Genomic DNA, 51,410 nt, shown 5'->3' on the forward strand with positions numbered 1-51,410 from the left:
CTCCTACGCCGCCCCGGAGATCCTGCGGGAGGGACGACCGTCGGTCGCGGCTGACATCTACGCGCTGGGCGTCACCCTGTTCACCATGCTCACCGGCACACCGCCGTTCCAGTGCGCGCCCACCGAGGATCCGGCCCGCTTCGCCGACCGGACCCTGGCCCGCGACGTCCCCGCGCTACCGCGCGACCGTGTCCCCGAACCGCTGGAACGTCTGCTACGAACAGCACTCGCACGAGACCCGGCGCGGCGCCCCTCCACCGCCGCGGCCTTCGCCGAAGACCTCCGCCGGCTACACCGGCGCCTCGGCGACTCCCCCACGCCCGACGAACTGCCGGGCACCCCGCGGCGAAGGAGACATGACCGCCGTGACCGGACCCCCAGCGGCCCTGCCTCCTTGGACGGCCTTGACCTCCTCGACTGTCACGACTCCACGGACGACGTCGCGCCGGGGCCCGGACCCGCTGGACGGCCGAATCCAAGACGGGGGGACGAGCCCACGCGTTACCGGCCCCGGAGCGGCCAGGGTGGTCCCGCCGATGAGCCGCAAAGTAGAAGAAATCAGGCGAGATGGCGGTGGGCTCTACCTGCGGCCGCTGTCGTCACGCTGATGATCGCGGCGGTCGCGGCGGTCGCGGTCGCAGCCTCGGGGGCCTCCGGTGATAGGCGCACCCCCATCTCCGCACCGGACACATCTACGCAGGGCACTTCGCCGACGATCGACCCTGCTGAGATCGAGGCAGCCCGACCAACCGAGGTACACGCCGAGGACCACGGCGACACCGTCATTCTGACCTGGCGGAATGGTTCGCGCCGCACCAAGCTGATAATGCAGCCCGCCGCTTCTCCTGTTCTGGGCAATGTTCAGTCACTGCCAGACGGAGCGACGTTCACCACGATTGCCGATCTCGGCGCCGCCCAGGGCTACTGCTTCCGGGTCGGTCCGCTGCTCGCCTTCGACGCCTCCGCACAGAAGCCAGTCGTGGCATGGTCGGCGTTCGCCTGCATCCGCGGCGCGACACCGCCGTCGTCCTGACCTGCGCAAACGCTGTCGATCTCTGCGGGCGGTGCTTTGCCTGCCGCTCGGACAGTGGATGCGGGGCCGCCACGCACCGTATCGTCCAGGCTCCACCTCGTCCGGACACTCACCGGCTTACCCTTAAATCCGTAACGGAGCAGACACGGAAGGCGCATGCAATGGCGTGGAACAAGCGGGGTAGCACCGATGGCGGCGCAAGCACCGGTCGAGACGGCGTGAAGCGCGGCGGCAAGGGCGGCACCACAGGCCGCAACGTCCGCGAGGTCGAGTTCGCGACCTGCCCGACCTGCAACGGCGATGGGAAGGTTGTGTTCGAGCAGACGGAACGCGACGAAGACGGCCAGTTCTCTGGCACCCAGACCAAGACCTGCCCGACGTGCAACGGATCAAGTCAGGTGGCGAAGCAGTGAGCGAGCCAGCCCCAGAGCCCCCGGCCGGCGTCGAACGGCCCGGCGCGGATCCGGTCGTGCCGATGTTGGCGCTGGTGGCCTGCAAAGAATGCCGACGGCAGCGTGGCGCCCGGCTGCACGCCACCGGTGCCGTGGAGTCGATCCCCGATGCGGGGACCTGCCCGCACGGCAAGCCGCTGCGGACGGTGTGGGCGCCGGACCACGGGCCGGGCTCGGAGCCGCCGGCCGAGTCGGGATGGAACACCCAGCCGCCGGTGTAGGGGGTCGCCCACAGCACCTCGTATGCGCACGAACCCGCCTACGACCTGGACAACGAACAGCTGTGTGCGGATTCGCGTGGCGTCGTCCGTCGTCCGTCGTCCGTCGCGCGACGGACGACGGACTCCTGGCCTGATGGAGCGCACGCGGCCGGGTCGGCAACCGGCTCAGATGCCCGTGCAGCGCCCGGCAGAGGTCCTGTCTCGGCGAGATGTCCGGCCGTCGCCAGGCCGGGCATTGGCCCCGGCATCGTGGCGTGCACAGGCGCCTGCGCGCCCACGGCCTTCGACCGCGCGTTTCACAGCGGTAAATGTTCGATGGCGGGGCCGGTGCTGCTCCGTGGAGCCCCGCCCGGGAAACGACACGCCCCGCCGCTGAAACCGGTCGGCGGAAAATCACCAGGCCGTCCGGGGCGGTGGCCGATGTCACGTCGGCTGCTCCGCGAGAACGCCACGTCGACCGGAGCCGAGGCCGGTACCTGCACATTCAGGCCTCGACTGAAAATCTGGCGCATCCCGGCTGTCCCCATCGGGTCCGCGCTTGCCGCGGCGTCCAGCGGAAATATCACCGTTGGTCCGTCCGGCCCGGACAGCGGCGGGCATTGCGACCCATGGACTTCCCGACCCGGGTACCCGAACCACCGCTTCTCGACGCCCAGAGCGCGCGACCGCCCTAACAGCCGGCCGGCTTGCCGATAGAATCGGCTGGGCAGCCACCGCCAATGCTCCCAACGAATGCGAGGTGTGATGTGGCAAGCGAAAAGCGTCGACTTCCCATGAACGTCGAGGGACCCTTCTTCGTCGACTCGGAATGCACTGACTGTGAAAACTGCCGGGGAGTCGCCCCGGATTTCTTCAAGCGCGACGAGGATCGCGAGGTTCATTATATATGCCGGCAGCCGTCGAATGAGGAGGAAGAGGAAATGCTCCTGCAGGCCCTTGAGTTCTGCCCGGCTGAGGCGATCGGACGGATGGCGGCATAACCCTCCGCGTACTGCAGGCCTCATGATTATGATCTTCTCGCGCCGGGGTTCCTGTCACCGGGAGGCCCCAAGGGACCCCGACCGAGATCGCCGGCAGCCGAACCGCGACGTGCTGCGGCGACCCCATCACGGGAAGACCCAACCGGCGTACGCCGCGACCTGTGGCAGGCGAGCCGTACTCCGGTTGGGTATGGTCCATGATATTTCTGACATGATCAGAATACTATGCACTATTTATGCATAATTATCATATTTAGTTCTAACTATCAGTAAAATTACATTTGCCTGAAGTAACCACCGAGTCGGATGACCCGCGAGTCCGCTGGTAAATACTCAAAAACAACACCATGTGCGAAAGTTGCGCCGTAGCGTGGAACCCTCATCTTTCGAGGAGGGGCGTTGTCCAAGACTCCGGGGCGGTTGTCCACACGCCAGGCTTCGCCAGACCCGCCGGGACCCTACGATCGGATACTGGGTCGTCCGCTGGGCCCCCTGGCGGAGCTCGCCGGGCTACGAAACACCCATCCAATGGTGGACTCCGTCGTCGACGAGATCGACGGACGCCGGATTCGCATCGGCGACCACTGGCTTGCGGACTTCGCGTCCTGCAACTACCTCGGGTTCGATGTGAATCCGGAGATCATTGCAGCGGTACCGGAATACCTGGCCAAATGGGGTACCCATCCGAGCTGGTCGCGAATGATCGCCTATCCACGACCGTTCGCCGAGATTGAAGAAGAACTTGCCGCGCTCCTCGGCACCGAGGACAGCCTCACGATTCCCACGATCACACACATCCACATCTCGGCCATTCCTGTTCTCGCCGGGGAGGGTTCGGTCTTCCTCGACCGACGTGCGCACCGCACGGTCTACGACGGCGCTGCGATGGCACAGGCACGAGGCGCGACCTTGCAGCAGTTCGACGCCGAGAACCCCGGCCAGCTGGAGGATCTGCTGCGGACGTGCCCCCACTACCCGAGACTGGTGTGTATCGACGGCGTTAACAGCATGACCGGCAATGCGCCCCCCCTGGCCGAATTGCTGACGGTCACCCGCGCAAACGACGCGATCCTCTACGTTGACGACGCCCACGGTTTCGGTGTCCTCGGTGAGCGCAGTGCGGACGAACTCAGCCCGTACGGCCTGCACGGCAACGCCATTGTCCGTCATGTCGGGGAGACCTACGACGGACTCATCCTGGTGGGCGGCTTCTCCAAGGCCTACTCGTCACTGCTGGCGTTCATCGCCTGCCCGACCACGGTGAAGAACCACCTCAAGGTGACCGCCGCGCCGTACACCTTCTCCGGGCCGTCGCCAGTTGCCTCCCTCGCCACCGTGCAGGCCGGCTTCCGGCTCAACGCCGCGCGGGGCGACAGCATCCGAGCCGATCTTCATCGCAAAACCGCCCGTGTTCTCGACGGGCTGGCGCAGCTCGGGTTACGGACGTTGAACCGGTCCGGGACGCCGATCATCGAAGTACCGATCGGTACCCCCGAAGATACGGATGCCATTGGAATCCACCTGTTCAACCGTGGGATCTACGTCACCATGGCGCCCTATCCGGTAGTGCCCCGGGCCGACGTCGGGGTCCGTATCCAGGTCACCGCAGCCAACACCGACGAAGAAATCGCGCATCTACTGACGGTGCTCGCCGAGATCGCCGCAATGTTCCCGGGCCCGCAAGTCGCGCCCAGCGTGCCGGCGTCCCGCTGCGCACCCGCTGCGCAGTCCCCGATCGGGTAGATCGATCCACCTGGGCACGCCCAACCGAAGGCCGCGCGATCATTGCTCTCCGCGCGCGGCCGGAGGCGGAACCGCCATGGCACGCCGAGCCCGCCGGGCCGCTCGCGCGCGTTCGACCAGGCGCGTCACGGGCATCCGGTCACGGACGAGCCACACGTCGGTGTCCCGCACGTCGCGTAGAACCGCCAGAAACCGCTCGCGCGGGATCTCGACGGCGCCCATGGAACCAGCGTGCGCACTGACGAACTGCGCGTCGATGAGCCGACCGCCAGCCTGCACGAACCGCACGTCAAAGTCGACCAACGCAACCTTGGACGCATCGGTCTGCACATGGAACATGGACTCGGCCATGAAGGCGGCACCGACGAGCACACCGAACATGCCTCCGATGAGGTCCTCGCCCTGCCACACCTCGACGCTGTGCGCCCAGCCGAGCCGATGCAGATCACGGTAGGCGTCCGCGAGCTCAGGCGTGATCCAGGTGGGTCGGCCGCCGCGGCTGCAGCCGCGGACGACCTCGGCAAACGCCTCATCCAGGGTGGTGGTCCACGCACACGCGCGCATCCGTCGGAACAACGAGTCGGACACGTGCACCGCGCCGACGGGCAACACCCCCCGTGGGTCCGGACACCACCAGGGAAAGTCGAGATCCGGCGGGCCGTCCCCGGACAGGTTGAAGACTCGCCCGTCGGCAACAGCGGTGGCCAATCGGCGGTGCGTGTCCGCGACCTCGATCGGATCGTCGACCGGAACCGGGAAGGGGAAGAGCCCCCGCCGGTATGCCCCGACGAGCGTGGCCGGGGTGAGCACACCCCCGACCGCGACGGGTAATTCGACCGGCTCAGCCGGCTCGGCATGATCCTTCTCTGGCAGCCCGTCCCACGGCGACGGTCCCGGCGGCTCAGGCCGACCGGTCAGGTCCACGTGCGACCCGTGCGGACAGGTTCGGCCGGCTGCGCCACGCGGGCAGCCGTGCCCGCCCGACCCACCGACTGCGACTGCGACTGCGACTGCGACTGCGACTGCGACGATCCTGCGGATAACGCGGTGGATCCGGCTGGCGACCGGTGGTTGTGCCGATGCCACAGCAACGGCGTCAGCTCGTCGGCGGGCTGCGGACAGCCCAGGTAGAAGCCCTGGGCCAGATCACAGCCAAACTCGGTCAGGCGCCGCATCGCAGTCTCGGTCTCGACTCCCTCCACGACGATACGCAGGCCGAGGGAGTGGGCAAGCCCGACCGTGGACTGCACGATCGCCGCTGCCACCGGATCGGATTCCAGGTGCACGACAAACGATTTGTCCATTTTGAGCGCATCCACCGGGAGCTCCCGCAGGTAGGACAGGGACGAGTATCCCGTCCCATAGTCATCCACGGCGATGTGGATTCCCATCTCGCGCAGGGTTGTGAGGACGGCCGCGGTGCGGATCCGGTCGAGCATCAGCGCTGTTTCGGTGATTTCGAACTCGAGCGCCCGCGCGGGCAGCCCGTGCAGCTCAAGGAGATCCGCGACTTCGGCCGGGAATCCCGTGTCGAGCAGATTGGACGCGGAGAGGTTGACCGCTACACCGATGTCCAGGCCGACGTCCCACCACCGGCGGCACTGCCCCAGCGCAAGCCCGAGGACCTCCAGCGTCAGCGGACGCATCAGCCCGGTGTGCTCGGCCAAGGGCAGGAAGACATCGGGCTGGAGGAGGCCCTTGGTGGGATGTTCCCATCGTACGAGCGCCTCCACCCCGTGGCAGCTACCCGTACGCAGGTCGACCTTCATCTGGTAATGGACCCGCAATTGATCATCGCCGAGCCCGCCTCGCAGCGCCTCAATGACGTCGAGCCGGTCTGGGGTGTGCACGTCCGCGCCAGGCCGGTAGTACTCGACCCCGGAACGGGCGGACTTGGCCGCATACATCGCGACATCCGCCCGCTGCAACAGGACGCTCGCGGTGACCGCGTCGTCCGGGTGGAGCGCGGCCCCGATGCTCGCGTCCACGTGCAGGGTGACCGCACCCACATCGAAGGGGTCCCGCAGCGCTGTGAGCACCCGCTCGGCGACCATCTTGGCGACCGCCGCGTCCGCATCCTCCAGGATGACGGCGAACTCGTCTCCGCCGAGGCGGGCCAGCAGGTCCGCCGGGCGCAATGCCGCCGCGATCCGGCGCCCGACGAGTTTCAGCAGATCATCGCCGACAGGATGGCCAAGGGAATCGTTGATTTCTTTGAAACGGTCGAGATCGAGCACGAGTAGCGCGAACCGACGGGCGCCGCGATTGGCGCTGACGTCCAGCCCGTCCAGGCGCTCGAAAAAGGCACGACGGTTGGCCAGGCCGGTGAGCTCGTCGGTCCGGGCCTGCAGCTTGGTCTCAGCGAGCTGGCGGACCTCGGCGAAGGTGATCGCGGTCCGTACCAGCGCGACCAGAACGGTGGCAGCGGCGAGCGCGACCGTCGCGGGCGGCAGGCGCTGCACCGCAGCGCCGAAAACCAGGAGCGCGAGCGCAGCTATCGCAAAGATCGCCGGGATGGCCAGTACGCCCCACCCGGTGAGACCCTCCGTCTTCTCCCGCGGTGGCCGTTGCCAGGCGGCGTACGCAGGCAGTACCAGTGCCAACGCCCACAGCACCTCGACCGGTCCGCCCGCGGAGTAGTGACCGCTGGCAACCTCACCGACAACGATCGTATCGGCCACCGCAAAACCGATCAGCGAGCCACCGAGGAGGTACCAGACCCGTTCCAGTCGCCAGCCCAGCAGACCGAACACGCTCACCACAAGTACGAGCAGCATCAGGTCGGCAAGGGGATAGGCGAGGTTCAAGCCGACCGCCGACATGCTGGTCGCCCGGACCTTACCGATGGCCCCGGCTGCCAGACCGCTGGCAAGTGCCGCCACGCCGAGACCCCCTACCAGGGCGTCCAACCAGACACTGGGATGAAAGCGGGACACCCGTTTGCGTAGCAGGAGAATCACAGAAATATATGTCGCGAGATAAAATACCAACCAGCCGATGTCGGCCGGCGACGGGGACGGTTGCGGATTGCGATCGGCTACCTGCGTTGTGAAGTACGCCGTTCCAGCACCGTAGAACAGAAGACCGATCCCGATCGCGACCCACGCGGCCCGTTCGCCTCGCACCAGAATGGCCCGCGCCAGGCACATGGTTCCCGCCGCCGCGCTGAAACCGTTGCCGAGCCATCGATCAACCTCGTTGATCGCGATCGAGCTGTCGCGCAGGCCGGCGACGGTCGTGACGGCGAAAAACACCGCGGCCACCAGGAGCGCCCATCGTGCCACGCGGACCATCCGCAATCGGCGAGCGGCATGAACTGAAGTCGTCAAGCGGTCATCCCCCCACGATCAGGCCGGCGGGGCACATTCTGACACTCTGAGCCCTATTCGCCACCGATGACCCACCAATCGGACCGGGGCTTCGGGGACCTCCGCGATCGCGCCACCTGTGGCCCGGCTGGTAGCGGCGTCTGCGTGGATCACTGCGGTAGCTGCTCGACCTTTACCCGGCACTGCGCGATCCAGTCCTGGGCCACGCCCTGATCGGCCCGTCCGCAGGCCCCGAGGGGTCTCGAAGGCCCCGAGGGTCTCGAGGGTCCGGCGGCGCCGAGCGCCTCAGCCGGAACGGTCGACGACGCGATGGGGCATGAGGGCATTCGCGGGGATGACGCCCAAACGTCCGGCCTGATAATCCTCCACAGCCTGGCGCAGTTCGTCGCGGGTGTTCATCACGAACGGCCCGTACATCTCGACGTGCTCGCGGATGGGCCGCCCGCCGAGCAGCAGGACCTCCAGCATCGGGCTCACCCCGGACTGGCGGTCGTCGGCCGCGAGCGTCAGGTGGTCACCGGGTCCGAACACGGCAAGCTGCCCGGCGCGGACCGGATGACCCTCACCGCCGACCCGTCCCGAACCCGCGAGGATGTAGGTCAGCGCGTTGAAGTCGAAGGGCCACGGGACCGTCAGCGCAGCGCCCGGGGACACCGACGCGTGCGCCACAGCGATCGGGGTATGGGTCGAGCCGGGACCGCGATGGCCGGCGACATCACCGGCGATGAGCCGCAGCAGCGCCCCGCCGTCCGGCGACGCGACGAGGCTGACCCGGTCGCCTTCGATGCTCTGGTACCGCGGCGGGCTGAACTTGTCGCGTCCCGGCAGGTTCACCCACAGCTGGACGCCGTGGAAGAGCCCACCGCTGACGACGAGCTGTTCGGGTGGAGTCTCGATGTGCAGGATTCCCGCGCCTGCTGTCATCCACTGGGTCGCGCCATCGGTGATGACGCCACCCCCACCGTTGGAATCCTGGTGCTGGAACGTCCCATCGATCATGTATGTGACGGTCTCGAAGCCACGGTGAGGGTGCCATGGCGTGCCCTTCGGCTCGCCAGGGGCGTACTCGACCTCACCCATCTGATCCATATGAACAAAGGGATCGAGATCTACCAGGCTGACACCGGCAAAGGCGCGGCGCACGGGGAAGCCTTCACCCTCGTGGCCCGATGGCGCGGTCGTCACCGAACGGACCGGGCGGTCCACGGCACCGGGCAGGGGCGCGCTCAGGCGCGGCAGACTGGTCGGGTCGGCGGCGGTCACGGCAGGCATCGCGGTCCTCCTGGCACGTCTCACGGGTCGAACGTTGCTGGAGCAACTATAGGTAAGGATAACTCCGGATCGCCCCGATCGCTTCCCGACCCACCCACCCGACACCGCACCAGCCCTCGGTCCCGGAGGTCAGAGCGCGGAAGCGATCGTCTGCTCCACCTGCAGCCTGCGCGCCATCAGCTCCAGCTCGTCGGCCCGCGCCCGGTCGAGGCTGTCGGCGATGTCCTCGTCCCTGTTCATCAGTTCCGCCAGATCGAGGTCGCAGAGGTCCAGGACACCCATCCGCGCATAGGCTTCGCGGACCTTCTCCCCCCACAAACCGATGTCCCGGACGCACGGCACGATCCGGCTGAACAGCAGCTTGCGGAATGCCCGCATGTAGCTGGAGGTCTCGACCGCCGCAAGACACTCGGCCACGTCGAAGCCGAGATTCTCCCACACCTCGGCGCCCCGCAGCCGGTCACGCATCAGCCAGCAGCTTTCGACGACGAATTCCTCGCGTTCCGCGCGTTCCCGACTACTGAGCTGCGAATAGTAATCACGTAGGACCAGTCGCCCGAACGCCACGTGCCGAGCCTCGTCCTGCATCACATACGCGAGAATCTGCTTCGGCAGCGAGGCGGACGTGGCATCGCGCAGCACCCCGAACGCGGCGAGGGCGAGCCCCTCGATGAGCACCTGCATGCCCAGGTACGGGATGTCCCATCGGCTGTCGGTAAGGGTCGAGTCGAGCAGCGACCGCAGCTCGGAGTTGATCGGATAGACCACACCGACCTTCTCCGTCAGGAAGCGGGCATAGGTCTCGGCGTGCCGCGCCTCATCGATCGTCTGGGTCGCGGCGTAGAACTTCGCATCCATGTCCGGTACCGACTCGACGATCCGGGCACTACAGATCATCGCGCCCTGCTCGCCGTGCAGGAATTGGCTGAACTGCCATGCCGCCAGATGCTGACGCAGCTCGCCGCGGTCCCGCTCGCCCAGTTTCTCCCAGACCGGGAGACCGTGGATGGGAATCGTCTCGTCCGCAAGTCCGAGCGGACGGTAGGGGTCGACCTCCGCCGACCAGTCGATCCTGGTCGCGGCGTCCCACTGTCTGTCCTTGCCCTTCTGGTAGAGCTCCAACAGCCGCGCGCGGCCTTCGTCGTACTCCCAGGAAAAACGCGCGGCACCGGCCATCGGCACATCCCAGGTGGCACCACCGGCCGGCATGACGTAGTGGTCGTGCGTGCTCATGACCTGACCTCCGCGTTAGCGCTCCGGGGACTACGGCCTGCGGGCGCGCGATCTGACGATCGTCGCGCGCCCTTCGGCCCTCGAGGGCGTCCGGCATGTGCAGACTGTCAGAGTCGCGGTAGGTGTCAAGCAATCACCCACCGTGCACGGTTCGTCATGGCGGCGAGGAGCGACCGGCACCACCGGTCGTTAGCACCGGTCGTTAGCACCGGTCGTTGTCACCGGCCGGTGCCACCACCCGGCGATAACGGGACGGTCCCTCGGACGGGGGGACCCGCCGGTGCCCGACACGCCGCCGGTAAGGTTAAGGGTTTGTGACAACCGGCCCCGCCGGTCGCCTGGACCGCTACCGTCTGGGCTGTGGACCGCAGCTGCAGTCGACCGGATTTCCTGCGGCAAGAGCGCCTGCGAGCAGCAGGCCGGCTCCGAAGCCGTCGGCGCCCCCGTGACACCCATGGTCGCCGCCGGCTGACGGCCCGACCACCGGGGCGCCCGGCCCGGCGTCGCTGACTGCGCAACGGCCCGGGTCCGCCGGGCCGTTGCGCAGTCAGCGAGATCCGATCCGTGAGCTGGCGACCAGCGCCACTGCCACTCCATGTGGTCGCCGTGCCCGCACTCGCGCGGGCACGGCGCCACAGGGCCCCTTCACGTGGGTCTTCCCGGGAAGCCTCCCATCGCCTGGACACCTTCTGGCGATATGGTCAGCTTGTTACTAATCGGGCAGACGGATGGAAAGGGCACACCGGCCGGTGGGACTGGTGAGGCGGGGTGGGCTCGGCATCCTGATGTTCGCAACCGCGCTCGCGCTGATGCCCGTCCTGGTGCTGTGGTATCAGCATCATCCAGAACCGCCCGCTGGGGACGGGACACTCATCGCCGCCGGATCCGGGCCGGCAGACGGTGCGACGGCCCCCACCCCGACCGGCTCCGACGCGAGTGCCCGGCCGGTCATCCCGAGGTCGCCCGGTAGGCCCTCGGCCGTGCCGAGCCGTGCCGCCGTCGGCGGAACCGGTGCCGGCTCGGCGGCGGGTCCGACCCTGGTGGGCTTCGCCGGCATCATCTCGGGAAGCGTCGTGACCGGGCCCGTGCAGGGTGCCGTGGTGAGCGGAGTCGTTCAGATCGAACTCGTGGTTTCCGGCTCGCCCGGCACGATCCTGTTCAACCTGGCCGGGCCCGTCTCGACGTCCTACACGGCCACCGGGCCACCGTTCCTGTTCACTCCGCAGGACGCGCCGTGGAACACCACGCGATTCGTGAACGGGCAGTACATCCTCACGGCGACAGCGACCCAGCGGTCTGTGCCGCCCGTCTCCGTGACGTTCCAGCTCGCCAACCCGGCACCCCAGCGGTCCGCCCCCGGCTAGGCCCCCGCGTGACGTCCCGATCGGGAGACCCTATGGTCAACCAGATATGGATCGCCTCGTCTGGATCGACTGTGAGATGACCGGGCTCAACGCCGCCTCCGACCTTCTACTGGAAGTCGCATGTCTAGTTACCGATAGTGAACTTAATATCCTTGGCGAGGGCGTGGACGTGGTTGTGTGCGCACCGGAGACCGCGCTGGCCGGGATGGAAGCCGTGGTCCAGGAGATGCATACCGCCTCGGGTCTGACCGATGCGGTACGGGCCTCGACCCTGACTCTGGCCGAAGCCGAGGAGCAGGTACTGGACTACGTCCGGCGTCAGGTTCCGGACCCGGGCAAGGCGCCCCTGTGCGGCAACTCGATCGCCACGGATCGCGGCTTCCTCGCTCGGTACATGCCGACCCTCGACAGCTACCTGCACTACCGGATGGTCGACGTGTCCACGGTGAAGGAACTCGCGCGCCGCTGGTACCCCAGGGCCTACTACGCGGCGCCGCCCAAGCGCGGCGGCCACCGCGCGCTCGCCGACATCCGCGAAAGCGTTGATGAGCTGCGCTACTACCGGAAAGCCATCTTTGTGCCGCAACCGGGGCCCACCAGCGAGTCTGCCCGGGCGGTGGCACGGGAGATCCGGGTTGACACCGACCCGGACGTGACCTGAAGAGGTGACCTGAAGGCCACTGGCGGCCCCTGGAGACACCGGCGTCATCGCGGCCAGGACACTGCAATCCTCGTGGCCAGAAGGAGGGATCGACCGGTACTATGAGCCAGGTCCTGGAAAGTTGTGCAGGTCGACCGCGGGTGCGCGGTCGACTACGCGCACTGAAGGGGCATGCTTCTGGTACGTGGTGGGTGTAGCTCAGCTGGTAGAGCACCGGGTTGTGGTCCCGGGTGTCGCGGGTTCAAGTCCCGTCACTCACCCCACGTAACAATCTGCTGTTATGCGTGCGCTGTGACGCGAACTCCGTGATGCCGCTATCGGGCCTCTGCCGTGACGGTAACCGCGGCGGTGAGGCTACGCAGAGCGGTACGCAGAGCAACGAACTCGTCATCGGACAGGCTCATGGCGCCGCCGATGACGGCAGGCACCGCTCGAGCCCTCTCCCGGAGAGCGGCGCCCGTCTCGGTCAGGGTGACCTGGACGGAGCGCTCGTCGTCAACGCGCCGCTCGCGCCGCAGGAGACCGGTCGACTCCAGCCGCTTGAGCAGCGGTGAGAGCGTGCCGTAGTCCAGCGCCAGCGCGGCGCACAGATCCTTGACCAGGCTCGTCTCGTGGTCCCAGAGCACAAGCATGACCAGATACTGGGGATAGGTCAGGCCGAGCCGGTCGAGCACAGGCCGGTAGACAGCCGTCACGGCGCGCGATGCCGCATACAGCGCGAAGCAGAGCTGGTCGTCCAGGCGCAGCGAGAACTCCCGCTGTCTGTCACCGGTCTGGGCAACCGCGTCACTGTCGCCGCTGGTCACGGCGTCCCGGCTGGTCATGGCCCATGGTCCCATCCCACCAGCACCCGGGGCACCAGCACGTCAGTCGACCATGCGGCCTCCCGGCGCACATGGACGCGCCAGGAGGCTGCCAGCCGCGCTCCGCGGTAGCCGGAGTGAAGGACCGTCAGAACAGGCCAGCGGTGAGGGTGATGGTCGTGCCCGCCAGTGCCTGGCTCACCGGGCAGTTCGCCTTGGCCTCCGTCGCAGCCTTGACAAACCCGGCGTCATCAACACCGGGCACGTCACCACGGACGGTGATGTGGATGCCGGTGATACCGGTACCCGGCTGGAAGGTCACGTCCGCCTGGGTCTCAAGGCGGCGCGGTGGATTGCCCGCCCCGGTCAGGCCGTGCGAGAGCGCCATGGAAAAGCAGGACGAGTGGGCAGCCGCGATCAGCTCCTCCGGGCTGGTGACGCCGTTGGGCGCCTCAGCACGCGCTGGCCACGAAACGGGGAAGTCGCCGATCTCAGACGAGGCGAAGGTGACGGTACCACCGCCGTCAGTCAGATTGCCTTCCCAGGCCGTACGAGCGGTGCGGGTGGTTGCCACGGTCGATACCTCCGTTATGAAGAGCTGATGGTTGCGGCAGCTGCACAGCCGCAACAAAAGCGTACACGATTACATCGTGCACAACTCTTCTTGCGAGACGATCCACGTCTCGGACCCCACAGATGATCACCCTTTGGACGATGGGCGGTCCTCGTCGCGAATATCGCCGACAAGCTCTTCCAGGACGTCCTCCAGCGCCACAACCCCGAGAATCGTTCCGTCCCGGTCGGTGACCCGGGCCAGGTGTGCTCCGCTGCGCTGCATCGTCGAGAGCACCGTCTGGAGCCTGTCGTCCACACCGACCCGGGCGAGCGGGCGTACCCACTTCGCCGGGATCGGCGCCGACCGCTTCCCCGGATTGGTTTCCAGGACGTCCTTGAGATGCAGGTATCCGGTGAGCGCACCGGAGGAGTCCTGAACCGGGAAGCGGGAGAAGCCGGTCCGGGCGGCGAGCCCCTCCACGTCACGTGGGGTCGCGCCGGCCGGAACCGTCTCCAGTCTGTCGACGGGAAGCAGGACGCTGCGCGCGTTGCGCTCGTCGAGGTAGAGCACCCCCGACAGCAGGCCGTGCTGGTCGGCATCGAGCAGGCCCTCGCGCCGGGACTCCTCGACGAAGGCGGCGACCTCGTCGCGGGTGAAGGCGCTGGCAACCTCGTCCCGCGGAGCCACCCGCAGGAGCCGCAGGCTGAGGTTGGCGGTCATGTTCAAACCGACGATCGCCGGCCGCAGACACCGGACGACACCGACAAGCGGTGGGACGAGCAGCAGAGCGCTTCGGTCCGGCCCGGCCAAGGCGATGTTCTTGGGAACCATCTCGCCGATGACGACATGCAGGAACACCACTATGATCATGGATGCGGCGAACGCGATCAGATGCCGGGGGGCGTCGGACAGCCCGACCGATGCGAACGGACCGTCCAACAGGTGGGCAACCGCGGGTTCCCCGAGTGACCCCAGCCCCAGGGTGCAGATCGTGATACCCAGTTGAGCACCGGCCAGCATCAGCGAAACGTCCTCCATCGCCCGCAGGGTGGTCTGTGCGCGGGTGGATCCGCTCTGTGCCACCGGTTCGACGGCGCTCCGGCGGGCCGAGATCAACGCGAACTCGGCACCCACGAAGAACGCGTTGAGGAGTAACAGAACGACGGCGAGGCAGACGGCGACCGGGTTGCTCACCGCACCGCGTCCATCATGCCCGGGCTGTGCCGACCCTGGTGCGCCGGCGACCGACCCTGGTGCGCAGGGGGCTGGCCCCGGTGCGCGGGCGGAAGAGCCAGGTGGACACGGTCCACCCGGCGACCGTCCATCAGATGGACGGTCAGACTGACGCCGTCGACATCGACGATGTCGCCGGTGACGGGCAGCCGGCCGAGCCTGTCTGCGATCAGACCCCCGAGGGTCTGGTAGGCGTCGTCCAGCGGCAACCGCACACCGACGGTCTGCACAACCTCGTCAACGCGGAGCAGACCGGACAGCAGCCATGTTCCGTCCTTACGCCGCTGCGCGTGCGCGCCCACCCGGTCGTGCTCGTCCACCACATCGCCGACAAGCTCCTCGATCAGATCCTCGATGGTGACCAGACCGTCCGTTCCGCCGAACTCGTCGATGACAACCGCCAGCTGCAGGCCGCCGCGGCGCAGGGTCTCCAGCAGCGGGTCGAGTTCCATCGTGGACGGTACGACCAGATGATCAATCATGACGTCGCCGACGGTCACCGTTTCCCGGTCCTCCTCCCCGACCGCAACGGCGTGCTTGACGTGGATGAGACCGACGACGTCGTCGAGACCCTGGCCGACCACCGGAAAACGGGAGTGCCCGGTCCGGCGGGCCATGGCGATGACCTCGCCGACCGGGTCGTCGACCTGGACGGTACGCATCCGGACCCGGGGAGTCAGGACGTCCGCCGCCTGCTTGCCCCCGAACGCCAGCGAACGCTGGAACAGCGTCGCGGTCTCCGGCGCGAGTGTGCCCTTTTCCGCGGACCTACCCACCAGGGAGAACAACTCCTGCGCGGATCGGGCGGAGGCGAGCTCCTCCTGGGGCTCGATGCCCATCCGACGCAGCAGGCCGTTGGCGGTTCCGTTGAGGAGGCGGATCGGGTAGCCGGTCACGCGGCTGAAGCCTCGCTGGAACCCCTGTACCGCGCGAGCGGTGGGCAGCGGACGGGCAACCGCCAGATTCTTCGGCACCAGTTCGCCATAGATCATCGTTGTGGCCGTGGCGAGCGCCAGGGCGATCGTCCCGCCGACGCCCCGGACCGCTCCCCCGGGTACGCCGAGGGATTCCAGTGGCCCGTCGAGGATGCCCGCGATCGCCGGTTCGGCGAGGAAACCGATCGCCAGATTGGTGATGGTGATCCCCAGCTGCGCTCCGGACAGCTGGGTCGAAAGATTCGCGAGGGCCGACTGGACACCGGCCGACCGCCTGTCACCCGCGTCGGCAGCGCGCGTCACGCGTGAACGGTCAACCGTCACCATGGCGAACTCCGCGGCGACGAAGACCCCGCAGATCACCACCAGGACGACACTGAGCAGGACAAGGAGCCACTCTGTCATCGCAGCCTGCCCAGGTCGGCTCGCTCCGGGGCAGGCGTCGGACTATGACCGGGTAGATCGGGACTGGGCATGACCCTCTCGAAGATCGACACGATGGGACTCAACACGTCGGAACCCGACGCGGCGCGGGTGGCCACCGACCCTCCGCGACCGGACGCCGCTGACAACCGACACCCTGACAAGGTCCGCTGACCCACGCAACATGGCCTGACACATGTTCCCCAAGAATGCCCGCGCCACTCCGTGGCCCGGTCCACCGGCCGGTGCGGGGGGGATCAGTCGATCTCGAAGAGGCCCTGGCGCACGGCGTACATGACCGCCTCCATACGCGAATGAAGCTGCAGCTTGTCCAGAATATTACGGACATGATTCTTCACTGTGTTCTCACTGATGAACAGTTTGCGCGCGATTTCCCGGTTCGCTCGACCCTCCGCGACCAGCTTGAGGACCTCCAGTTCGCGGGCGGTGAGGTGCGGAGCGGGTACCCGGCTCGGCCGGTCGTCCGATCCGCGCGCCAGGCTGGCGAACTCGACCATCAGCTTCGACGCCATCGAGGGGCTGATCAGGCTCAGTCCGTTGTGCACGGCACGGACTGCACCCGCAACCTCGTGCGGAGGTATCGATTTGAGGAGATAACCGACCGCACCGGCCTTTATCGCTTCGAACAGGTCGGACTCGTCATCACTGACCGTCAACATCACAATCTTCGCGGTCGGCACTTCCCGCTTGATGGCGCCCGCCGCATCAATACCGTCGCGGTGCGGCATCCGGACGTCCATCAAGACGATGTCCGGAGTGGTTCCCGTTGCGATCACGACAGCCTGCCGGCCGTCGGCGGCGCGACCAACGACCGTGATGTCCTCCTCAAGATCGAGAACGGTCTCCAACCCCTGCAGAAACAGCTCGTGATCGTCAACAACGAGCACCCGGATGGGTTCGGGCTGAGGCGCCACCGGCGGCAGGACGCTGACCATCAGAGATCGGAACTACCAGGCACGGGAGGTTCGACGACGACCTGCCACCGGACGGACGAGATGCGATCGACCCATGTGCCCACTCTATGTGACGGTGGTCCTACGTAGAGCCGAGTCTTCCTGCCGGTGCTGATCGAGTCGCGCACGGACACCGCTTCCGACATATCGGAATGGTACGCGCCGCCACCCCATCGCACCGCCAGCGACACACTATGATCTTACCCGCGAACGTGGTGATTCATCAACCCCGAACCGGACGTATCGTGCGCGCCGCAGCGGGTGGGCCAACGGGGTCCGATCCCGGGGCTCCCGCACCCGCGCCCACCATGGCGCTACGCTAAGTAACATTGTGCGTGTCCAGCTCGCGTCCCCTCGGACCCGAACCATCGCGGGGCAGGACTCTGGACCCCTGCGACGCCGCATCCCTGTTGCCGGTCGCTCCTAGTGGCGCCTGAAGCCGATCAAAGGCAACCTGACCCCATGGTCGCAACCTCACCCAGCACACCCCGGCTGCATCTCAAACCCGGCACCGCATGGTCGGACGCCTACGCCCGGTGCACGCAGGTCGCCCCCGAGGCGTTCGCCGACGACCGGCTGCGCAATCTGTGGGGCGGTCAGTGGCGCCGGACCGGCGAACCCCTGCGCAGCGTCACACCGCTCGACGGATCACCCATCACCGGACCACCCATGATCGAACCCGAGGAGGCCCGGGAGGCCATCCGCGCGACGCTGGACGACCACAAACGATGGCGGGACGTCCCGCTGGCCGACCGCAAGATGCGGGTGAGCGCCGCGCTGGACGCCATGGACAGCCACCGTGATCTGCTCGCCCTGCTGCTGGTGTGGGAGATCGGCAAGCCGTGGCGGCTAGCACGCACGGACGTCGACCGGGCCATCGACGGTGTCCGCTGGTACGTCGAGGAGATCGACGCGATGTTGGCCGGCCGCACCCCCCTACCCGGGCCGGTCAGCAACATCGCCAGCTGGAACTACCCGATGAGCGTGCTCATGCACGCGATGCTGGTCCAGGTTCTGGCCGGCAACGCGGCAATCGCGAAGACCCCGACGGACGGCGGTGCCGCCTGCCTCACGCTCGCCTGCGCCCTGGCGCGGCGCGAGGGCCTGCCGGTGGCCCTGGTTTCCGGGTCCGGCTCCCGGTTGTCGGGCGCACTGGTGCGGGCACCGGAGATCGGCGCTCTGGCCTTCGTCGGTGGACGCTCCACCGGCGGCCAGGTCGCGGCCGCGCTGGTGGACACGGGCAAGCGGCACTTCCTCGAGCAGGAAGGCCTCAACGCCTGGGGTATCTGGGAGTTCTCCCAGTGGGATCTGCTTGCCGCGCATCTGCGGAAGGGCTTCGAATACGGCAAGCAACGGTGCACCGCCTATCCCCGCTATGTGGTCCAGCGCCAGCTTTTCGATCAGTTCCTCGCCGCCTACCTGCCCGTGGTCTCCTCGGTGCGGTTCGGCCATCCGCTGGCCGTCGCGCATGACGACGATCCCCTGCCCGAGCTCGACTTCGGGCCCGTCATCACCGCGGAGAAGTCCGCCGAGCTCGCCGGCAAGGTCGACGAGGCGATCGCCAAGGGCGGGGTTCCGCTGTACCGGGGAGCGATCGCAGACGGCGCATTCATCCCCGGGCAGGACACGGCCGCCTATGTACCCCCGGTGACGATCCTCGCTCCCCCGCCGTCCTGCGCGCTGCACCATGCCGAGCCGTTCGGCCCGGTGGACACGATCGTGGTGGTCGACTCCGAAGCCGAGCTGCTGGCCGCGATGAACGCGTCCAACGGTGCGCTGGTGGCATCGCTGGCCTGTGATGACGAGGCGCTCGCCCGCCGGCTGAGCAGTGAGATCCACGCATTCAAGGTGGGCATCAACAAGCCACGTTCGCGCGGCGACCGGGCCGAACCGTTCGGCGGCCGCGGTGCGTCCTGGAAGGGTGCCTTTGTCGGGGGCGACCACCTCGTCCACGCCGTCACCGTCGGAGCGGACCCGACCGAGCGGCTGTACGGCAACTTCCCGAGCTACTCGCTGTACCCCGACGCCTGAGACCACCGGCACCCGCGCCGCGGAGCCCGGTCCGCACCGCGAGCGCGGGCCGGGCCCACCCCTTGATCCACGCCGCTGTCGCCCGGCGACCACGAAGCGTCGAGGCCGTGCTCGGCGAGGGGACCCAGCCGAAGTCCCAGATCGTGGCAGCGGGCGGCGAGTTCCGGCAACGCGCCGAGGGCGCTGCGCCACGCCTGTGGCGCGGACGTGCAGTCGCAGTCATGCAGCACGATGGTGCCGCCGCCGCGCAGATCGGGCGCGAGGGTGTCCAGGACGCTCAGCGGCGTGGCCGTTGCGGTCCAGTCCCGACCCCAGGCGGTCCATAACACCGGCGTGAGATGCAGCCTGCTGGCGGCGAAGAGGAAACCGGCCGACAGGATGCCGTGCGGCGGCCGGGCAAACCGCGGCTCCTGGCCGGTGACGGCGGTGATCAGATCTCGGGTGCGCCTGAGCTGACGGTAGGTCGACAGCGGACCCCGCAGCAGCATCGGTCGGTGATCCCAGGCGTGGACCGCAAGCTCATGGCCGGCCTCCGCCATCCGCTGGGCAAGCTCGGGTGCCCGCTCCACCATCGTCCCGAGGACGAAGAACGTGGCCCGGATGTCCAGTTCGGTGAGCACGTCGAGGAACAAGGGGGTGGACGCCGGGTCGGGGCCGTCGTCGAAGGTCAAGGCCACGTGGTCCGGCGCGCCAACCCCGGCGAGGACGGGCACGACGCGCGTTCGCAGGTGGCGCAGGGTGGCCACCGAGGGCGCGGCATAGGCCACGGCGGCGGTGGCACCGAGCGCAGTGGTGGCCCGCAGAACCCGGGCCGACGAGGTGCTCCCGGCCGGACACACCGCCGACCTCACAATCGACCGTATCGCCGACCGGTCGGGAACCGGCGCGTACCTCATGGCGGACACCTTCCCACACGGTTCGCCCAACGTGGCGTCATCCCCGACGTTACACAAAGTCAGGACAGTTTACACAAGGTAAGAATGGTTGACCGGCCCTGCGGTGCCCCCAACGACGAAACTTGCATCCGGGGCCTCCGACGGTGTCGGGTGAGGTTGACCGCGGCACGGCAGGCTGCACGACGCAAAGCTGCACGACGCAAAGCTGCACGACGCAAAGCTGCACGACGCAAAGCTGCACGACGCAACGCTGCACGACGCAACGCTGCACGACGCAACGCTGCGAGGGAGAAGCTGCCCGGGAGAAGGAGGCTCATGCAGGCAGGCGGGGCCGGCGCCCGGAGATCGGGTCCAGCAGCGTCCGGCGTGGACGTCATCGTGGCCGGCGCGGGCGTGATCGGTCTTGGGGTGGCGTGGCGCGCCCGGCTACGTGGACTGTCGGTGACCATCGTCGATCCCGCGCCGGGGTCGGGCGCGAGCAGGACGGCCGCGGGCATGCTGGCCCCCGTCACCGAGCTTCACTACGGTGAGCGGCCGCTCCTTGAGCTGAACACGGCTTCTGCGCTGCGTTACCCCGCCTTCGTCGACGAGCTGGAACGCAGCAGTGGTTGCGACATCGGTTACCTGCGGTGCGGGACGCTGGTGGCAGCCTGGGACGCTGCGGACATGGCCGGTCTGCGTGACATCCACGGCTTCGCGCGGTCGCTGGGTCTGGAGACCGAGCTGCTGACCCGACACCAGTTGCGCGCCAGGGTCCCGGCATCGGCGAGCGGGCTCGTCGGGGCGCTGGCGGCGCCGGGTGACCACCAGGTCGACAACCGCCTTCTGCATCACGCACTGCTGCGGGCATGCGAGCGGGAGGGGGTGACCATGGTCCGGGTGGCCGCCCGGGAATGGCTGCTGCGCGGTGGTCGGGTCGTCGGGCTGCGGCTCGCCGACGGCACCGACCTGACAGCGCCGGTAGTCGTGCTGGCCGCCGGGGCGTGGTCGGCCCGGATCGGTGGGCTGCCACCGGAGGCCCTGCCCGCGGTCCGACCGGTCAAGGGCCAGACGCTGCGGCTGCGGACCGTCGGGCCACCCCTGCTTACCTGCGTGCTGCGGGGCTCGGTCCGTGGCGCCCCGGTGTACCTGGTGCCGCGCGGCGACGGCCGGGTCGTGGTCGGAGCCAGCAGCGAGGAGGTCGGATTCGACCTGAGCCCGCGTGCCGGCGCCGTGTACGAACTCCTGCGCGACGCCCAGGCCCTCGTGCCGGGGTTGGGCGAGGCCGAGCTCGAAGAGGTGAGCACCAGCCTGCGGCCCGCCTCGCCCGACAACGCACCGCTCATCGGTCCGTCCCGGGTGCCCGGGCTCGTGCTGGCCGTCGGCCACTACCGCAACGGCGTGCTGCTCACCCCGGTGACCGCGGATGCCATCGCCGGCCTGCTCGCCGACGGTGCCATGCCCGCCGAGGTCACACCGTTCACCCCGGCCAGGTTCGAGCCCGCGGTAACCCCGACCAGGTTCTGAGGAGGATGGCGGATGACTCTCACCGTGAACGGCGAAGCCATGCAGGTACCGGCCGGCACCACCCTGCACCAGCTCATCGCGGACCTGGCCGGGGCTGGCCGGGGAACCGCCGCCGCGGTCGACGGCGTTGTGGCCCCCCGCAGTCGATGGGCGGAGCTGGAGCTACGCGCTGGTCAGCACGTGGAGATTCTCACCGCGACCCAGGGAGGTTGACATGGCCGACGACATCCTGGTCATCGCAGGCGAGGAGCTCGCTTCCCGGCTGATCATGGGTACCGGTGGGGCGCCGAGCCTGGCCGTCATGGCGGCGGCGATCGAGGCGTCCGGCACGGCCATGTGCACGGTGTCCATGCGACGGGTCGATACCGCGACACCCGGGTCGGTACTGGACATGCTCGCCGGTTGCGGTGTCCGGATACTGCCGAACACCGCCGGCTGCCGCACCGCCCACGAGGCCGTCCTGACCGCGCAGCTCGCCCGGGAGGCGCTGGAAACGGACTGGATCAAACTAGAGGTGGTCGCGGATGACTACACGCTGCTACCGGACCCACTCGAGCTCCTCGACGCGGCCGAACGTCTGGTCGCCGACGGGTTCACCGTCCTGCCCTACACCAATGACGATCCGGTGCTCGCCCGCAGGCTCCAACAGACCGGCTGCGCCGCGGTGATGCCGCTGGGCGCGCCCATCGGCACCGGGCTGGGAATCCGCAACAGCCACAACATCGAGCTGATCGTCGCCGAGGCCGAGGTTCCCGTCGTCCTCGACGCCGGGATCGGCACCGCCTCCGACGCGGCGCTGGCCATGGAACTCGGCTGCGACGCCGTGCTGCTCGCATCCGCGGTCACCCGGGCCCAGGACCCCGCCCTCATGGCGGCGGCCATGGCAGCCGGCGTGCGGGCGGGGCGACTCGCGGCACGGGCCGGGCGCATACCCAGGCGTCACCACGCGCGGGCCTCGTCGCCCACCCACGGAACCGCGGTGTTCTGACAACACGGATAACACGGACAATCCGCGAACCCGACACCCGGACCGGCCCGGCATTCTGACCTTGATCGACTCACCGGGTCTCGTCTACGCAACGGGGGGCGGACGGGGATGGCCTTATATAGTTATATAAGTTTGCTGAAATATATTGACAATCTCTTTTAACATCACTATCATTACATACCACATCGACGCGAAACGATCCGGATGGTACCGCTTTGCCGGGCCGCCCGGATCGTTTTCGTCCACCCGGGCGAAACCGTCGTCGACAAGAATCCCGGCATCAAAGGAACACGTCTGCCCGGCCATTGCCCGTGCAGACGTCGGCCATACTCGTCAGGAGGTCGAGAAGTGCCACAGTCCACGAGTCCACCCATACCGATACTTTCCGTAAGACGAGAAGACACCGAAGGTATCTGTCCCGAATGCGGCGAAGCCGGGTTACAGCGTTATCCGGTGCTGTCCGACGGCGGCTGGTTCGAAGTCGTGAAGTGTCGCGCGTGCCTCTGCTCGGTATCCCGCACACCCTGGTCGCGCCTTGGCACGGTCATGCGACTGGAGGACACCCTGTGATGGACAGGAAGATTGTCGGCGTCGATGTCGGCGGCACCTTCACCGACGTGGTCGCCATCCACGACGGCCAGATCAGGGTCGCCAAGGTGCCGACCGACGTTCGGACGAGCGAGACCTCGGTCCTGCGCGGCGCCGCGGACATTGATGTCTCCACGGCGGACGTGTTCAACCTCGCCAGCACCGCCGGTCTCAACTCGATCATCACGAGGCGTATTCCCAAGGTCGCCTTTCTGACGACACTCGGCCACCGCGACATCCTCGACCGAGGCCGGCTGGTACGACCGTGGACGGCGCTGACCGACATGTCGTGGCGCCGCGGCATCGGCGACGCGTCCCGACCCCTGGTGCCGCGGTATCTGCGGCGCGGCATCAAGGAGCGGATCACCGCCCAGGGCGACGTCCTGATCGCTCTCGACGAGGAGCAGGCGCGCGAGGAACTGCGCGTCCTCGCGGCCTGCAACGTCGAGGGCGTCGCCATCTGCCTGATCAACTCCTACGTCGACGGGGCGCACGAGCGACGGCTGCGCGAGCTCGTCGCCGAGGAGCTCGGTGACGTGGTCTGTTCGATTTCCAGCAGTGTGTCGCCGCTGGCCAAGGAGTACGGCCGCGCGTCGACCACCGTTGTCGACGTCATCATGAAGATCAAATACACTCGATACACCGACCGGCTGACCACCGGCCTGCACGACCTCGGCTTCACCGGGACGTTCAACTACGCCGACTGCGCAGCCCGGCTGATGCCGGCCGACTACGCGATGGAGCAGCCGTACCGCCTCGTCGTCGGCGGGCCGGCCGCGGGCACGGTGTCAAGCGCCCACTTCGGCCGGCTTATCGGTGATGAGAACCTGCTCTGCGCGGACGTCGGCGGCACGTCGGTCGACATCAGCGTGGTCATCGACGGCACACCGTGGTCGAACACGACCTTCGAGCTCGAACACGACCTTGTCATCAACGCGCTCTCCACCGACATCGTGACGCTTGGCGCCGGTGGCGGCAGTATCGTCGCGATCACCCCGACCGGCGAGATCCAGGTGGGTCCGGACAGCGCCGGTGCCGACCCGGGGCCCGCCGCCTACGGCCAGGGCGGAACCCGCCCCACCCTCACCGACGCCGGGCTGCTCATGGGAGTGCTGTCCGCGGACGGCTTCCTCGGCGGCACGATGGCCCTTCATCCCGAGCTGGCCCAGGCCGCGTTCGAAAGCCTGGACACATCCCTGTCCCTGGGACAACGGGTCGCCTTCGCGTGGAAGATGGGCCTGAACAACATCGCCGAAGGCCTGCTGAACATCGCCATCCGCAGGGGGATCGACCCGCGCGACTTCAGCCTGGTCGCGTTCGGTGCCGCGGGACCGATGCTGCTTCCGTCCCTGCTGGACCTCGTCCCGCTGCGACGGGTGATCGTTCCTCCCCATCCGGGCCTGTTCAGCGCGCTCGGCCTGGTCAGCTCCGACCAGGTGTTCTCCGACCAGCGCAGTTCGTACACGTTCCTGTCCCCTGAAACCGCGGACACCGTCGACCGGCTGTTCCGGGAGATGGAGGACGGTCTGCTGGCCCGCCAGGGCATCGACACGAACGCGGTCCGGATCGTTCGCAGCTTTGACGGCCGGCTGTACGGCCAGAGTTGGGAAACGCCGTTCGTCGAGGTACCCGGGGGGACCATCACCTCGGACACGATCACCACGATGATCAAGACCTTCCACGACGCCTACCAACGGCGCAACAGCAACCGCTTCGAGATGTTTCCCGTCCAGGGCGTCACCTTTCGGGTACAGATGTTCGTTCCTTCCGACAAGGCCGAGTACCCCAAGGTCGAGGTCGCCTCGGACGTGGCACCGCAGGCCGACGCGACGACGACACTGAGCCATCTGTATGGGCACGACGTCCCGGCGTCCGAATACCAGCGCACGAAACTACTGGCGGGGCATCGGATCGCGGGACCAGCCATCATCCGCGAGCCCATGTCCACGACGTTCGTGCCAGCCGGTCACACGGCAACAGTCGGGGAATACGGCGAGCTCAGCATCGCCTGAGCCAGGCGAACCAGCTTCTTGCGAAGGATAGGGATGATGACGACCCAGACCGGAATTCGGAATGGCACCGGTGCCGCATTGCGGGACCTCGGCGACACCGAGTTCGAACAGCTGTACCAGTGTGACCGCTTCACGGCATCAGTGATCTCCAGCCGCTTCCGTTACATCATGGAACACGTCTGCAGCCAGCTCATCACCTACGCGTTCTCACCGCAGATCCGCGAGTCGACGGACATCTCCGCAGCCGTGACCGGTCCGCCCTCGCTGAACCACGCGATGCCGGCGGTGGCCCAGACGATTCCGCTGTTTTTCGGCTCCATCCCGGACGCGGTCCGCATCGCCCTCGAGGAGTACGGCCTCGACCGCATCGTGGCGGGCGACGTCATCATGGTGAACGATCCCTACCGGGTGGGAACACACCTCAACGACGTCTGTTTCATCCGGCCGGTCTTCAGTGCCGGCGAACTCGTCGGCGCGGTGACCATCCGCGCGCACATGCTCGACTGGGGCGGCCGGACCATCGGCGGCTTCGAGGTCACCAAGACCGACCTCTACGAAGACGGTCTGGTACTGCCGCCGACCCTGCTCTACAGCGCGGGAAAGCCCGTCAAGCCGACGTTCAGCCTCATTCTCGACAACACCCGTCTCGGTCCGATCGTGCTGCCCGACATCCAGACCATCCACACCTCGCTCGAGCTGGGCGCCGGCCTCCTCCTGGAAACCCTGGAGAAATATGGACTGCCGGCATATCTGGGGGGCATCCGCTATGCGTGCGACGCTGCCGCGGAAACCATGCGCAACGCACTCGAACGGCTGCCCGACGGAATCTACGAGGGCGAAGAGCGGCTCGACAGCGATGGTCTCAGCGACGACGCGGAGCATGTCGTCCGGGTCCGCATCAACAAACGGGGGGGCCGGGCGGAGTTCGACCTCAGCGGCTCCTCGCCCGCGACGAATTCGGCCATCAACTGCTCGTGGCTGGACGCGAAAACCGCCGTGGCCATCGCGCTCAAGTACCTCATCGACCCCAAAAGCCCGTTCACCTCGGCGTCCCTGCGAGACGTCGACGTGCTGCTGCCCGCCGACAGCATCATCAACCCGTCGCCACCGCACTGCTGCATGTTCTACTGGGAACCAGTCCTGGCAATCATCAACGCGACCTTCAGCGCCATCAACGGTGTACTGGGCGAGTACGCAGTCGCGCCGGACTCATGGGGAGGTACGATTCATTTTGCCAGCGGTGTCACCACCGGCGGAACCCCGTGGTTCAGCTCGGCCGGCGCGACCGTGACCCCGGCGGGGCCATGGGGTGCCACCAGGGACGGCGATGCCGACTCAAGTCAGCTCATGATGATTCTGAATCTACTCGACGGCGGAACCGAGCAGGGCGAAGCAGACAACCCCGTCGTCGTGCTTCGGCGCGACTATGTTCCCGACACCGCCGGCGCAGGCAAGCACCGCAGCGGCTCGGCCAGCGTCACCGACAGTCTCTGGTTGACCCCGGCCGAACACCGGATCTCCACCTTCCACGTCAAGCGGCCCCCGGGCAACGGCGGCGTGTACGGCGGCCGACCCGGGAGCCTTGCCGGTGGCTGGCTGTGGGACCCCGCGACGTCACCGCTCGCCCAGCAGCCCGCCATCCTGCCGCTGACCATGTCGAGCCCGATCTACAGCGAGGCGACACCGCTGATGGGGGTCGTCAACCCGCAGACGCACGAGCTCGACCCCGACGGTGAGTACCGCTTCCTGCTCACCCCGGTTGCGGCGTCGGCCAACACGATGATCCGTTTTGTCTGCAACGGGGCGGGTGGCTGGGGAGACGCGCTGGAACGCGATCCGCTGCGGGTCCTGCACGACGTGCGTGACGAATACGTCACGATCGAGGGTGCGGCGCGCGATTACGGTGTCGTCGTCACCGGCGACCCGATCAGGGATCCCGAAGGCCTCGCCGTTGACGAAAGCGCGACCCGGGCGCTCCGCACGTCCCGCACCACGTCCACGTCCACGTCCACGTCCACGTCCGGGACATGACCACGATCGGGACATGACAGGAAGATTTCGCGAACAGGTCCCCCGACCCGGCCCGCCACCGCCTTCTGGCATCCCGGCACGGTCAGAAGTTCCCTGCCTCTGGCCAACCTTCCGCCCGTCGATCATACTGCTGTGTGAACGTAATGTGTCATCGATGTGACCGGCTCGGCAGCGGGAACGGGTACCGACACCCGGCCCGAAGGTCGCCGACCGGCAGGTGGAACCACGGAGGTGGCGAATCGTGCAGTCGACAAGCCTACGGGACGAGCTTCTCGCCATAACCAGGGCGGTTGCGGAAGCACAACGTCATGTGCGATGCGTACGCCGCCACGCGCCCAGCTCACGCCTGGCCGGCCGTCTCGAGGCGGACGTGCGCCGGGTGTTGGAGGACCTCGACGACCTGGGGGCCGAAACCCTCAGCCGCAGCGAAACGAGCGGCCTGGCCGATGCCGGCACGGCGGGCACCTCCGCCTGCTCGGTGTACTCCGAAGGCAGTGAACCCGTGTTCGTGCCGGCCCGCCAGGGCGAGCCTGAGTTCCAGCCCGAATGCGACGACGAGGGGGTTGCCGGCGGGTGGCAGCGGGGTCGCTCCGTGTCGCCGCGCCGCCGGCGCCGCGTCCGGGTGTGAGCATGGGACGACGGGCCGCGCCACAGTTCGCGGCCTGTCGTCGGTCCGCCCCAGCCGACCGAAACGCAACCGGGAGAACACCACTCAAGGAGAACACGCCAGGGCCCCAGCGCCCCGAAGCTCCATGATCGCGCTGCGGCCCGGGGGGAACCAAGGAGCGCCATGCCGACGCAGACGGATGCCCGTCATCCCGACAATCGGGGTTCCACCGGAGCCACCGCGCCCAGCACCGGCGCGGCCCGAGCGAGGATCACCCAACCCAGCCTGAGACGGGACCGATGGTGGGTAGCGCCCACCATCACGGTGGCCGTGCTCACCGGCTTCGTCGTCTACGGGACGTGGGCGGCGTTCCGCAATGGCAACTACTACGCGCATCCGTACCTGTCGCCGTTCTATTCGCCCTGCCTGACCGACTCCTGCCCGACCGATGCGCTCGGCTCCGGACTGCTCGGCGATGTGCCCTGGATCTCACCCGCCATCCTGATTCTGATCTTCCCGCTCGGCTTCCGGCTCACCTGCTACTACTACCGGAAGGCGTACTACCGATCATTCTGGTGGGCACCGCCGGCCTGCGCGGTTCCCGACGCCCGGCGCAGGTACAGCGGTGAGACCCGGTTCCCGTTGCTGCTGCAGAACGTGCACCGCTACTTCCTGTACTTCGGCGCCTTGTTCGTGGGTCTGCTCACCTACGAGGCTGTCCGGGCGTTCAGCTTCGACGGCAGTTTCGGCATCGGCGTCGGCACCGGCATCCTCACGGTCAACGTGGTGCTCCTCGGCCTCTACACGTTTTCCTGCCATTCGTTCCGGCATCTGTGCGGGGGCGGGCTGCGGACCCTGTCCGCGCACCCGGTGCGCCGGCGGCTGTGGCGGGGGGTCTCGGCGCTCAACCGGCGCCACCTCGTCTGGGCCTGGGCGAGCCTTTTGTGGATCATGGCGACCGATTTCTACATCTGGCTGGTCGCAAGTGGTCACATCCACGACTACCACTGGGTGGCGTGAGCGGCCATGACACCATCATCGATCTCGGAGACGCACGCATACGACGTCGTGGTGATCGGCGCGGGGGGCGCGGGCCTGCGCGCGGCGCTGGAGGCGCACGAACAGGGTGCCCGGGTCGCCGTCGTCTGCAAGAGCCTGCTCGGCAAGGCACACACCGTCATGGCCGAAGGCGGTATCGCGGCCGCAATGGGTAACGTGTGGCCCGAGGACAGCTGGCAGACGCACTTTCGCGACACGATGCGCGGCGGAAAGATGCTCAACCAGTGGCAGATGGCCCAGATCCACGCGCAGGAGGCGCCCGACCGGGTCTGGGAGTTGGAAGAGTGGGGCGCGGTCTTCGACCGGACGCCCGATGGACGGATCCTCCAGCGTGACTTCGGCGGCCACCGCTTCGCCCGGCTCGCCCATGTCGGGGACCGCACCGGCCTGGAGCTGATCCGTACCCTGCAGAATCGGCTGGTCAGCAAGCATGTCGACGTCTTCATGGAATGCACGGTGTTGCGCCTGCTGACGGCGGGGCGCCAAGAGACCGCACCGGCGCAGGACGTGCCCGACCGTGACGGACCGCCGGTCACCGGCGCGCTGGCGTACTGGCGTGAGTCCGGGACCTTCGTGCGTTTCGACGCGCCCGCAGTGGTGCTCGCCACCGGCGGCATCGGCAAGTCCTACCAGGTGACATCGAACTCCTGGGAGTACACCGGCGACGGCCACGCACTCGCGCTGTGGGCGGGGGCCGCGCTGATGGACATGGAGTTCGTCCAGTTCCACCCCACCGGCATGGTCTGGCCACCGTCAGTGAAGGGAATCCTCGTCACCGAGGGTGTCCGGGGCGACGGCGGTGTACTGCTCAACTCCGAGGGCCGTCGCTTCATGTTCGACTACATCCCGCCGATCTTCGCTGCTGAGACGGCCGACACCGAGCAGGAGGCTGACCGCTGGTACACCGACAAGGTGACCGCGCGCCGGCCACCCGAACTGCTCCCCCGCGATGAGGTGGCGCGGGCCATCAACGCCGAGATCAAGGCCGGCCGGGGCTCGCCGCACGGCGGGGTGTACCTCGACATCGCATCCCGCCGTGACCCGGATTACATCCGCCGCCGGCTGCCGTCCATGTACCACCAGTTCACCGAGCTGGCCGACGTCGACATCACCAGAGATCCGATGGAAGTCGGCCCGACGTGCCACTACGTCATGGGTGGCATCAAGGTCGACCCGGCCACCGCGGCGGCGACGGTACCCGGACTGTTCGCCGCGGGCGAGTGCGCGGCCGGCATGCACGGCTCGAACCGGCTGGGCGGCAACTCCCTGTCCGACCTGCTCGTCTTCGGCCGGCGGGCGGGGCTGCACGCCGCGTGGTACGCGCGGACGGTGCCGGCGGAGGCTCGCGGCGTGGCTGACGACGCACAGGTCAACGCGATCGCCGAGCAGGCCCTCGTGCCGTTCTCCGCCACCGCTGGGGAGGCGGCCCCGGAGAACCCCTATCAGCTGCAGCTCGACCTGCAGGAAGTGATGCAGAATCTGGTCGGGATCATCCGGACCGAGCCCGAACTCGTCCGGGCGCTGATGGAGATCGAAGCGTTGCAGGCCCGTGCCCGCCGGGTCGCCGTCGCCGGTCACCGGCAGTACAACCCCGGCTGGCATCTCGCCGTCGACCTGCGGTCACTGCTCACCGTCGCGGAATGCATCGCCAGGTCCGCGCTGGCCCGCCGGGAAAGCCGCGGCGGGCACACCCGCGACGACTTCCCGCATCCCGATCCGGTGTTCGCCACCGTGAACCACGTTCTGCGGCTGCGCGCGGACCGGCTTGTCCTGACCGCCGAACCGCTGCCGGCGCTGCCGGCGGAGCTGGCCCATCTGTTCCAAGCAGCCGCGACCAGCGGAAAGGGTGCCTGATGGCCGCATACAACCTGGCGCTGCAGGTGTGGCGGGGCGATGCCGACGGCGGTGATCTGCACGACTACACGGTCAGCGTCGAGGAGGGCATGGTCGTCCTCGACGCACTGCACAGGCTCCAGCAGACACAGGTCCCAGATCTGGCCGTCCGGTGGAACTGCAAGGCCGGTAAATGCGGGTCGTGCAGTGCCGAGGTGAACGGCCGGCCCCGGTTGATGTGCATGACCCGCCTGAATCTGTTCGCGCCGAGCGACACCATCACGGTGACCCCGCTACGGACGTTCCCGGTGATTCGGGATCTCGTCACGGACGTCTCGTACAACTACGAGAAGGCCGCGCAGGTGCCGGCATTCGCGCCGGGGCCGCCCGCCGGTGCCGACGGACACCACCGGATGAAGCAGGAGGACGTCGACCGCGTCCAGGAGTTCCGCACGTGCATCGAGTGCTTCCTGTGCCAGACCGTCTGCCACGTCATCCGCGACCATGAGGAGAACAAACCGGTCTTCGCCGGCCCGCGGCTGATGGTCCGGTATGCCGAACTGGAGATGCACCCGCTGGACACCGGGGATCGACGGGAGCTGCTGCGTGAGCAGGCCGGAATCGGCTACTGCAACATTACCAAATGCTGCACGGAAGTGTGCCCGGAACACATTACCATCACCGACAACGCGATCATTCCGCTCAAGGAGCGGGTGGTCGACGCCTCCTACGACCCGCTGGTATGGCTCGGCAACCGAATATTCCGCCGACGGCGCTGACAATCGACACGGCCGTCGGCCATGGGTGGGTGACCCATGGCCGACGGCCGCACAACGACCGGGGTCGATGTTTTAGACCGTGCCCGCCGCGACAAAGGTGTAGCCGAGCTTCTTTATCCCCGAAACGGTGTCGCGCAGGTACGCCTTTCCATAATAGGCGTGGTAGAAGAAGCTCGCGAACCCGTCACGAATCACGAGGTTCCGCTTGGCTGCGTCGATCAGGTCGGCCGGCAGCCGGGCCGGGTGGTTGTTGAACGGCTCCGGCTCGATGTTCCCGATGTTCTCCGGGATGAGATAGGTGCCGTTCACGTCGGTGACCGGATATGGGAAGAACTGACCGGCGTACTTGGTGGCGTCGACGGTCCCGCCGGCAAGCTGGTTACGGAAGTACAGGCGCCGGTCATAGCCCTTGGTGAACTTGGCGCGCACGGCGGCGTAGTCGGCGGCCGAGCCGGCGTAGTGCGGGAACTCGAACGTCGTCGGCACAGGCAGGCCGGCCGCGGTGAACGCGGTGGCGGCGCTGTTCATGCGCCCGGCTGCCCAGGCCTGGCTGTCCTCGGCCACCGGACCGTCGTAGACGACGTTGTTCAGGGCATCGATGTGCGCCCGGAAGAACTCGAAGTCATCGGCGCTGACAGCGTCGTACGGATTCGCCACGTTCGAGTACTGGTGGGTGTAGCCGTGCATGAGCAGTGTCCCGCCCTTGCTCACCATGTACTTCAGGGCGCTGACCACGTCAGGTGTGTTCGCCAGGGTGGTGTCGACCGGGGTGCCGTTGTTGTACACACCCTTCGGGTCCCGGTACCGCGGGTAGACCGCGACGGTAAACGGCACCTGGGCCGACGACAGGTAGTCGGCCACCGTACGCAGTTCGGCCGGGTCGGCGTCCGGTCCGACGTCCTCGATCCGGACGAGCGCGCGGTGCCGGGTCGCTGTGGCCGGGGCGAGGACGTCGAAGAAGAGGTCCGACAGGGCAAGGTAGCGATCTGTCGCATCCGTGTAGGCATATGGGATCTCACCGATATAGGTGAGGTTGTTCGACCGCAAGGCCCAGGGGAAGGTCGTCCCGTCGGCGCGCACCGCCTGGGCGAGCACCGTCGCCTTCGTGGTGTCCACGCTGGCATAGGACATGATCCCGCTGCCGTTGGGGGTGTACCGGGTCAGGCTGGTGTTCTTGTAGCGGACCTCGGCGACGGAGGAGACATCGAACTGCGACCAGTTCCAGCCGTACGTGGAGGCGAACGTCGGCGACTGCGCGGTCAGCTGCCAGATGTTGTCGTACATCCACACCACCGGGCGGGTACCACCCAGCACGTCGGTGAGGAAAACGGTGGGCACCTGCTCGTCGTAGGTGGAGCCGACGTAGACGACCGCCTTGTAGTTCGCCATCTCACCGGCCGTGTATGCGGCCACCGGATGCGCCTTCCAGGTACCAAAGTGGGACACGAGGTTTGCCGTCTGCATGGCGTACTGCTCGCCGAGCCAACCCCACTGGCCCGTGGTGTCGTACAGAATCAACGTTCCGGAAGGAGTTGTCGCCACCGCGGTGACGGCAGCCGACTGGATGCGCAACGCCGAGGTGGTGGCCGCCGGACGGATCGTCCCCGACGCAGCGGAATCGGAAGTGGAGCTCACCGGCCGGGGCCCGCGGCGAGGGGGTGAGGTGGACGGTGGGGGCGGTGGCGCGATCAGCTGACCGTCGGCCAACACCTGCGCATCGCTGTGATGCTGCGATGTTCCCCTGGAATGCGGCCGCTGCGCAGTTGCCGCCGTGGCCGTACTGACCAGGCCCGCAACAAGCGCCAGAACGGCAACTAAGATCGCTGCTACGGAGCCGCGGAATCGGCGGGTTCGCATCTACATCACGTCCTTTCGGGATGGATCTGGTTGACCTGGACAGGCTGATGATCATCAGTGGCACCCGTGGACGCACGGCTGGCGGAGCGGCCCACCGGAGTGCGAGCCTGGCGTGGCACACCGATGGTCGCCGGGCCGACCGGTGGACGGAACCGGGGTACGAACTCGTCGACCGGCGGACCCAAACCGAAGTAGTGCGCCAGCGCCGCAACGCTGCGCCGCGCCGCGCCGCCGTCGCCGTACGGGTTCACCGCTTCCGCCATTGCCGCGTACGCAGCCGGCTCATCAAGGAGCCGACCGACGCCGTCGACGATGCGGCGGGGGTCCGTGCCGACCAGTGCCACCGTCCCGGCATCCACGCCTTCGGGCCGCTCGGTGTTGTCCCGCATGACGAGCACCGGTTTGCCGAGGCTTGGCGCCTCTTCCTGGACTCCCCCGCTGTCGGTGAGCACAATGGTGGCGCGACTCATCAGGTGGGCGAAGGCGGTGTAGTCGGCCGGATCGGAGACCACCACGTTCGTCAGGCCGCTGACGGCGGGCATGATTGCTGCACGCACGGTCGGGTTGCGATGGATCGGAAAGACGATCAGAAGATCTGGCCGCTCCGTCGCGAGCTGCGCGAGCGCCTCTCCGATATTGCGCATCGGCTCGCCCCAGGATTCCCGCCGGTGGGCGGTGACAAGGAGCACGGGCCGGTCGCCGGAAGCGTTGCGCTCCAACTCCGCCAGCAACGGGTCGTCTTTCGGCACAGGCTCCTTGACAACCCAGAGCAACGAATCGATCACGGTATTGCCGACGACGAGAACCGTGTCCGGCTTGACGCCCTCTGCGAGGAGATTGTCACGACTGGTGGGGGTGGGCGCCAGATGCAGGTCGGCGAGCTGGGTGGTCAGCCGGCGGTTGATCTCTTCGGGGAACGGTGAGGTGGGGTCGTTCGTGCGCAGGCCCGCTTCCAGGTGCGCGACGGGAACCCCCAGGTAGAAGGCGGCGAGCGCGCCCGTGAACGTCGTGGTCGTATCCCCCTGGACGATCACGATGTGCGGTTGGATCTCCGTGATGGCCGCCTCCAGGCCGCCGAGCGACCGGGTGGTGACCCCGGCGAGCGTCTGGCCCTGCTGGAGGACGTCGAGATCGACGTCGGGAACGATGCCGAACAGGTTGTTGACCTGGTCGAGCATGCTCCGGTGCTGGCCGGTGACGGCGACGACGGGACGGAAAAACGGCGAGGCCGCCAGTTCACGGACCACCGGTGCCATCTTGATTGCTTCTGGACGGGTGCCGTAAATCACCAGGACGGTACGGTCTGGCCCACTGTCAGGACGGGTCGATGTTTTTATGGCCATAACATGTCCTTTCGTCGGTCCTTGTCCGTGTCGGGTCAGGGATGCGGGTCGGGTCAGGGATGCGGGATCGGCGCGGGAAAGTCATGAGCGTGGGCGGGTGGGCGGGGGATCCGTACCGACGTGGATCCGGCGGAACTCCACGTCGGAGTCCTCGCAGTACAGACCCACAGCGCCTGCGAGGTAGGGGCGTTCCGGGTCGGTGAGATCAGCGATCACGGCTCCGTCGACGGCAACGGTGATCCGGCCGCCAGCTTGGGTGATCCCGACCGTGTGCCAGGTCGCGATGGTCGTGCGGGGCACCTCGCCGCTGGCGAGGAACCGCTGCCCGCCGGGATAGGCCGGATCCTGCTTGCTGATCTCCCAGCCGTTGGTTTTAAGGGTGAACGCATAGAAATGGCTTATATCGGTGTAATGCCACAAAACCCAGCCGACCTCCCAGGGCTGCGGCCCAGGCGTACGCAGCTGGCGGACGGTGCGCAGCTGGGCGGTGACGTCGACGTCGGTGTAGCGGTCGGCACTGACCACCAGCGCCGCGTGGGTCGCGCCGGGGCCCACCGCCGATTTCGGGGCCAGCGAGATCACCTCATCGTCAGCGGTGCGGCCTGTGGTCGGCTCCACGGTCGGGCCTGCCGTCGAGCCTGTGGTCTGGCCATAGCCGTCGAAGACCGCGAGCCATGCGCCATGTCGGCTGCCGTCCACCCAGCGCACCATCTCGTCGTCCTCCTGGAACAGGCCGGTGAGCCGCCACATCCCCAGCAGCCCGATCAGGGCGAGCAGACTGACCAGCGTGATGACGGCGAGAATGGCCAGCCGGACGAGCAGTCCGGATCCGCAGCCGGCCGGCCCACGCCCCCGGCTGGTGTCGGCGCCGTCGGGCGGATCAGCGGGCAGCAACGGTCGCACCGACGTCATCCATCGACGGGGACCGGCTCGCCGGCATGCTCCGGCGATGCCGCCACACCGACGTCTTCGCTGGTCACCATGGTCGCCGCCACCGCGGCTGCACTCGCGGCCGCAAGGGCGGGTGTAAGGGCGGGTGCAGCCAGACTTTCCTCCGGGCTGCGGGCGGTCTTGTGCCAGCTGTTGCGGCCGCTGAGCATCCGGGCGATCGCCCACCAGCCGGCGACGAACCAGACCAGGGAATACAGGATGTAGAGATGGCCGTAACCGATCAACCGCAGGACGCCGACTCCGGAGAGCGGCTCCTGCCTGCGATAGACCAGCGCGCAGATCAGTGCCGGAACGGCGGCCATCAGGTAGGCACCGGCGAACAGACTCGGATCGGGGCTGGGCCCACCGGCGAACCAGTCGGCCAGAACCGCGGCGGTCGAGAATCCGAACGCGAGTGTGAGCAGGGATGCCAATAAGATCAATAATGGGCTCGACAGGTGGAAGAGCATGTCGGGCAGGCTGCGGATCCGCGCCTCCCGAATCACCCGCGGTATCAGCCGCCATGACTGTAGGTGCCCCTGGAACCATCGCGAGCGCTGGCGCAGCAGCCGGCGAAGTCTCACCACGCCCTGCTGGTGGACGTCGGCCTGCGGGCAGAACCGGTTGCGCCAACCCGCGAGCAGTAACCTGACCCCGAGGTCGAGATCCTCGGTCAAACTGTGCGTCCACGGCTCGTCGCCCAGTGACCGCAGTGCTGAAAGCCGCACGAACTGGCCGTTGCCACCCAGCCCCACGTTGTCGACATGAGCCCGACCGCGCTGGAAGATGTCCGTGTAGATCACGAACTCCATGTCCTGCATACGGGCCAGCAGGTTGCCACGACGGTTGTTGATACGGACGCCGGTCTGGACGCCGGCTGTACGCGGGTCGCTGAAGTACGACGCGACGACGTCGACGGCATGGGAATCCAGGCGTCCGTCCGCGTCGACAACAACGACGATCACGTTGTTCGGGTCGCGGGTGGCGACCTCATCGCGAACGCGGAGGTGGGCGATGGCGGCGTTCAGGGCAGCGCCCTTGCCTGACCGGGCATTGGGCAGATCACGCCGCAACAGCCACCGGCGCTCGTCGTCGACCCCGCGCACGATGCTGGACGTAGCGTCGTCCGAACCGTCGTCGACCACCAGGACCCGAATGTCGTCCCTTGCGGTGGCCAGCAAGCGCCGCAGACTCGCCCCGATCACCGCCTCCTCGTTGAGGCAGGGCATGACGAACACGTAGAACAGCCCGGCGGGCACAGCCTGCGGCGGCGGCTGGTGGGTGCGGGACAGCAACAGCATCGTCACCAGGTAGAGGAAACCCATGACGATCAACCCGGCGGCGAGTAACCATGCGGCATCGACCCCTTGGCCGAGTAACGACCCCGCCGACAGTGCGCCCGCCCGGCGTGGTGCCTGCGCCTGCGCGGTCGCTGGAACGGCCAGGTACCAGGCAACGGGCAGGAGGAGGACCACCCGCCACAGCACCGGACCCCCCGACAGCCGGGACCAGGTCGGACCGGGTCTGGCCGGCGACCGGCGGCCGTGACTCTCTGCTGATCGGAGCGCGAAACCACGGCGAAATTCCGTGGAAATCTTAACTTTCCGTACACGGCACGGCCGGCTCATCGGCTGACCCGTCGTCCGGCTGGTCGGCCGATGCTCCCGGTCGCGGTGACACGCTCGGCCGACGTATGCCCGAGACGACCGCGGACGCGCAGGAGGAGGGCCAGAAGAATACATACCACAGCGGCAGCGAGATACAGCACGAATGCCAGACCGACAACGTCGGTCAACACGCCGGACAGCATGTCGAAAACCTTAGAAGTAGTACTTCCGCTCAACGCGTGATCGGCCGCACGCGATTCGAACATAGATTCTCCATCAAGGCATAGATGCCCAGGTCTCCACCGGCGCGCAGCAACGCCTGATGCCCCTGACCTGCGCTGTTGGTGCTCGCCAGCGGCGACAGAGAGGTGCCCGACCAGCCTGGAAAGAACGCGAAAAAAGGCGACTCACGACACCCGTCAATTCCGCGGATCGCCGTATCACTCACGCCTTGAGGTGTAGCACGCTCACTATAACAGCGGCAGGATTCCCCAGACCACCGCCGTCACACGGGTCGTACGATCCAGCTCATCCCCCTTGGACCTGGCCTCCCGAGCACTCGGCGAGGCGGTGGCGACACCCTCGACCGTCTGGCGGAGAACGATACCCCTGCGACTCCGCTGTTCGGACAACAGCGTTGCATGAAATGCCGCTGTGTGCAAAGGGCGTTCCGAAACCTCTGCGTTATCCCGCCGGTACATCAGGACCAACTATCACGCAGAGTCACTATCAGGTCGCCTATAGGCCACCACGCACGGCGATACATTGATCAATTTCCGTGCGCACAAGAGGTTACCCACCACCCGCGACACACCCTCTGAGCAGGTGGAACAACGCGCTTGAAAACATTGCGTACGTCTCTGACAACCGATTGTCAGCAAGCAGCCATTGGCGCTGCGACAAAAATCGATGACGCAAAGTAATATTTGAGGAATACTCCCGCCGTCGGCGGCCGGCATCCGCTGAAAAACCCTGAAGAGGCACCGCACTTTATATGACTCGCACTCTATCTACAATAAGAAAACCAATGAAAAACTTATGAAAAACTTGGCGACGATGGACATGGACGGGATACGATGCACACCGTCACGATACAATCACTCCGTATTCTCAGGAGCAACATCAACAGACATGGCATCGCGCAGACGGTCAGCGTCGGTGTCGGCCAGGGTCAGGTGCCGGCGCGCCTCTTCCAGACTGACAAGCCGGTAACTGGCCGTCGCAGTGGCCATCGTCGCACCATCAAGATCGAGGATCTCGGCCGCAGCATGGGTGAGGCCGACTCCGGTCTGCTCCACACGCGACGGTCGCATCCGGGCTACGCAGTCATACGTCCTCCCGACGAACAAGGGTGAGACGTAACGCACCTTCATCGCCGTGGTGAACGCGGTGAGACCCGCCTGGAGCACGATCAGGTTGCCCATGATCTCATCACAGACCACTCCGGCCAGGCCACCGTGCACGACCCCGGGGTACGACTCATGTGCCCGCCCGAAGGTGAAGCGGGCCTGCAAGCCCTCGGGATGGGTCCGGAACTGCAGCTGAAGGCCCTGATCATTGTGCGGCGAGCACCCGAAACACCGGTAGTCCGACAGCACCGACCAGGGAACCTCGACCGGGCCGCCGGGACGCTCCCCACCGGGCGTCGCGTCGACGGCGTGCACAGTGGTATCGGCGGTCGGCATCCTGAGATCTCCCTCGCCCGGCCTGGTCTCGTCGACCTGGACTCCCTTTTTCTAGACGAATCCGCGGCGCGGGGCATCGATAATCACCCGACCCGATCACACGATCAGGCTCGTCAATCACGCCGGGATTCGGACCGCGGCACCGCCGTCGCTCCCGGCCGGCGGCGGACCAGTAGCCGGCGGCGGAACATGACGACCGCGGCAATCACCCAGACCACGCCCAGCACGATCATGAGGTTGCGCTCGTAGGCCAGCGGGTCGACCGAGGGGTTGTCGGGTTTGCGGCCATACCCCCGCCACAGGGGCAACGACACCAACGCGACCGAGCCGCTGACGATCAACGCTGCCTGTATCACGGCCCGGTACGGTGCCGGGACCAGCTTCGTCAGCACGAGACCGATCACGGCCAGCGCCGGGACCAGCAGGGCGTCGTGGACGGCGATGGCCACCAGCCCCCAACCGAAGGCGTAGGGCGGATTGACCGCAAGATGCGCGTCCAACGCCCCGAACACCCCGACGCCAACCATGGCAATGCCACCGCCGACCAGCAGGACACGGAGCCCCAGCACCGCCGCATGCCATGCCGGTGCCCGGCGTCCGGCGGACTCACTCATACCATCACCACCCGGTGCACCCATTTGGTCTGCAGGACACCCGGTCGGTTCGGGGCGATCAAGCGGACCGGATAGCCGTGGTCAAGCGCCAGCGGCTCGCCTCGGAGCCCGGTGGCCAGCAGGGTGAGCGAGTCCCGGGCGTGCGGTGGACGCACCTCGCTCGTGCTGTAGAGGCTGCCGCTCTCCAGCGACTCGACCCGCACCGTGGCGTCGTGCGGAATGCCGGCCCGATCCAGTAGCTGCGGCAGCGCAACCCCCGACCAGGTGGCATCCGCGCTCCACCCCTCGACGCAGGTGATCGGCAGATGGGACGTGGCCTGGGGAAACGCGGCCAGGTCGGCCAGGCTCAACCGCAGCGGCCGGGGGCCGACGACCTCCAGGCGGTATCCGGGGTCGCGCGCCACGGTGGCGACCCCGGCCGCGGCTGCGGTGCGGTTGACCGGCAGGTTCTGTGGTCCGACCGTCGGCTTGCGTGGGGCCAGCAGATCCAACTCTGACAGACCGGGCACCGCCTGACCGACGGTGACCACCGTGATCACTCCAGCGGCCGCACCGACCGCTCCGACGAAGCCGCGTCGGGACAACCCGTCACCGTCGGGTTCCGGCGAGCTGGTCCGCACCGGTACGCCGCCCGGTTCGAGATCGCCGCCGTCACGATTGACACCTTCGAGGGCGACACCTTCGACGGCGACGCCGTGGACCCTGCCGCGTCCGACGTTGACGCGCACCACCGTCAGCTTCGCCGCCACGTGCACGAGCAGCGCGCCGATCGTCACCCACGCGGCCCAGTAGTGGGCGACCGTGAAGAAGAAATGGAACGGGTACCACTGGGCGATGTTCGCGATCCCGGTGGAGAGCTGGAACAGCGCACCGCCGATGAGCACGATGATCGAAATCCGCTCCAACGCGTGTGCGACCGTGCGGACCGGCGGCCACTCCCACAGCCGCGGGTAGACCGTCCACAGTTTCGCCAGCAGCAGCGGTACGCTCGCCAACCCGGTCGCCACGTGCAGGCCCTGGGTGAACCGGTAGAACCACACCGGCCGGGACGGCCACGAGAACCACGACGTCGGATGTTGCATGAAATGGGAGACCAAACCGGTGGCAAAGCACGTCCCGAAGGCGATACCGAGCCAGATCCCGAGCAGCGCGGCCACCCGCGGGTCATGCAACCGGCTGGTGAACCGGCCCTCGCGCAGCGGTCCACGCCGCAGGGTCTCCGGCGGCGATGGCAGCGGGCGGGTGAGGGGGTTCATATCTCCAACGTAGGACCGCCGGCCGCCACCAGACACCCGCCACGGATTACAGGACGAGGACGGCGCCAGCCCGCGCCCTCCGGTGTGCCGCAACGGCCTGGTTCGCCCCTCACCGGTGCGCCCTCACGGATGCGGCGTGGAATCCGCCAGCTGCGGCCGGATCTGGTCGACCACGACCAGGGCAATGAGCCCGACGGTGAGCACAATCAGCACGAGCAGGCCGGAGAGGTGGGCGGCGAGCGGCACGGCCGCGAGCAACACCACCACCGCGGCCACCTGCGACCAGCTCGGTCGGCGGCCGATACGGGCCGCGCACGCCATCAGGCCGAGGAGATAGAGTGCCGGACCGCCGAGCGTCACCAGAGCACCGGCCGTGTGCAGTTCGCCGCCGGGATGCACGATCACCAGCTCGACGCCGACCGCCGTCAACACGATCCCGGCGATGATGGGGAGATGCAGGTAGGTGTAGACGTCTCGGCCGATCTGGCCCGACTCGTCCGCCGCACTCCGGCTGATCCGCCGGGCGACCGATGCGGCGATCTGGCCGAAGTACAGCCACCACAGGGCGGTCGACGTCAAAAATGCAAACCCGAGCGTGACGACGACCGGGCCGCGCAGCCCCGCACCGGAGGCGGTAACCCCGGCCAGCACGATGCTCTCGCCGAGCGCGATGATCACGAAAAGTTGGAAGCGCTCGGCGAAATGGCTGCCCTCGACCTCCCACTGGCTCATCGGGGTGGCACCGGCGCGGGGTACCCAGTACCGAGCCAGCGGCGCCGCCAGGTCGAGCCCCAGCGCGGCGACCCAGAGCAGCCAGCGCGGCTCACCGGACAGTATCCCGCCGACGACCCACAGCGGGGCCGAAAGGATACTCCAGGCAAGAATCTGCCGGAAGTTCTCGTTGAACGCCCCCGGCGGGGTCACCCACACGACGAATGCGTTCCGACCGATCTGCAACGCCACGTAACTGGCCGCGAAGAGCAGTGCGAGGTCGACGGCGCCTTCGGGGATCGCCACGGCCATCAGGAAGCTGGCCAGCATCACATAGATCAGGACGAGTCGAACCGGCACCGTCTCCGGGTCGAACCAGTTGGCCATCCAGGTCGTGTAGTTCCAGGCCCAGTAGACGGCGACGAGGAAGAAGGCCGCCTGCACCGCGCCGATCCAGCTCAGATCCGCCAGCAGGTGGTGGGATATCTGGGTGACGGCGAAGACGTAGACGAGGTCGAAGTACAACTCAAAGAAGGTCGCGCGCTGTTCCCCGCCACCCCGGCCGCGGATGTAGGGAATATCCGGAATGACGGAACGTGTTCGTCCCACTGCTTCAGGCTGCATGGCCGTACCCGTACCTGGACCCATACCCGAGCATAAGGCGCCGCCGCCTGAACAACACTGACGAGGATGGTCTGGATGCCAGCGCATGGAAGCCGACGCCACAGTCGGCCTGAGTCTGCCGGATGGCCCACGTCCGTCGCCGTCGCGATCGCGGTTGCGGTGGTGATCGCGGTCGTCCTCGGCGGGTGCAGCGGCGGTGCCGACCGGGGCCGCCAGGCCACGGGGCGCGTGCCTGGCGGGGCGAGCGCCGGGGCGAGCGCCGGGGCGAGCGCCGGGTTTGACGTCCGGGCCGAGAACGCGAAGCCCGGTGCCGACTGCGGCCTGGCCCGTCTCGGCTACAACCACGCGGTGGAGGGCTGGCTCGACCATGCCAGCATCCGGACCGGGGACGAACTGCACCTGTTCGCGTCCACGACCGCGGCCACGCTCAGGGCCTCCGTCTTCCGGATCGGCTGGTACGGCGGACGAACCTGCCGGCTGGTCACCGAGGTCGGTCCGCTACCCGGTCGGGTACAGGCCCCCGCCGCGCGCGACCCGAAAACCAGCACCGTGAGCACGTCCTGGATGCCGACAACGGCGTTCGACACGAGCAGCTGGCCGCCTGGCGCGTATCTGATGCGCCTGGACGACTCCGACGGTTTCCAGACCTACGTTCCGTTGACCGTCCGCAACCCGACGACATCGGGACGGGTGGTACTGCTCGCGGCGGTGACAACCTGGCAGGCATACAACGCGTGGGGTGGATACAGCCTTTACCACGGCCCGAAGGGATTCGCCGACCGGGCCCGGGTCGTCTCGTTCGACCGACCGTACGACTACGGCGACGGCGCCGCGGACTTCACCGGCAACGAAGCCCCGGTCATCATCCTCGCCGAGAAACTCGGGCTGCCCGTCGCCTATGCAACGGATATCGACCTCCACGGCGATCCAGCGTTGTTGGACGGCGCCCGCGCGGTCGTTTCCATGGGGCATGACGAGTACTATTCGCCCGCGATGCGGGACGCGTTGACGCGGGCCCGTGAGCGCGGGGTGAATCTGGCTTTCCTGGGCGCGAACGCGGTGTTCCGACGAATTCGGCTGGGACCGACCGCGTTCGGGCCGGACCGGCTGGAAACCGGTTACAAGGTCGCGGCCGAGGACCCGTTGAACGGCGTCGACGACGCCGCCGTGACCGCGAACTGGCCGTCTCCGCCGAATGCGAGACCGGAGAGCTCGCTCACCGGTGGCATGTACCAGTGCAATCCGGTACATGCCGACCTCGTGGTCCGCGACCCCGGACACTGGCTGTTCGCCGGAACCGGGTTGAGCGCGGGCAGCCGTATTCCGGGAATGATCGGATCCGAGTACGACCGGGTCGACCTCACCTATCCGACACCGTCGCGGATCGAGGTCCTCGCACATTCACCGGTGCTCTGTCATGGCCGGCCCGACCATTCCGACGTCAGTTACTACACCGCCGACTCGGGCGCGGGAGTGTTCGACGCCGGTACCAGCGCGTGGGTATGCGGCGTAACCGATGTGTGCGGGTCCGGCGCGGCCGGACCCGTAGTACAGAACTTCGTCACCACCGTCACCACCACGATGCTGACCACATTTGCGCAGGGCCCGGCCGGGCAACGACATCCCGGCGCCCGATCCGTGCCGGGTGACGACACCGGCGGCGGAGGGAATCCGGACGGTGAACGGTAGCCCGGCAAGCCCCCGCGATCCGCTTGCCCAGAGCGTTGAAGGTGTCGACCTCGATATTTCCCTTGGCGGTCGATGGCGCAAAGCCGCCAACCAGATAGACATTCTCTGCAGCGGATCCTGCTCTCGTAATAACCATTGGCCCGAACTGGGTCGCGCCATATACGATATTTACTTTGACACCAGCCTGTGCATAAGCCTGGAACAGGCGTTGAGCAATTTCACCCTGCACGACAGGGTGAATACAATCAATACCGTCAGATGCAGACGGGGCGGCCACCTCCACGTATGGGACGGAGACCCGCTGACATCCAAGACTACCCAATGTCGCGGTGATCAGAGAGCTGTCGAAGGCGCGTACCGGCCGCGGAGCTCGCGCTTGAGGACCTTTCCGGTGATGTTTTTGGGAAGTTCGGCAACCACATGGATCTTCCGCGGGCTCTTGTAACCGGCAAGCTGCGCCCGACAGGTCCTGAGGATGTCCTCGGGGTCCACGTGTGCACCGGGCCGGGGAACAATCACAGCTACCACACTCTCCCCCCATACCGGGTCGGGAACACCGATGACGGCGGCTTCCGACACGGCCTCGTGCTTATGGAGGACCTGCTCCACCTGCGTGGAGTACACGTTCTGTCCACCAGTTATGATCATATCCTTGATGCGGTCGACGAGATAAACGTATCCTTCTTTATCCACGGTCGCCACGTCACCGGTGTGCAGCCACCCATCGGTGAACGCGGCGGCGGTGGCCTTTTCGTCGTTCCAATAACCACTGGTAACCAGATCACCGCGGATGACCAGCTCACCGGGGGTGCCGGCGGGGCATCGCCGCATCTGCTCATCCATGACCGCGACGGCGGTCAGCGGCAACGGCCGGCCACAGGACTCCAACAGTTGCTCCTGACCCGACAGCGCACGAACATGGTCCTCAGGACTGAGAGCCGTCACCCATCCGGTTGACTCGGTCTGGCCGAAGCCGGTCACCAAAACCGGTCCCAGCCGGTCCGCCAAAGCGCGGGCAGTGCTCGTGGGCATGGCCATCCCGCCGTATCCCAGTCGGCGGATGGAGGACAGGTCGGCCGTGTCATAGCCCGGATACCGGAGCACGAAAGACGCCATCGTCGGCGCCAGCGAAGTGATCGTGATTCGGTGTTCCGCCACCAGTTCCAGGAACGCGCTCGGCTCAAACGCGGGCATCAGGACAGTCGGCACCCCGCACAGGTGGTAGGTGGGGACCTGAAACGCGGAAACATGGCACATGGGGAAGGTCATCAGCATCCGGTCACGCTCCGTCGGCGAGACCGCGAGCATCATTGTCATGGCCGCTGTGATGATTCCACGATGGGTGATCATCGCCCCCTTGGGGCTCCCGGTCGTACCGCTCGTATAAACCAGCCATGCCGTGTCGGAATCTGACACTTCCACCTGAGGACGGGTGGGTGAGGCCGATGCGACCAGCTCCTCGTAGGAGGAGCCGCGGCCGTCCGATGGACCACCAATCACGAACATGTGTTCGATAGCCGGGACGTCGCCAAGCACGGGCCGGAGTTCGTCGACGAACTCCCGATCGACAATCAGCACCCGGGCGCCGGCCGCAGCTATGATCTCAGCCCATTCCCTGGGATGGATCCGGTAGTTGAGCAGGGTGAGTACCATGCCGGCGGTCGGTACACCGTAGAGAGCCTCGACATAGGCGGGCACATTGCGAGCCAGGATCGCGATCCGGTCTCCCGGCGATGCGATCCGGGAAAGGCCGTCCGCCAGCCGTAACGAGTCCGCGTGCAGGTCCGCAAATGTCCGGCGTTCGTTCCCCGTGACCAGCGCCACCCGTTCCGGCCAGTTCGCGGCTGCCAGTGACAATATGTCGCCCATCAGCATTCGTCTGTCGCCTCCACCCGCCTGGAAAGGGTTATCAAGGGCAGTACCTCGTGCGTGATGCGTTCCGCGTTGCGGAGGGACTCGTCGAGGTCCGCACCGCTCGGCTGAAAGATCATGTGGCGTGCCCCCGCATCCACGTAGGCCTGCACCCGTGCGGCAACCTGTTCCGGGGTACCTGCGGCGGTCACGCGGTGGATGAGTCCGCGCAGGTCCCGTGACCAGACTGAGCCGAACATCTGCGCCATGTCGGCGTAGGCGTCTTCGGGCCGGTCCGCTACACCGATGAACAGAAACTGGAACCATTCGAAGCTGTCGAGCTTACGTCCGATGGCGTCGGCCTGGGCGCGAACCGTCCGGACCGTTTCGGCGTACCGGTCCGCAGACAACAGATAGGGCATCCAGCCGTCGCCGATGGTCGCGGCTCGCCGCATCGCCGGCGCCTTCGTCCCCGCTATCGGTATCCGTGGACCACCGGGCTGGACGGGCGGCGGGGAGATCCGCACGCCCTGGAACGGGTAATGCGGGCCGGCCCCATCGACCGCTTCGCCGGTCCACAGGTCCCGTAAGACGCGAATCTGTTCGTCGACCCGGTAGCCGCGGCCGGCGACCGGCACACCGCAGGCATCAAACTCCTGCGGATATTCCCCACCGACCCCCACCCCCAGCGTGACCCGCCCCCCGCTCACCCGATCGATCGACGCCACCTGCTTCGCGACGATTGCCGGCGGATACAGCGGAAGCAGGAGCACCGCGGTTCCGATGCGCGGCCGCTCGGTGAGCGCGGCGAGGAGCCCCAGGTTCACCAGCGCCTCCGGAGTGGGAAGCGGTGCCGCGACATGACCACTCGCCCACAGCGAGTCCGCTCCGAGCCTGTCCAGCCGACGGATCTCCTTCTTCTCGCCTCGAACGTTGAAGCCGAACAGCACCCGGGGTTCGGCTTCCGACGCCTGAGCACCGTTCTCGTGCGGCTGACCCACCGGCCACCTCCAACATCATGTGAAGTGTGGGCCAGGTTACATGCAAGTCGAACTTTCGACAATGGTGTTGAACCCAGGAATTTACCGCACCTTTTTCGCTCCTCCAGGCCTGCCAACCACGGCCGGCTCATCTCTACACTCGGAAGAGTGAGGGAGCCGGCACCGCCCGAGGACACAGGTGTCGCAATCGGGGACATACAGAGCGAGACGGACACCCAGTTCACCGCGGGTCTGGTCCGTCCGAGCAGCGGTCGTTCGTCCTCCCGGCGGGAGGCCTTCGAGTCAGCGCTCCTGGACGCCGCCGCGGAGCTGTTCGCGACGCGGGGCTACGCCGGTACGACCCTGCAGGACGTCGCAGATGCCCTGGGGGTGAGCCGCCCAGCCCTGTATCACTATGTCTCAAGTAAGGACGATCTGGTGGCCAAGATCGCCCGTGACACTCTGGCCAACTCGGCATTTGTCATCAATATGCCTGAAAACCTGGCTTCACGGCCGGATCTGCGACTGAAGAAAATCATGATGGGGACAGTGGAAGCAGCGCTCCGTCACCCCGAGCGCACCCGGCTGGTCAGCCGGAGCGAGACAAACCTTCCGCCCGAGGTCTCCCGGTTATACAAGGAGATATGGCATGGTTTCGAAAGAACTGTGGAATCGACGATCGCCGACGGTATCCGGTGCGGCCTGTTCCATCCCGTCGACGAGGCGATTGCAGCACGAGCGTTGAGCGGGATGGTGCTGTTCGCCTCCTGGTGGTACCAGCCGGGTGGCAGCACGACCGTGGTTGAAACCGGACGCATCCTGTCCGATATGGCAGTCCGAAGCCTGCTGCGGCAGAACCCCACCGACGGGCACGAAGACGCTGCGACAGCCGTCCTCGATCGAATCAAAAGAGATCTTCAAATCGTCGAGCAAATGCTTGCCCACCAGCCGGGCATCCACTGAACGAACAAGGACTCCTAACAAAATGAGGCCTTCAGCCGTCGCCAGCGGGTGATGGCGCAGCCGAGGGTGCGGAAGGCTTCGTGGATGTCGTCGCGGATCCCCCATAACCGGGCACGAGGAGGCACACAGTACGCGGTGGCCGCCCCGGCACGAAGCGTGGGTGCTCGCCGGTTGTCGAGGTGCTCCAGGGTCCGCACCCATGCCCGCACCCCGTACAGCCAAAAGAGCACAATACGGACTATGAATGTCGTCATCGCGGTGCAGGACGGCAGCGAGCGGACCGATGGCGGCGCTGCGCCGTTGGGAACCTGGCTTGCCAGGGAGCCGCAGCTGCGTGGCCGGATCCGTCGTCGCGCGACGGGCGAGCCCGCGGCCGGGACCATGGGGACGGCCGCAGATCTCCTCACCGTGGTCCTGGAACCGGGAGGGGTCGCCACAGTGCTGGCCGCCGCACTGGTGACGTGGGTGCAGCGCCGCACCGGGAACCAGACCGTGACCGTCACCCGACCTGACGGAACCACGATCGCAGTGGCGGCCGAGCACGTCCGCGGGCTGGACGCGCGACAGGTGGGTGAATTGGCCCAACAACTCGCCCGGTCCTTGGAACCTGGCACGGTGCCATCCGACGAGACCGCGCGGCCTCCCGCCGCACCCGCCGAATAAGAGCGCCCGGCAGTAGGGGCGTGGATGAAAGGCTCGGACGGATGACGGCACCCCGGCGACCACCGCTCGGTGACCTGGCGGGGATGGGTGCGCGGGCGGTACTGGTGGGAACAAGCCGGCACACCGACGCGTCGGGCCTGCCGGATCTGCCGTCGGTGGCCACCACGGTCGAGGATCTGCGACGGGCACTCGAAGAGGTGTGCGGCATGGAGCCCGCACACATCCGCACCATCATCGACCCCGCCGACGAAGGCGCTGTGCTCGACGCGGTGGAGGAGATCGCCGCACAGGCCACCGGCGTCGTTCTCTTCTACTTCGCGGGGCACGGCCTGCTCGGGCCAGGGGATCGGCTCTACCTGGCCACGCATGCCAGCCTCGCTGGAGACCGGATCGCCCGGTCGGCCTCCTATCAGACCATCCGCGACATTCTCGCGGACCTGCCCGCCAGCACCGTGGTCATGCTCGACTGCTGCTTTTCCGGGCTGGCGGACGCGACCGGCCGCGGCCGCCAACGGGATCCCTACGCCTCCGCCCGGCCACGCGGCAGCTACCTGCTGACCTCGGCGTCCCACTACGCGGTCTCCTATGCTCCGCCGGGCGAGCGCCACACCCTGTTCACCGGCGAGCTGTTGCGGCTCCTGCACGAGGGGGACCCCGCCGGCCCGGTCCGGTTGACCCTCGACCACGTCTACGGCTACCTCGACCGGCGCCTGCAGGCCGCGGCGGCCCGGCCGCACCGGCAGAGCGACGGCAGGGCCGGGGAACTCGTCCTTGCCTCCAATCCCGCCTACCAGCCCGTCGCGGAGCCCGATGACACATCATTGCGGCCACCTGACGACTCTGCGTGTCCCTATCCGGGGATGGAGCCGTTCCAAGCGGAGGACCACGAACGGTTCTTCGGCAGGGAGGATGTCGTCCAGCGCCTGCTGGGCGAGGTCACCGGGAGCGATACCGGTCACCATCCAGTGATGCTCGTGGGGTCCTCCGGGGTGGGCAAGTCCTCGATCCTGCGTGCTGGGCTGCTGGCCGGCCTGGACCGCCGGCACGATGCGGACCGGACGAGTCCCTGGCCGGCGGTGCTGCTGGCGGCGCCGGGAGCCCAACCGCTGCAGGCTCTCGCCGAACGGCTGACGGTGGCCACCGGGAAGCCTCTGGATGAGGTGGAACGGCAACTGCTGGCCGGACGGTTGCCCAGCATCGCGGAGCGGTCCGGCGGCTGCGCGGTACTCGTCGTCGACCAGTTCGAGGAGGTCTTCACCCGGTGCCCGGACGAGGATCAGCGGGCGCGATTCATCCATGTGCTGTGCGCCGGTTCCGACACCGGCCCGGACCGTACGCGGGTGGTGCTCGGGCTCCGCGCGGACCACTACGGCAACTGCCTGGCATATCCCGAACTGGTCCGCGCTCTGCGGGACGGCCAGGTGACGGTACCGCCCCTGGACGATGCCGGGTTACGGGCGGCCATCGAACGCCCGGCGCAGGCAGGCGGCCTGGTCCTGCAGCCTGGTCTGACCGATCTCCTGCTGCGGGACCTGCGTGAGGGCGGGAGTTCCGGCCTGGGCACAGCTCTGCCGTTCCTGGCCCACGCGCTGCGCGCCACCTGGACCAGGCGCAGCGGTCGCACCCTGACTCTCGCCGGCTATCAGGCCACCGGTGGGATCTGGCGGTCCGTCACCCGCACCGCCGAGGAGATCCACGACACGCTGTCCGAACCGGGCCGGCTGGCCCTGCGGGACCTGCTGTTACACATGGTTCATCTCAGCGACAGCGACAGCGGCGGGGAGGCGGTGCGACGCCGCGTCGACCTACGAGAGATGACCCACGGCCGTTCCAACGTGGAGCGCCAGATCATCACCCTGGTGTGCGACCGATTGGCGCAGGCCCGGCTGGTCACCGTCGACGACGGCGGGGCGCAGCTCTCCCACGAGGCCCTGCTGCGCGCCTGGCCCCGGCTGCGCCGATGGCTCGACGAGGATCGCGCCGGGCTGGTCATCCGTCAGCAACTGGCCGATGCGACGGACGCCTGGCAGCGTGCCGGTCGTGATCCGGCATTCTGTCATCGCGGCGTCCGGCTGGCTGCGGCCCGCGAGTGGGCCGCCGACGCGCGGCATGAGCGCCTGCTGCGGATGGCCGACCGGGAATTCCTCGACGCCAGCATCCGAGCGGAACAGGCCGAACAGGCTCGGGAACGCCGGCGGGTCCGCCGGCTGCGACAGATCCTCGCCGGCCTGGCGTTCGCTCTGTGTCTGACGGTGCTGGCCGCCGCAGTGGCGTTCCAGCAGCGCTCCAGCGCACAGCGCAACCTCCGGGCGGCGACCGTCCGCCAGCTTCAGGCGGCGGCCATCTCGGCTACCGGCACCGAGCCACGGTCCGCGCTGCTGCTCGCGGTGGAGGCATTCCAACGGGACCCGTCGCAGACCAGCCGGGCGGCCCTGCTCGACGTCCTGGCAGGTACCCAGTTCTCCGGAGCCATTGAGAACCTGCCGAACGTCGTCGGCACGGTGACCTACAGTGGGGACGGCCGGATCCTGGTCATCGGCACCGGCGACGGCACGGCACAGGTGTGGGACGTCTCCCAACCTGATCATCGCCGCAAGCTCACCGACGTGGTGGCGCACGGGCAGCCCGTGTTCACCCAGGGGGTGATGGCGTCCTGGCTCGACGACGGCGGGCACCTGCTGTATCTGCTCGGCCAGGACGGTGTCATGGGGATGTTCGACCTGGCGGACCCCGCGCATCCCGTCGGCCTGGGAACCGTCCACGGGATCGCGGGAAACGGCCGGGCTGCGGGGGTCATCCAGGCTGCGGGTTTCAGCCCCGATGGGCACACGCTGGTCGCATCCGATCTCGGAGTGCTCTCGCTGTGGGCGGTGGGTGCGCGGCCCTCGGACGTGACGCGCCTGGTCCAGTTACCGCGACACGACACCGGCCCGCTCAACGCGGCAGCCTTCTCCCCCGACGGGCGGCTGCTGGCCCTCGGCTGGCAGGACGGAACCACCGAGGTGTGGAACATCATGGACCGCTCCCACCCGCTCCGGCAGGCTGTCCTCACCCCGGCAGGCCTCACCCCGGCCGGCCGCCCCGCGGTACTGTCT

Annotated in this window: 46 protein-coding genes, 1 tRNA gene and 1 pseudogene; 26 read left to right on the forward strand and 22 right to left on the reverse strand. The window is 67.5% G+C overall.

All coding sequences use genetic code 11. From position 1 onward, the window contains the following. From U9983_RS06540 to U9983_RS06560, 5 genes are all read left to right on the forward strand, one after another. Window positions 1-1,033: protein kinase domain-containing protein (locus tag U9983_RS06540; protein WP_322753161.1), on the forward strand; the 1,033-nt coding region annotated here is incomplete at its 5' end. Window positions 1,034-1,194: 161 nt separating this feature from the next. Then, the gene (locus U9983_RS06545) at window positions 1,195-1,446 is read left to right on the forward strand and encodes a hypothetical protein (RefSeq protein ID WP_322753162.1); all 252 of its coding nucleotides are present in this window, start codon (window positions 1,195-1,197) and stop codon (window positions 1,444-1,446) included. Further along, a complete protein-coding gene (locus tag U9983_RS06550) occupies window positions 1,443-1,706 on the forward strand; it encodes a hypothetical protein (RefSeq protein WP_322753163.1) in 264 nt (87 codons plus the stop codon). The genes U9983_RS06545 and U9983_RS06550 overlap by 4 nt, the downstream gene beginning before the upstream one ends. Before the next feature lie 746 nt (window positions 1,707-2,452). Further along, window positions 2,453-2,686 carry a ferredoxin gene (locus tag U9983_RS06555; RefSeq protein ID WP_322753164.1) on the forward strand — a complete coding sequence of 78 codons (234 nt, stop codon included), beginning with the start codon at window positions 2,453-2,455 and terminating at the stop codon, window positions 2,684-2,686. Between the two features lie 399 nt (window positions 2,687-3,085). Continuing rightward, window positions 3,086-4,429, forward strand: coding sequence for a pyridoxal phosphate-dependent aminotransferase family protein (locus U9983_RS06560; RefSeq protein ID WP_322753165.1), 1,344 nt, complete (start codon window positions 3,086-3,088; stop codon window positions 4,427-4,429). Between the two features lie 39 nt (window positions 4,430-4,468). Here U9983_RS06560 and aat read toward each other — a convergent pair whose 3' ends face one another. The 4 genes from aat to U9983_RS06580 all read right to left on the reverse strand — a co-directional run bounded on the left by aat (window position 4,469) and on the right by U9983_RS06580 (window position 10,263). Continuing rightward, complete coding sequence (gene aat, locus U9983_RS06565; RefSeq protein WP_322753166.1) at window positions 4,469-5,353, reverse strand: leucyl/phenylalanyl-tRNA--protein transferase; 885 nt, start codon at window positions 5,351-5,353, stop codon at window positions 4,469-4,471. Further along, window positions 5,344-7,722 carry a putative bifunctional diguanylate cyclase/phosphodiesterase gene (locus U9983_RS06570; protein WP_322753199.1) on the reverse strand — a complete coding sequence of 793 codons (2,379 nt, stop codon included), beginning with the start codon at window positions 7,720-7,722 and terminating at the stop codon, window positions 5,344-5,346. Before U9983_RS06570 ends, aat begins: the two co-directional genes overlap by 10 nt. A 321-nt stretch (window positions 7,723-8,043) precedes the next feature. Then, window positions 8,044-9,030 carry a pirin family protein gene (locus tag U9983_RS06575; protein ID WP_322749423.1) on the reverse strand — a complete coding sequence of 329 codons (987 nt, stop codon included), beginning with the start codon at window positions 9,028-9,030 and terminating at the stop codon, window positions 8,044-8,046. A 129-nt stretch (window positions 9,031-9,159) separates the two neighbouring features. Next, a complete protein-coding gene (locus tag U9983_RS06580; RefSeq protein ID WP_322753167.1) occupies window positions 9,160-10,263 on the reverse strand; it encodes a ferritin-like domain-containing protein in 1,104 nt (367 codons plus the stop codon). A 758-nt stretch (window positions 10,264-11,021) separates the two neighbouring features. Here U9983_RS06580 and U9983_RS06585 point away from each other — a divergent pair. The 3 genes from U9983_RS06585 to U9983_RS06595 all read left to right on the forward strand — a co-directional run bounded on the left by U9983_RS06585 (window position 11,022) and on the right by U9983_RS06595 (window position 12,551). Continuing rightward, window positions 11,022-11,627 (forward strand): hypothetical protein, encoded by a 606-nt coding sequence (locus U9983_RS06585; RefSeq protein WP_322753168.1) that lies wholly within the window; start codon window positions 11,022-11,024, stop codon window positions 11,625-11,627. Between the two features lie 46 nt (window positions 11,628-11,673). Next, complete coding sequence (gene orn / locus U9983_RS06590) at window positions 11,674-12,288, forward strand: oligoribonuclease (protein ID WP_322753169.1); 615 nt, start codon at window positions 11,674-11,676, stop codon at window positions 12,286-12,288. 187 nt (window positions 12,289-12,475) lie between these two features. After that, window positions 12,476-12,551: transfer RNA gene (locus U9983_RS06595), tRNA-His, on the forward strand. A gap of 51 nt (window positions 12,552-12,602) precedes the next feature. On the opposite strand, the gene U9983_RS06600 is transcribed toward U9983_RS06595, so the two are convergent. The 4 genes from U9983_RS06600 to U9983_RS06615 form a co-directional block, all read right to left on the reverse strand. Beyond that, on the reverse strand, window positions 12,603-13,112 hold the full coding sequence (locus tag U9983_RS06600; protein ID WP_322753170.1) for a MarR family winged helix-turn-helix transcriptional regulator: 510 nt from the start codon (window positions 13,110-13,112) through the stop codon (window positions 12,603-12,605). A 127-nt stretch (window positions 13,113-13,239) separates the two neighbouring features. Next, a complete protein-coding gene (locus tag U9983_RS06605; RefSeq protein WP_322749418.1) occupies window positions 13,240-13,665 on the reverse strand; it encodes an OsmC family protein in 426 nt (141 codons plus the stop codon). Between the two features lie 126 nt (window positions 13,666-13,791). After that, window positions 13,792-14,841, reverse strand: a complete 1,050-nt coding sequence (locus U9983_RS06610) for a hemolysin family protein (protein WP_322753171.1) — start codon at window positions 14,839-14,841, stop codon at window positions 13,792-13,794. Beyond that, window positions 14,838-16,220, reverse strand: a complete 1,383-nt coding sequence (locus U9983_RS06615) for a hemolysin family protein (RefSeq protein WP_322753172.1) — start codon at window positions 16,218-16,220, stop codon at window positions 14,838-14,840. The genes U9983_RS06610 and U9983_RS06615 overlap by 4 nt, the downstream gene beginning before the upstream one ends. 69 nt (window positions 16,221-16,289) lie before the next feature. On the opposite strand from U9983_RS06615, the gene U9983_RS06620 reads away from it, so the two are divergent. Next, window positions 16,290-16,412 (forward strand): hypothetical protein, encoded by a 123-nt coding sequence (locus U9983_RS06620; protein ID WP_322753173.1) that lies wholly within the window; start codon window positions 16,290-16,292, stop codon window positions 16,410-16,412. A gap of 83 nt (window positions 16,413-16,495) precedes the next feature. Here U9983_RS06620 and U9983_RS06625 read toward each other — a convergent pair whose 3' ends face one another. Next, the gene (locus tag U9983_RS06625) at window positions 16,496-17,197 is read right to left on the reverse strand and encodes a response regulator (RefSeq protein ID WP_416211296.1); all 702 of its coding nucleotides are present in this window, start codon (window positions 17,195-17,197) and stop codon (window positions 16,496-16,498) included. A 477-nt stretch (window positions 17,198-17,674) separates the two neighbouring features. Here U9983_RS06625 and U9983_RS06630 point away from each other — a divergent pair, with 477 nt between their 5' ends. After that, the gene (locus U9983_RS06630; RefSeq protein WP_322753175.1) at window positions 17,675-19,243 is read left to right on the forward strand and encodes an aldehyde dehydrogenase family protein; all 1,569 of its coding nucleotides are present in this window, start codon (window positions 17,675-17,677) and stop codon (window positions 19,241-19,243) included. Here U9983_RS06630 and U9983_RS06635 read toward each other — a convergent pair. Further along, on the reverse strand, window positions 19,219-20,139 hold the full coding sequence (locus U9983_RS06635; RefSeq protein ID WP_322753176.1) for a polysaccharide deacetylase family protein: 921 nt from the start codon (window positions 20,137-20,139) through the stop codon (window positions 19,219-19,221). The two genes, U9983_RS06630 and U9983_RS06635, sit on opposite strands and share 25 nt — an antisense overlap. 220 nt (window positions 20,140-20,359) lie before the next feature. Here U9983_RS06635 and U9983_RS27745 point away from each other — a divergent pair, with 220 nt between their 5' ends. From U9983_RS27745 to U9983_RS06680, 10 genes are all read left to right on the forward strand, one after another. Then, on the forward strand, window positions 20,360-20,536 hold the full coding sequence (locus tag U9983_RS27745; protein WP_416211297.1) for a hypothetical protein: 177 nt from the start codon (window positions 20,360-20,362) through the stop codon (window positions 20,534-20,536). Further along, window positions 20,455-21,645, forward strand: coding sequence for a glycine oxidase ThiO (gene thiO / locus U9983_RS06640; protein ID WP_322753177.1), 1,191 nt, complete (start codon window positions 20,455-20,457; stop codon window positions 21,643-21,645). Before U9983_RS27745 ends, thiO begins: the two co-directional genes overlap by 82 nt. 12 nt (window positions 21,646-21,657) lie before the next feature. Then, on the forward strand, window positions 21,658-21,858 hold the full coding sequence (gene thiS, locus U9983_RS06645) for a sulfur carrier protein ThiS (RefSeq protein ID WP_322750248.1): 201 nt from the start codon (window positions 21,658-21,660) through the stop codon (window positions 21,856-21,858). A gap of 1 nt (window position 21,859) precedes the next feature. Beyond that, window positions 21,860-22,633, forward strand: coding sequence for a thiazole synthase (locus tag U9983_RS06650; protein WP_322753178.1), 774 nt, complete (start codon window positions 21,860-21,862; stop codon window positions 22,631-22,633). Between the two features lie 569 nt (window positions 22,634-23,202). Then, window positions 23,203-25,233: a hydantoinase/oxoprolinase family protein gene (locus U9983_RS06655; RefSeq protein ID WP_322753179.1), complete on the forward strand. Its 2,031-nt coding sequence runs from the start codon at window positions 23,203-23,205 to the stop codon at window positions 25,231-25,233. 33 nt (window positions 25,234-25,266) lie between these two features. Next, a complete protein-coding gene (locus U9983_RS06660) occupies window positions 25,267-27,264 on the forward strand; it encodes a hydantoinase B/oxoprolinase family protein (protein WP_322753180.1) in 1,998 nt (665 codons plus the stop codon). Window positions 27,265-27,505: 241 nt separating this feature from the next. Next, a complete protein-coding gene (locus U9983_RS06665) occupies window positions 27,506-27,892 on the forward strand; it encodes a hypothetical protein (protein ID WP_322750253.1) in 387 nt (128 codons plus the stop codon). Between the two features lie 162 nt (window positions 27,893-28,054). Next, on the forward strand, window positions 28,055-28,891 hold the full coding sequence (locus U9983_RS06670; RefSeq protein WP_322753181.1) for a hypothetical protein: 837 nt from the start codon (window positions 28,055-28,057) through the stop codon (window positions 28,889-28,891). A 6-nt stretch (window positions 28,892-28,897) separates the two neighbouring features. Continuing rightward, on the forward strand, window positions 28,898-30,784 hold the full coding sequence (locus U9983_RS06675; protein WP_322753182.1) for a fumarate reductase/succinate dehydrogenase flavoprotein subunit: 1,887 nt from the start codon (window positions 28,898-28,900) through the stop codon (window positions 30,782-30,784). Further along, window positions 30,784-31,542, forward strand: a complete 759-nt coding sequence (locus U9983_RS06680; protein ID WP_322750256.1) for a succinate dehydrogenase/fumarate reductase iron-sulfur subunit — start codon at window positions 30,784-30,786, stop codon at window positions 31,540-31,542. The genes U9983_RS06675 and U9983_RS06680 overlap by 1 nt, the downstream gene beginning before the upstream one ends. A 72-nt stretch (window positions 31,543-31,614) precedes the next feature. Here U9983_RS06680 and U9983_RS06685 read toward each other — a convergent pair whose 3' ends face one another. Further along, window positions 31,615-33,084, reverse strand: a complete 1,470-nt coding sequence (locus U9983_RS06685; RefSeq protein ID WP_322753183.1) for a polysaccharide deacetylase family protein — start codon at window positions 33,082-33,084, stop codon at window positions 31,615-31,617. Window positions 33,085-33,088: 4 nt separating this feature from the next. Here U9983_RS06685 and U9983_RS06690 point away from each other — a divergent pair, with 4 nt between their 5' ends. Continuing rightward, entirely contained in the window at window positions 33,089-33,238 is a 150-nt protein-coding gene (locus tag U9983_RS06690) for a hypothetical protein (RefSeq protein ID WP_322753184.1), read from the forward strand. Between the two features lie 166 nt (window positions 33,239-33,404). On the opposite strand, the gene wecB is transcribed toward U9983_RS06690, so the two are convergent. From wecB to U9983_RS06730, 8 genes are all read right to left on the reverse strand, one after another. Continuing rightward, entirely contained in the window at window positions 33,405-34,742 is a 1,338-nt protein-coding gene (wecB, locus tag U9983_RS06695; RefSeq protein WP_322753185.1) for a non-hydrolyzing UDP-N-acetylglucosamine 2-epimerase, read from the reverse strand. 81 nt (window positions 34,743-34,823) lie between these two features. Next, entirely contained in the window at window positions 34,824-35,654 is an 831-nt protein-coding gene (locus tag U9983_RS06700; protein ID WP_322753186.1) for a family 16 glycoside hydrolase, read from the reverse strand. After that, complete coding sequence (locus U9983_RS06705) at window positions 35,651-36,997, reverse strand: glycosyltransferase family 2 protein (RefSeq protein WP_416211298.1); 1,347 nt, start codon at window positions 36,995-36,997, stop codon at window positions 35,651-35,653. The genes U9983_RS06700 and U9983_RS06705 overlap by 4 nt, the downstream gene beginning before the upstream one ends. Window positions 36,998-37,296: 299 nt before the next feature. Beyond that, on the reverse strand, window positions 37,297-37,482 hold the full coding sequence (locus U9983_RS06710) for a hypothetical protein (RefSeq protein ID WP_322753188.1): 186 nt from the start codon (window positions 37,480-37,482) through the stop codon (window positions 37,297-37,299). A gap of 894 nt (window positions 37,483-38,376) precedes the next feature. Further along, window positions 38,377-38,964 (reverse strand): PaaI family thioesterase, encoded by a 588-nt coding sequence (locus tag U9983_RS06715; RefSeq protein ID WP_322753189.1) that lies wholly within the window; start codon window positions 38,962-38,964, stop codon window positions 38,377-38,379. A gap of 113 nt (window positions 38,965-39,077) precedes the next feature. Then, window positions 39,078-39,578 (reverse strand): hypothetical protein, encoded by a 501-nt coding sequence (locus U9983_RS06720; protein ID WP_322753190.1) that lies wholly within the window; start codon window positions 39,576-39,578, stop codon window positions 39,078-39,080. Next, the gene (locus tag U9983_RS06725; RefSeq protein WP_322753191.1) at window positions 39,575-40,834 is read right to left on the reverse strand and encodes a molybdopterin-dependent oxidoreductase; all 1,260 of its coding nucleotides are present in this window, start codon (window positions 40,832-40,834) and stop codon (window positions 39,575-39,577) included. The genes U9983_RS06720 and U9983_RS06725 overlap by 4 nt, the downstream gene beginning before the upstream one ends. Window positions 40,835-40,957: 123 nt before the next feature. Then, entirely contained in the window at window positions 40,958-42,169 is a 1,212-nt protein-coding gene (locus tag U9983_RS06730; RefSeq protein WP_322753192.1) for a low temperature requirement protein A, read from the reverse strand. A gap of 75 nt (window positions 42,170-42,244) precedes the next feature. Here U9983_RS06730 and U9983_RS06735 point away from each other — a divergent pair, with 75 nt between their 5' ends. Continuing rightward, window positions 42,245-43,858 carry a N,N-dimethylformamidase beta subunit family domain-containing protein gene (locus tag U9983_RS06735; protein WP_322753193.1) on the forward strand — a complete coding sequence of 538 codons (1,614 nt, stop codon included), beginning with the start codon at window positions 42,245-42,247 and terminating at the stop codon, window positions 43,856-43,858. Between the two features lie 333 nt (window positions 43,859-44,191). Here the strand turns inward: U9983_RS06735 and U9983_RS06740 are convergent, their stop codons facing one another. After that, window positions 44,192-45,727, reverse strand: coding sequence for a long-chain-fatty-acid--CoA ligase (locus U9983_RS06740; protein WP_322753194.1), 1,536 nt, complete (start codon window positions 45,725-45,727; stop codon window positions 44,192-44,194). Continuing rightward, window positions 45,727-46,710, reverse strand: a complete 984-nt coding sequence (locus U9983_RS06745) for an LLM class flavin-dependent oxidoreductase (RefSeq protein ID WP_322748746.1) — start codon at window positions 46,708-46,710, stop codon at window positions 45,727-45,729. The genes U9983_RS06740 and U9983_RS06745 overlap by 1 nt, the downstream gene beginning before the upstream one ends. Window positions 46,711-46,857: 147 nt before the next feature. On the opposite strand from U9983_RS06745, the pseudogene U9983_RS27750 reads away from it, so the two are divergent. Both U9983_RS27750 and U9983_RS06750 read left to right on the forward strand, forming a co-directional pair. After that, window positions 46,858-47,121: pseudogene (locus U9983_RS27750) on the forward strand (helix-turn-helix domain-containing protein); the annotation flags it as partial. A 6-nt stretch (window positions 47,122-47,127) separates the two neighbouring features. Continuing rightward, window positions 47,128-47,652 carry a hypothetical protein gene (locus U9983_RS06750; protein WP_322753195.1) on the forward strand — a complete coding sequence of 175 codons (525 nt, stop codon included), beginning with the start codon at window positions 47,128-47,130 and terminating at the stop codon, window positions 47,650-47,652. 14 nt (window positions 47,653-47,666) lie between these two features. Here the strand turns inward: U9983_RS06750 and U9983_RS06755 are convergent, their stop codons facing one another. After that, on the reverse strand, window positions 47,667-47,882 hold the full coding sequence (locus U9983_RS06755) for a hypothetical protein (RefSeq protein ID WP_322753196.1): 216 nt from the start codon (window positions 47,880-47,882) through the stop codon (window positions 47,667-47,669). Between the two features lie 10 nt (window positions 47,883-47,892). Between U9983_RS06755 and U9983_RS06760 the strand changes: the two genes are divergently transcribed. Beyond that, entirely contained in the window at window positions 47,893-48,315 is a 423-nt protein-coding gene (locus U9983_RS06760; protein WP_322753197.1) for an effector-associated constant component EACC1, read from the forward strand. A gap of 41 nt (window positions 48,316-48,356) precedes the next feature. Then, on the forward strand, window positions 48,357-51,410 hold a 3,054-nt coding region (locus U9983_RS06765), incomplete at its 3' end, for a caspase, EACC1-associated type (RefSeq protein ID WP_322753198.1).

It is taken from the genome of Protofrankia sp. Cas3, from assembly GCF_963555955.1.
GTDB lineage: Bacteria > Actinomycetota > Actinomycetes > Frankiales > Frankiaceae > Protofrankia.

Bases quoted from the DNA above. Each gene is read 5' to 3' on its own strand.
- wecB (WP_322753185.1), bottom strand. From the start codon at position 34,742: ATGGCCATAAAAACATCGACCCGTCCTGACAGTGGGCCAGACCGTACC.
- U9983_RS06730 (WP_322753192.1), bottom strand. From the start codon at position 42,169: ATGCAGCCTGAAGCAGTGGGACGAACACGTTCCGTCATTCCGGATATT.
- U9983_RS06760 (WP_322753197.1), top strand. From the start codon at position 47,893: ATGAATGTCGTCATCGCGGTGCAGGACGGCAGCGAGCGGACCGATGGC.
- thiO (WP_322753177.1), top strand. From the start codon at position 20,455: ATGCAGGCAGGCGGGGCCGGCGCCCGGAGATCGGGTCCAGCAGCGTCC.
- U9983_RS06630 (WP_322753175.1), top strand. From the start codon at position 17,675: ATGGTCGCAACCTCACCCAGCACACCCCGGCTGCATCTCAAACCCGGC.
- U9983_RS06700 (WP_322753186.1), bottom strand. From the start codon at position 35,654: ATGACGTCGGTGCGACCGTTGCTGCCCGCTGATCCGCCCGACGGCGCC.
- U9983_RS06635 (WP_322753176.1), bottom strand. From the start codon at position 20,139: ATGAGGTACGCGCCGGTTCCCGACCGGTCGGCGATACGGTCGATTGTG.
- U9983_RS06660 (WP_322753180.1), top strand. From the start codon at position 25,267: ATGATGACGACCCAGACCGGAATTCGGAATGGCACCGGTGCCGCATTG.
- U9983_RS06735 (WP_322753193.1), top strand. From the start codon at position 42,245: ATGCCAGCGCATGGAAGCCGACGCCACAGTCGGCCTGAGTCTGCCGGA.
- U9983_RS06705 (WP_416211298.1), bottom strand. From the start codon at position 36,997: ATGGGTTTCCTCTACCTGGTGACGATGCTGTTGCTGTCCCGCACCCAC.
- U9983_RS06655 (WP_322753179.1), top strand. From the start codon at position 23,203: ATGGACAGGAAGATTGTCGGCGTCGATGTCGGCGGCACCTTCACCGAC.
- orn (WP_322753169.1), top strand. From the start codon at position 11,674: ATGGATCGCCTCGTCTGGATCGACTGTGAGATGACCGGGCTCAACGCC.
- U9983_RS06600 (WP_322753170.1), bottom strand. From the start codon at position 13,112: ATGACCAGCCGGGACGCCGTGACCAGCGGCGACAGTGACGCGGTTGCC.
- U9983_RS06570 (WP_322753199.1), bottom strand. From the start codon at position 7,722: ATGGTCCGCGTGGCACGATGGGCGCTCCTGGTGGCCGCGGTGTTTTTC.
- thiS (WP_322750248.1), top strand. From the start codon at position 21,658: ATGACTCTCACCGTGAACGGCGAAGCCATGCAGGTACCGGCCGGCACC.
- U9983_RS06725 (WP_322753191.1), bottom strand. From the start codon at position 40,834: ATGAACCCCCTCACCCGCCCGCTGCCATCGCCGCCGGAGACCCTGCGG.
- U9983_RS06575 (WP_322749423.1), bottom strand. From the start codon at position 9,030: ATGCCTGCCGTGACCGCCGCCGACCCGACCAGTCTGCCGCGCCTGAGC.
- U9983_RS06680 (WP_322750256.1), top strand. From the start codon at position 30,784: ATGGCCGCATACAACCTGGCGCTGCAGGTGTGGCGGGGCGATGCCGAC.
- U9983_RS06740 (WP_322753194.1), bottom strand. From the start codon at position 45,727: ATGGGCGACATATTGTCACTGGCAGCCGCGAACTGGCCGGAACGGGTG.
- U9983_RS06720 (WP_322753190.1), bottom strand. From the start codon at position 39,578: ATGAGTGAGTCCGCCGGACGCCGGGCACCGGCATGGCATGCGGCGGTG.
- U9983_RS06545 (WP_322753162.1), top strand. From the start codon at position 1,195: ATGGCGTGGAACAAGCGGGGTAGCACCGATGGCGGCGCAAGCACCGGT.
- U9983_RS06710 (WP_322753188.1), bottom strand. From the start codon at position 37,482: ATGCTGTCCGGCGTGTTGACCGACGTTGTCGGTCTGGCATTCGTGCTG.
- U9983_RS06620 (WP_322753173.1), top strand. From the start codon at position 16,290: ATGACCCTCTCGAAGATCGACACGATGGGACTCAACACGTCGGAACCC.
- U9983_RS06675 (WP_322753182.1), top strand. From the start codon at position 28,898: ATGACACCATCATCGATCTCGGAGACGCACGCATACGACGTCGTGGTG.
- U9983_RS06715 (WP_322753189.1), bottom strand. From the start codon at position 38,964: ATGCCGACCGCCGATACCACTGTGCACGCCGTCGACGCGACGCCCGGT.
- U9983_RS06670 (WP_322753181.1), top strand. From the start codon at position 28,055: ATGCCGACGCAGACGGATGCCCGTCATCCCGACAATCGGGGTTCCACC.
- U9983_RS06580 (WP_322753167.1), bottom strand. From the start codon at position 10,263: ATGAGCACGCACGACCACTACGTCATGCCGGCCGGTGGTGCCACCTGG.
- U9983_RS06650 (WP_322753178.1), top strand. From the start codon at position 21,860: ATGGCCGACGACATCCTGGTCATCGCAGGCGAGGAGCTCGCTTCCCGG.
- U9983_RS06615 (WP_322753172.1), bottom strand. From the start codon at position 16,220: ATGACAGAGTGGCTCCTTGTCCTGCTCAGTGTCGTCCTGGTGGTGATC.